Consider the following 57,671-nt stretch of genomic DNA (forward strand, 5'->3'; position numbering starts at 1 on the left):
CCGAAGGTCCCCTCCTTTCCCCCGTAGGGCGTATGCGGTATTAGCAGTCGTTTCCAACTGTTATCCCCCTCGACTGGGCAGATACCTAGGCATTACTCACCCGTCCGCCGCTCGTCACCTCAGGAGCGAGCTCCCTTGTGTTACCGCTCGACTTGCATGTGTTAGGCCTGCCGCCAGCGTTCAATCTGAGCCATGATCAAACTCTTCAATTAAAGTTTTTTTGCTTCTTCCACCTTACAAGTAAGGCTAAATCAGCGGCTCAACGAATTCTGTATTACATATTGCTATGAACACTCATTCATTAAGTAATTTTTTGATTGCCTCGTGAGAGGCAATTTCGAATAACTTAATCTCTGTGAGTGTCCACACAGATTTGCTTGTCATATTGTTAAAGAGCGTGCCAATTCTATTAAGGCAAAAGCCTTTCAAATGGCGCCTTAGACGCTTAGGTCGTTTGGCTGAGGAGGCGTATTCTACACTCTCCAGTGGCGGCGTCAAGCGCTTATTTTAAGAAGTTTTTCAAGCGATGATTTCTTATACACTCTCGTGTTAACAACCATCATTCGAAGCTCTTAAAGCGTTTGTCACCTGAATCAAATCTCCTAGGAGTTTTAACTCTCTAACACCGCTGCAAGTCCCGTTCTATCTAGCTTTTGCTAAGAGCGAATGGCCTGCTGTGCCGTGTCAGTGGATGCGCATTATAGGGATATCTCAGAGCAGCGCAAGGGCAATAATGAATAAAATCGAACTTTTATAATCGTTTGCTCATAAAACCCACTGACTAGCCACTTTTTAGGCTTTATAATGCTAAAAACACCATAATTAGGACTTTTAGATGCCAAACTCTAGAAACAATAACCCACTACGCTCCTATAAAGGTGTCGTACCTACACTTAAACAGGGTGTTTATATCGATGAGGCTGCTGTATTAGTCGGTGATATTACCCTTGATGAGGATGCCAGTGTTTGGCCTTTAGTTGCCGCACGTGGAGATGTAAACCATATCTATATAGGTAAACGTTCTAATATCCAAGACGGTACGGTTTTGCATGTCACTCGAAAATCGCCATCACTGCCAGAGGGCCATCCTTTGATCATCGGTGATGATGTGACCATTGGCCACAAGGCGATGCTGCATGGTTGCAAAGTCGGTAACCGTATTTTGGTGGGTATGGGGGCAATTATTCTTGATGGTGCGGTATTAGAAGATGATGTGATTTTAGGTGCTGGCTCGTTAGTGCCGCCGGGGAAAATACTCAAGAGTGGTTTTCTTTATGTTGGCAGCCCAGCCAAACAAGCAAGGCCGCTAACAGATGCTGAACTCGCCTTCTTACCGCAATCCGCTGACAATTATGTCAGGCTCAAGAATGAGTATTTACAAGAAGGCGTATAGATAGCCTCTATCTTTTACAGTTATTTAGATAAGTACGACTCTTCCTTGCTCGTCGAACAATTCCTGTTCGATGAGCATTTCAACCTCTTCTTCTATGTCAAAACGATATTCTTCAAAGACAGCTAACGCTTTAGCTTCAAGCCCGTCATTATTTTGTTCAAATACGACAGATGAAAGTTGAGTTAATCTATTCAGACTAATGAGGCACTCAATGTTTGCTCCCTGCACTTGTACTGGAAATACCACGCTTTGTGTTTGTGAGTCCCAATCTTGTAGATCCGGGAATAAAATACTTTGATTCATTTCTATCTCAAACTTATCTCAATTTAAAGTTCGGCCCGAAGCTCAATCAATACCGACTCAACGCTTGGTTTTACTTTTCGCCAAATATAAAAGCTTTCAGCCGCTTGCCCCACCAGCATACCAAGACCATCTACTGTCTGTTTAGCACCCTGCGCTTTAGCCCATATGTTAAATGACGTCGGCTGTTTGCCGTACATCATATCGTAGCAAACAGTTTGTGATGTAATGCTATCGCTGCTTATATTAGGCACCTCACCACTTAGGCTTGATGAGGTTGAATTGATAATCACATCGTAACTTTTACCCGCATGAGTTATCGGTAAGGAATTCACATCGCCATAACTTGAAAAGAGTTCAACCAGAGCCTCTGCCTTAGCTTGCGTACGGTTAACGATAGTAAGCTTAGCAATTCCAGCCTGTAATAATGGCAGCACACTGCCTCTTGCTGCGCCACCCGCTCCGACAAGGAGAACATTAAGCCCAGCGAGACAACCAAAGTTACGCTGCAAATCGGCAACTAAACCTAAGCCATCGGTATTATCGCCTCTGATCCTACCGTCGGCCTGTACCGATAAAGTGTTAACCGCTCCCGCCAACTTTGCCTGCTCGCTAAGCTCATCACACAGGGCAAATGCTTGCTCTTTAAAAGGCACGGTAACATTTGCTCCATAACCTTGATTAGCGACAAAATCCTTAAAGCTGGCTTCGAAGCCATCGATGGGCGCTAAGATGGCCTCATAACTTAATGACTGAGCAGTCTCTGTAGCAAACATGGTGTGAATTTGTGGGGACTTACTGTGCCCTATCGGATTACCAAATACAGCGTATCGTTCAGTCATGTTTTCTACTCTAGCCACTAAAAATAGTAGTGTAACGTGGATTTTAACTCAGGCAATCTATTCTACTGCAGTTATTTTCAATTAAGTCGATGACTCAAATTGCTAGATAAATTTATGCATTGGCTTGCTACACTGCCGAACAACTTATAAAAATACTGGTACAAGAAATAGATGAAGTGGTTAAAAAAACTTGTTGGGAAAGACCCAGCGCTTAAGGACAGAGATCCAAACCAATCTAATGCTTATGATCGCATAGGTGGGGAGAAAGTTATTCGTGCGATTGCTCATCAGTTCTACGCACAGATGCAGCACAATGAGGCAACTCAAGAACTATTGGCTATCCATCGTGCGCCAATTGAGGAATCGGAGCAGAAGCTATTTGAATTTCTCAGTGGTTGGCTTGGTGGGCCGCAGCTATATCAGCAAAAACATGGCCACCCAGCATTAAGGGCTAGACATATGCCGTTTAAGGTCGACGAGGCCATGCGCGATCAATGGCTATTATGCATGAAGGCAGCAATAGAAATGGAAGTCACTGAGCCGCAGCACCAGCAAGCTATATATAGTGCTATCGCTACGCTAGCGGATCATATGCGAAACCAATAACGCTTAAGAACATTATTGGTTCCACTGTACGGCTGCGCTTGATTCAAGAGCGTTAAAGGTTTAACCAGTCTCTTGGCTTTAGATAATCACTATAAAGCAGTGCCTCTGGGCCACCCGCTTCTGGTGTGTAGGCATATTCCCAGCGGACTAATGGCGGCATAGACATCAATATTGATTCTGTGCGGCCTCCCGTTTGTAGCCCAAATAAGGTGCCACGGTCATAAACTAGATTAAATTCAACATAGCGACCACGACGATATAGTTGGAACTGGCGTTCATGCTCGCCATACTCAGTACCTTTACGACGCTCAACGATTGGTGCATAAGCGGTTATGAAGCCATTACCTACTGCTTGCATAAAGGCAAAGCTCTGCTCAAAACCTTGCTTATTAAGATCATCAAAGAACAAACCACCCACGCCGCGAGTTTCATTACGGTGTGGAAGCCAGAAGTATTCATCACACCACTGCTTATACTTAGAATAAACCTCCTCACCAAATGGCTCACATAAAGACTTAGCGCTCTGATGCCATTCAACCACGTCGTCTAAATAAGGGTAATAAGGTGTTAAATCAAAGCCTCCACCAAACCACCAAACAGGATCGGCTCCTTCTTTATGGGCAATAAAGAAGCGCACATTGGCATGAGTCGTTGGAATATGAGGGTTTTTTGGGTGAATAACTAAAGACACGCCCATGGCTTCGAAACTTCGACCAGCAAGCTCTGGACGGTGCGCCGTTGCCGATGCTGGCATGGAAGCGCCCATCACATGGGAAAAGTTCACCCCTGCTTGTTCAAAAACAGCACCGCCCGTCAACACACGGCTTTGGCCACCACCGCCTTCTTCGCGCTTCCAAGAGTCTTCAGCAAATTGCGCTGCGCCATCCAATGCTTCGAGTCCATTACAAATTCGATTTTGAAGATCGAGTAAGAAAGCTTTTACTACTGTTGAATCGGGTGTGCTCATATTATTCCTTTTTATAGAGGCTGATTAACCTTCTCTTATAATTGTTCCACTTCTGGCATCGATAATCGTAGAGGGTGACGCCTGACTCCCCAACTCCCCTATCACCAACCCAGAAATAATACCTTCAAATTGCTGCTTCACCGCTGATGGCGACAAAGCTGGCTCTTGTCCTGATAAATTTGCGCTAGTCGAAACGATTGGTTTATCGATTGCGGCACATAAAGCTTTTACACCTTCATGGGCTGTAACCCGCACCGCTATTGAGTCAAAGGTACCACTGAGTAACTTCGACAGCCCAGGCTTGATTGGCATGATAAAGGTGAAGGGACCCGGCCATTTACTCTGAGCAAATGCCAACTGTGGTGCGCTTAATTGAGATTCGTCGATATAAGGCAATAGCTGCTGATAATCACCAGCAACCAGAATGAGACCTTTCTGCCAAGGCCGCTGTTTTATCTGCAGTAGCAAATTAATTGCTTCATCGTTATCAGGATCGCAACCTAAACCATAAACCGCTTCGGTTGGGTAGGCTATCACTCCACCTTGTTCGACTAACTTGGCCACATCAGCTGGTAATACTTGTAACATCAGTCTCTCTTCACCTTATATAAACAGCACAATGTCAGCCGCTATCATTACTTAAAAGCGACATTAGTGAAAGTTAATATGATTGTTAAACGGGACGCTTATATTTACAGTCCTTTTCAGGACATTCTAGACGCATACCTGCCGCCCCTTTGCGCTCAACTAAAATACCACAACCACAGTCAGGGCATGTTTCTGCAACAGGCGGATAGTTGACTAAGAACTTACACTTTGGGTATGCACTACAGGCATAGAAAGACTTACCAAAACGGCTTGTTCTATGCTCGATGTGACCCATTTTACACTTAGGGCAAGCGATCTCATCTTTGCTTTCACTCTGATCGTGCTTCTCTATATGGCTGCATACAGGGTAATTAGTGCAACCAATGAAAATACCAAACCGACCCGACTTAACCGCCAACTCATTACCACAATCAGGGCAAACTGAGCCTTCAATAACCTGCGTCTCTATCGACTCATGCTGCACCAGCGGTCGCGTGTAATCGCAACTTGGATAGTTATTACATCCAATAAAACCACCGTGCTTACTGTGCTTTACCGACAACTCGCAGCCACATTTGGGGCAAAGCTCAAACTCTTTCTCAAGAGCGTGCTCGTGCGTAGTAAACAGTTGCTGATCTATTTTGGCCATGATTGTCTCAATTCATCTATATAGCGCTATTCTACCAAGGAATAGCCTAAGTTTTATATTCCAATGTTAGAATTTAGTAAAAAGCAATGATATATTGTATTCAATAAAATAAAGGGATAAAAATAAAGGGATAAAAAATGAATACACCCTCAAGGTTCGCTACAACTATTATAGCGGGTATGCTCGCCTCTCTATCAGGCTGTGCCAGTGTTGATCAACAAGCTATCAACCCACAAACCATTCAGCAAATCACTCAAGCGTCAGAAACTGAACTGTTTGATGCCCAAAATCCACTACTAACAACAGAGACTTTCTTACAAGCTAGTCTCGCGCTTGCCACCACTGAGAATGTCGAAACGGCTAATCAGCTGCTTTACTACTTCCGAGCTTTTAGTTATTACGGCCCAGTGGATGATCTTACCGATGCTGACACCGCTGCTTTAGCGGTAGCACTTGAGGAGCTCAGTGATTCAGGGTTACTCAAGAACCAAGCACGCATGCAGGAGCAATACGCTGTCACTCTATACCGTTACTTTGCAGATAACGATGCAGCACAAGCCTTAGCTCCGTTACTGCCTCAGTTAGATGCACAGTTAAAGCAACTAGCAACATCAACACCGAATACTGGCAATGACTATGCTCTGTTAGAAACACTCAAAGCCTATGGTTTCCTCCTGAATAAGAGCCGTAAAGATGTCGACGGTGAACTTAACAAGGTATTACTAGCAGCGGATTTCAATACCCCGCTACTCGAGTTTGCAGCGAGTCCTGCAAGTATTCGTGCTGAAAATGATTGGCCACGTACCAATGCCTATTGGGCATTAGCGCTTTACCGCTTAGCCCTTCCGTCATCAGAAGATGGCGAGGAAACCGAGCAAGAGCTTGCCGTTGATGAAGCCGTAGCTGCAATAGCAAAAGCCGATGTCACACTTCGTGGAGATACCGCGAAAGATGCTTATACCGCAGGTTTTCATGTAAATGTATTTGGTGGCCAAGAGCTGTGTGAAGAGAATAGTGACATATGCCGAATTCCAGAGCTTAAAACAGCTCTATCTATTGAGCATCATTGCTCTGATAGCCTATTTATATTGACCCAAGATCTAAATGAGCAAGAATTGGCTGAGAGCTGCACCAAACTGACCTCTCAAGAATCTAGCTTCCATAACGTGTTAGAGACTAAGCTCAAGCCAGCGCCTAATGATTTTAATAACGCTCTTAGGGTCGTAGCCTTTAAGAACTGGAGCCAATACCACTTAAATGGCCAACTTATTTTCGACATCAACACCGATAACGGTGGCATGTATATCGAAGGCACGCCTTCCAAGCCTGGTAACCAAGCAACTTTCTTTGCCTATCGCCAATGGTGGATTGAACCAGAATTTAAAGTCTGGAACCTCAACCACGAGTATGTGCATTATCTCGATGGTCACTTCGTAAAATATGCAGGATTTGGACACTTCCCATCAAAAATGGTCTGGTGGTCTGAAGGTCTAGCCGAGTACATCTCTAAGGGTGATAACAACCCATCGGCACTTCGCGTTATTAAGCGTGATATAGAAGAGGCTCCGACACTAGAGGAGATCTTTGCCACCGAGTATAAGGATGGCCAAGATAGAACTTATAAGTGGAGCTATATGGCTATTCGTTTCCTTGCTGAAAACCATCATGCCGACTTTGTACAGTTGAGCAAATACCTTAAGACAGACTACTTCGAAGGCTATGAGCAGTTGATGGCATCATTGACAGAGCATCAACCTGAGTTTGCCAATTGGTTAAATACTCAGGTTGATGGCTTTAATGATAGCGAAGAAGAAACTAAGCCTAGACTGCACAAGCAAGGTCGTTATGACTACCGAGACTACCTGCAGCCACAGCATTTAGCACACGGTGAGAACCACTTGAAGTTCTAGGTTCTAGGTACAATGCCAATTTGCGTCCATCCATGGCAAATTGGCATAAGTGTTCTGACCTCTAGGGATAGAGGAAATGCGAATAAATGTACGACTGAATGAATTCAGGAGGTAGAGTAACGCAGGACGCAGCTACCGATAGAACATTTATCGCCAGACACAAATCCCTTCTTACGCAATCCTTGCGTTCAGGCTTATGTTAGATGAAATAGCGCACATCCATGTACAACGCCTATTTGTATCCATCCATGGCAAATAGGCATAAATGTTCTGACCTCTAGGGATAGAGGAAATGCGAATAAATGTATGGAACATTTATCGCCAGACAAAAAAGGAGGCTTAGGCCTCCTTTCTTTTAATCTTCTCGCTGGTTATGAGTGTAAGCGGCCATCGGGCTGCTCGAAGATGAGATCTTCCATCTGCTCATAAGCAGACTCATGACCCGGTGCATTAAATAACACCATCAAGATAACCCATTTAAGATCATCAAGATTCAAAGTTGGCTCATCAATTTCCATCACTCGGTCGACAACCATTTCACGAGTCTCGACATTAAGTACTTTAATCTGCTCTAGAAACAGTAAAAAACCACGACTCTCGACGTCAATTTTTTCCATCTCGGCTTTAGTGTAAATACGGAATGATTGCTGATCATGGTTGCACAGATAAGGCGTACCAGCTTCCTGTAGGTCAGCTAAACGCTCTAACCAAGAAAGTGCCTTAATGATTTCACTTTGATGAAATCCAGCGCGAGTAAGTTCTTTCGTGAGTTCGTCTTCATCTACTAATAATTCGACTTCACTATGAACATAGTTTTCAAATAAATACATGAGGATATCAAACATGGCTAGCTCCTCTTTAGTCTTGTGTAACCACCAGGGACTGCAGAAATCCATCCCTGCAGCTCGAGTTCAAGCAATTGCTCTAATACTAGCTCTATGGTTTTTCCACTATGCTCGACCACATCATCTATTGTTGTGGTCTCATAGCCAACACTAGCTAACAGCGAGGAAAATGGCAAATCAGAGGCGCTTTCACCCTCTATATGGTGACACGCTTTAACTTCTTCAAGGTGAAAGCGCGATAAAGAACTCACTTCTTCTAAAATATCAGTTAAAGTTTCGACCAATTTGGCACCTTCTCGTAATAATTTGTGGCATCCCTCACTCTGACCGCTTAGCACACTCCCCGGAACAGCAAATACCTCTCGCCCCTGTTCATTAGCAAGTCGCGCAGTGATCAATGAACCACTTTTCAGGCTGGCTTCAACCACTAATGTACCTATAGTTAGACCGCTAATAATCCGGTTTCGTTTCGGAAAATTTCCAGAAAAAGGCTTCACATCAGGCCAAAACTCAGAAACTACACAACCATGCTCTTGAATAGCATGGTAAATATCACGATGCCGCTTGGGATAGATAACATCAATCCCAGTACCTAGCACGGCGATACTGGGTTTACTAACCTCTATTGCAGCTCGATGCGCCACCCCATCAATACCTAGAGCCATCCCACTCGAAATAGCCATACCATTTAATGCTAACTCCGTGACTAACTCATGCGCTATCTTCTTACCACCCGGAGTGGCCTGCCTGCTGCCTACAACCGCCATTGCAGGAAACAATAACGCATTAGTATTACCTTTTAAAAACAACACAGGGGGAGGATCGTTAATCTGTTTCAACAATGGGGGGTAATTGGCGTCACCAAAACAGATAAGGTGATGATGTGCCTCAGCCTGCTGCCACGCTAAAGCCGCATCAACCAAGGCATGATTAGGTAAAAGATGAGATTGTAGTAACGACTCTGGTAAAGGCAACGCTTGTGGCTCGTGCGTTATTCTTTGCCTCAGTTCGGCTACATCCATGTAATTTATTAATTGTTTAATCCGAGCCGGTCCTAGCCCAGATACAGCAGAAACAACTAGCCAATCGACCAGTGTATCGTTAATAGTTTGTCCCTATAAAAAGTCGATGCCATCATCAAGATGGCATCGAAAGAAAAACTATAACTAACTCTAGTCTACTCGCTACGTAACAGCGAATCGGGTATCGCCAATTTATCAGCCACCCGCACAGGACGCTCATTAACTAAGATAATGCCCATGCTGGTTTTATCGAAGACTTTAAACACCATCAATTTACCACGGTAAAGGTCAGGCATCTTAACTGCGCTGTCAGAAGAGATATTGGCAAGTACCTTCTCATAACGATTGCGATCATGGGGCTGCACCGGTATACCATCACCATCGATTACCACAACTTCGCCATCTTTAAAGATTGAGAACACATGGCCAGTTTCGAGTCCGTCAACTGCGCCTCGATCTAAGTAAACCACATCTAGCTTACCCATCTCTCGAATATTCTTTCCTGAAGCGAGAACCGTTGCAGGCTCGGCCAACTCCGCAGCACGAGGCATAAAATACGCTGACATAAGCAAATCGTCTTCGATAGGTAGTAAACGATAACCAGAAGCGGTTTCACGCAGGCTGCTGAGCAACTCCACCTTAGAGATAGCGCCTGACTCAACCACTCGACCAGAAGCAGATAAAATCACTTCGAGACCTAAGTTGTCACCGTCACTATTTTTAAAAGTTCGGCCATCAAGGTAAACGCCAAATTTATCACCAATAGTCAGCTCACCCTGCACATAAATAATGTCATTAACGACGTGGAAATTTGAAGGACTCTCGCCGCCCATCACTTTAGGTTGCTGCTCAAACCAATCGGCATCCACCACGCGATGTTGTAATAAATAAGGTTGAATAAGTGAAAGATCTATCGCCGGAATAGCACCACCTTTAGCCGAAATACGTCCTTGAGGACTCTTTCTAACATGGGGTTTAACTACAAGGCGAGGCTCACCATCAATAAAGACAATAGTCAGCCTATCTCCGGGGTAAATCAAATGGGGGTTAGCAACTTGTGGATTGACTCCCCACAGCTTAGGCCAACGCCAAGGATCTTTTAGAAAAGATGCGGAGATATCCCAAAGGGTATCACCTTTTTGAACCACATAAGAATCAGGATGACCTGACTTTAGCGTTAAAGTATCAGCGAAAACTGAAGTGCAACCAACTATAAGTGAAGCAAGTAATATTAACCGTCTCATCAGGATATCCATGCTATTTGCTCTTTTATTAGAGTATATGTAGAGCTTTTGCTGTTATTGAATGCCGCTAACGACTAAAATTGAGCCATTAGCCAAAGTCAGTATAACTAACTGGCTCAATTTTGACAGACTTGTTAAGAGTTTAGGTATGAGTTTATTAAAAGTTTTACGCTTTCCCGACGAAAGATTACGAACCGTTGCACAGCCGATCACAGAGTTTAACGCTGCCCTTCAAACACAAATCGACGATATGTTCGAAACTATGTATGAAGAGAAGGGAATTGGCCTAGCGGCAACACAAGTTGATTATCACCATCAACTTATCGTTATGGACCTTCAAGACGAGGTTGAACGCCCAACAGTGTTCATCAATCTTGAAATTACCGCCAAGAGTGGTGACTTCTGTAACGAAGAGGGATGCCTATCTGTCCCTGGAGTATATGCCAAAGTGGACCGCGCTGAGTTCGTCACCATTAAGGCGTTAGACCGTGATGGTAAAGAGTTCACCTTGGAAGCTGATGGCTTATTCGCTATCTGTTTACAACATGAATTAGACCATTTATCGGGCAAGCTGTTCGTTGACTATCTATCACCTCTAAAGCGCCAACGTATTAAGCAGAAACTCGAAAAAGCGGCTCGTCTAGAAGCGAAACAAGGATAAATTTTTGAAACCATTAAATGTCATTTTTGCAGGAACACCAGATTTTGCTGCACGCCATCTTCAAGCGCTAATCGACTCTGAGCACAATGTGATCGCAGTCTACACTCAGCCAGATAGACCTGCTGGCCGAGGTAAAAAACTGCAAGCGAGTCCAGTCAAGGCATTAGCGCTTGAAAATGACATTGCAGTTTTTCAACCTAAATCCCTGCGTGACGAAGACGCCCAAGCAGAACTCGCGGCATTAAACGCCGATATCATGGTTGTGGTGGCTTATGGACTTATTTTGCCAAAAGTCGTGCTAGATACTCCACGCTTAGGTTGCATCAACGTGCACGGTTCTATCTTGCCACGCTGGCGTGGTGCAGCCCCAATCCAACGTGCATTGTGGGCCGGCGATACAGAAACTGGCGTTACCATCATGCAGATGGATATCGGTCTAGATACTGGTGACATGCTGCTTAAGACTCAGCTTCCAATTGAAGACTCTGACACCTCAGCAACGCTTTATGAAAAGCTCGCAGAGCAAGGCCCGACAGCACTGGTTGAAGCACTAGCAGGTATAGCAGAAGGTACCCTACCGGCTGAGAAGCAAGATGAAGCGCTAGCTAACTACGCAGAAAAGCTATCAAAAGAGGAAGCACGTCTAGATTGGTCTAAACCAGCTTCAGCTTTATGGCGTGAAATTCGTGCCTTTAACCCTTGGCCTGTTAGCCACTACGAACATGAAGGCAACACCATCAAGGTATGGCAAAGTTCTGTTAGTGATGAAACCAGCTCACAGCAGCCGGGCACCATCTTGTCGGCAGATAAAACGGGGATCAGCATTGCTACAGGTGAAGGCGTATTGACCATCACCCAGATGCAATTACCAGGTAAGAAACCTTTAAGTGTTGCCGACATCCTAAACTCGAGAGCAGACTGGTTTACCCCAGGAACTGTACTCGCTAGCACCGACAATCAAGAGGCTTAATCGCTAATGAACTTAAGAGCTTTGGCCGCTAAGGTCGTTTTTCAGGTGCTAGAAAAAGGTATCTCACTTTCTGTGGCGCTACCGGATCAGCAAAGACATCTCGACAGCGGTAAAGACAAGGCGCTACTCGCCGAGCTTTGCTATGGCGTGATGCGTCATTTGCCACAACTAGACAAGCAAGTCAGTGATTGCATGAGCAAGCAGATGAAAGGCAAGCAGCGCATTGTGCACCAACTGCTGCTAATTGGTTGCTATCAACTGTACTTCACCCGAATTCCTAGCCATGCGGCAATATCTGAAACGGCCGAAGCCTGTCGCCAGCTAAAGTTTGAAGGCTTAGTTAAGGTCGTCAACGGCGTATTACGTAATATTCAACGCCAAGAAAAGCCATTATCGACTGAAAACGATACCTTGGCCTATAACACACCAGCTTGGATAATTAAGCGCTTAAAAGACGCTTACCCTGACAACTGGCAAAACGTTATTGAGCAGAGTCACGAACGCCCACCTATGTGGCTGCGTAACAACCAGCAATCGCAAACTAGAGAGACTTATCTACAAGCACTTGCAGGATTAGATATCGAAGCGCAAGCAGGCAATAGCCCAGATTCAATTTTATTGAGTAGCCCACGCGATGTGATGCAGCTACCGGGCTTTGAAACCGGCGCAGCCTCAGTGCAAGATGGCGCAGCCCAATGGGCGGCAACGTTACTGGCACCACAAGGCGATGAACTCGTGCTTGATGCTTGTGCCGCCCCCGGCGGTAAGAGTTGCCACTTATTAGAATTGGCACCAAACGTTAAGTTAGTCGCGGTCGATTTTGATGCTAAGCGTCTTGAGCGTGTGCAGCAAAACCTCGATAGATTGTCACTTAAAGCAGAGTTAGTGCATGGCGATGCTGCCAATATTGATTCATGGTGGCAAGGTGATAAATTTGACCGCATCTTGCTAGATGCCCCATGCTCGGCTACAGGTGTTATTCGCCGTCATCCAGATATTAAGTGGCTTAGAAAGAACAACGACATCGAAGAGTTGGCGCAATTACAGTCACAAATTTTCGATCATTGCTGGAAGTGGTTAAAGCCCGGTGGCACACTCTTATACGCAACATGTTCGATTTTGCCTCAGGAAAACAAAGATCAAGTGAGTGCCTTCTTAGCCAGAACACCTGATGCGACCTTAGTACCGATAGAAGAGCAAGCTAACCCGGACGATATCGGTTGGCAGATTGTTCCAGGGCAAGACAACATGGACGGCTTTTATTACGCTCGCCTAGTGAAGGATTAGTACGGCAATGAAAATTATCATTTTGGGTGCAGGACAAGTTGGCGGCACGTTAGCCGAGAACTTAGTTGGCGAAAACAATGACATCACTATTGTCGATAACGACAAAAACCGCCTGCGTAGCTTGCAAGATAAGTACGACCTAAGGGTGGTTGTGGGTCACGGTGCTCACCCAAGTGTATTAAAAGAGGCGGGTGCCGAAGACGCAGACATGCTGATCGCGGTAACCAATAGCGATGAATGTAATATGGCCGCCTGCCAAATTGCTTATTCTCTCTATGGTACGCCGACTAAAATTGCCCGAATTCGTTCAGAACAATATCTAGGCCTGCGCGATAAACTGTTTATTGATAGCGAAACCAAAAATGCAGAAAACCGCCCTCGCGGTGGCTTTATCATCGATGAATTGATTGCGCCAGAGCAGCTAGTCACCGCCTATATCGGTCGCCTAGTTGAATACCCTGGTGCGCTGCAGGTACTGGAGTTTGCCGAAGGCAGACTTAGCCTTGTTGCAGTTAGAGCATACTATGGCGGCCCACTAGTGGGTAACGCCTTAGCTGCGCTACGTGAACACATGCCCAATATTGATACCCGGGTAGCCGCTATCTTTAGGCAAGGCCGACCTATCATGCCGCGCGGTACCACCATTATCGAAGCCGACGACGAAGTGTTCTTCGTTGCCGATAGTCGCCATGTCCGCGCGGTAATGAGTGAAATGCAAAAGCTAGATAATTCTTACCGCAACATCATGATTGCTGGCGGTGGTAATATCGGTTTAGGCCTAGCCAAGCAGCTGCAGCGCAATCACTCGGTTAAGCTGATTGAGCATAAGCAAGAGCGCGCCGAAGAGCTATCTGAAAAGCTTGAGAACACTACGGTATTTTGTGGTGATGCATCAGATCAAGAGTTGTTACTCGAAGAGCATATCGATCAAACCGATGTGTTTATTGCGGTAACTAACGACGATGAAGCCAACATTATGGCCGCATTGCTTGCCAAGCGTATGGGTGCCAAAAAGGTCATGGTACTGATCCAACGTGAAGCCTATGTAGATATCGTGCAAGAAGCCAATATCGATATCGCCATCTCACCGCAGCAAGCTACGATTTCGGCGCTACTCACCCATATTCGCCAAGGTGACATTTGTAACGTTTACTCACTGCGCCGCGGTGCAGCCGAGGCCATCGAAGCGATTGCTCACGGTGACTCTAATACATCTAAAGTTGTTGGTAAGCAGATCAGTGAAATCAAGCTGCCTCCTGGCACCACTATTGGTGCAATCGTGCGTGACGAAGAAGTGTTGATGGCTCACGATAAAACGGTTATCGAACAAGGTGACCACGTCATCCTCTTCTTAGTAAACAAGAAGTTTATTGGTGAAGTAGAGAAACTGTTCCAACCGAGTGCTTTCTTCTTTTAAAAAACCTTCAGGAGCGGAATAGTGCTGAACTATCGTCCTCTACTGTTTATTCTGGGAATTTTCCTATCGACGCTCACCGCGTTTATGTTAATTCCCGGAGCCTTCGCTCTCTATTATGGCGAAGAGACTGTTGGTGCATTCATGATTTCCTCTTTGGCTGCCGGTAGCGCAGCCAGCTTTTGTATGCATCAAGGTCAAACCCGTAAGCTCAATCTCAATATCCGCGATATGTTTTTACTGACCTGCCTCACTTGGCTCATCGTCAGTCTTTTTGCGGCAATGCCTTTTACTCTATACCACGGCATCAACTACACCGATGCCTTCTTTGAAACCATGTCGGGGATCACGACCACTGGCTCTACCGTGTTGTCGGGGCTCGATAACATGGATCACAGCATTCTGATCTGGCGCTCACTACTGCAGTGGATGGGTGGTATTGGCTTTATCGTAATGGCCGTAGCCGTTCTACCTTTTTTAAACGTCGGTGGTATGCGGCTATTTAGAACCGAGTCTTCAGACTGGAGTGATAAAACCACTCCACGCACCCAACACATGGCAAAAAACCTATTTATCGTTTATTGCCTGCTGACCTTCTTATGCTTTTTGGCATATCACAGTAGCGGCATGAACTGGTTCCAAGCCATCAACCATGCCATGACCACCCTGTCTACTGGCGGCTATTCCACCTCTGACAAATCCATGGCGGCATTTTCAAATGAGGCTCACTGGGTTGGCACGACATTTATGCTTGCAGGGGGCTTGCCTTTGCTAATGTTCGTCTACATGGTGCAGCAACGTTCAGTAAAAGTGTGGAACGATGCCCAAGTGAAAGGCTTTCTCAAGTTTGTGATCCTCACATCCTGCGCCCTCGCCTTATGGCTGTGGAGCAGCAGAGAGATAGCGCCTTTAGATGCCTTACGCTTGGCCAGCTTTAACGTAGTCTCTGTGGTGACAACCACAGGGTATGGCCTCACCGACTACACTGCTTGGGGGGCATTAGCCAATATCATCTTTCTATTTTTGATGTTTGTCGGCAGCTGTTCAGGCTCCACCTCTGGCGGCATCAAAATCTTCCGCTTTCAAATAGCGGGCGTGATAATGCGCGAGCAACTTAAGCAACAATTTCACCCAAATGGTGTTTTTAGAGAACGTTATAACAACCACATCATTCGTGGCGATATTGTGCGCTCACTCGTCACCTTTATCCTGCTATTTGTACTGGTGATTGTGCTGCTATCTATCATTTTGGTGCTCACTGGATTAGATCCCGTAACCAGCTTTACAGGCGCGATTACCGCTGTTACCAATGTTGGCCCAGGTCTAGGTAGCACTATCGGCCCTGCAGGTAACTTCTCAACGCTACCGGACGTAGCTAAATGGGCTTTAGCCATAGGTATGCTGCTTGGACGACTTGAGATTTTAACTGTGGCGGTATTATTCCACCCTAGTTTTTGGAAGTACTAAACCCAGTTTTCAGATACAAAAAAGCCGCATCAAGTGCGGCTTTTGAGTCAGTGACTTATTTAGCTAAGCTAACCAAATGCTCAGCATATACCTTTACATCATCCCAATCGGTGTAATCAATCACTGATTTAGGGTCTGTTGGGCCATTGGTCATCTTCATGATCAGCTGGATCATCATTCTGTCGTACCAGCGCCATGCCGGGTAATCAACTTTACCGGCGATCACTTTAACGTCGTTTGGTTTCCATGCCGCTAGTTCAATAAACTTCTGTAGATACTTATTGTTTTCCGGAATACGTTTTTCTGGATTACGTGCCACAACATTCACACTAAAGAAACTCGATGCTTTAGCGCTTAACTCAGCTTGATGCTGCTCGACAAATTCAAAGACTGATTTATGGTAACTACCGTAAAGCACACACGCACCAAGCGCGACCACATCATATTGAGCCCAGTCGATCCCCTCAGCCTTAGCTTCATTAATATGCATCATATCGCATCGGTGACCCTGACTCACAAGGTGGTCCGCAACAGCACGGCTAATTCTGGCTGTGTGCCCACCGCGAGAATAGTAAAGTACCAGAACTGATTTCATCTTGATTCCAATTGAGAATTTTCTATTGATGCATTGTTACAGCTAATCATAGATTTTAAAGGAGAATGGATCACAAATTAGGTGTAGCTCATATTATCGACATCAAAAATTGAGATAACCGCCTTCCACAAGTATATTGTCTTATAAGCTTAACTCAATTAGAATAAACTAATTAAAGGCGATGGAGTAAGTAACCAAATGCAAAAAGACATCGATATTAGTGCAATGGTCACTAATGCCGAAAGCGCAGCTAAGTGGCTTAAGGCTATCGCTAATCCATATAGACTGATGATTCTGTGCTTATTACTGGATAAAGAACTAAGCGTGACCGAATTAAATGAAACGGTTCCTCTTAGCCAGTCAGCACTATCGCAGCATTTAGCCGTATTACGCTCAGAAGACTTAGTGTCAACTCGCAAGAGTTCGCAAGTGGTTTATTACACATTAAAGAATGAGCAAGTCACCGAAGTGATCTCTATATTGCATCGTAAATACTGCGCCTAGTACGCACTATCTATAGAGCCGATAGTGTTTAGATACAACAGTGTTCCAGATATAACAAAGCCTGCATTTAGCAGGCTTTTTTATGGGTAATCTTTACAGATTAACGCTCAGCAAAAGCGCGAGCAAACTCATCAACCTTGTTCCAGTCAGTAAACTCAAAAGTACCGCTAGTATCGGTTGGCCCTTTGGTCATCCACATAATAAAGCGGATCATCACTTTATCGAACAGACGATATTTAGGGTAATCAATCTTGCCGGCAAACACGGCTAACTGTTGCGGTTGCCATAGTGAAAGTGCCAGAAACTTCTTCATATATGGGTTGGTTTCTGGCGTATTTTTCTCAGGTTTACGCGCCACCACATTCACCGTAAAGAAAGCGTTTTGCTTGGCATCTAGTACCGCGTGATGACGATTAATAAACTGATAAAGCTCAGGCCTATGTTTACCATAGCGAATACTCGCTGCGACCAAAATTTTATCAAATTGCGCCAAGCCAAGTTTTTCAGCTTCATCAAGGGATGCCAGAGTTACCTTGGCTCCTTGATCTTGATTAATCCGCTTTATTTGCTCACAAATCGCTTTGGTTTGGCCATCAACGGTTGAATAAATAATGAGTGTGTTGTTCATTAACGTCCTACTATTTTCTGATTCAAACTAGATTAAAGCTCAATTCAAACAACGCCGAATTGCCTTACCCACTGACTCAATATACCCGCTAAAAATTAACGCTAGCTTAGCCTTACACATCGAGTCTGCATCTTTACCTTAATTTAGTTTTTCCAAAATGTTGGTGTAAACAAAATAAGTAAAGTAAATACCTCTAAGCGACCGAATAGCATGGCGAACAGCAGTACCCATTTCTCACCATCACCAATACTGGCGTAGTTACTCGCCACCTCACCTAAGCCTGGACCTAGGTTATTCAAACAAGCGGCTGTTGCGCTAAAGGCGGTAATCGCATCCATTCCCAGCGCCATTAAGATCAGCATACAAACAACAAAGACTAAAGCATAAGCCGAGAAGAATCCCCACACTGCATCGATGACCCTATCTGGCAACGCGTTACCGCTGATCCGAATAGAGAACATACCACGGGGGTGAACTAATCGCTTAAGTTCCCGTGAACCTTGTAGCAATAGTAGAATGACTCGAATGACTTTAATACCACCCGCCGTAGAGCCACCGCTACCACCAATGAAACTAGAAAAGATTAGCAAGATAGGTAAGAACAACGGCCAAGCATGAAAGCTCTCTGTACCAAAACCTGCGGTAGTTGAAATTGATACCGCCTGAAACAGAGCGTAATCGAAGGTTTCCTCGGCCGAGTCATAAATACCAGAGCCGTATAGGGTGACAAAACAGATAGCGGTTAACACCAACTGAATGGCGATCAGCACCTTAAATTCTGCGTCCCTAAAGTAAACTCTAAGGTTAATGCCGCGGCGAGAAAATGCCGCAAAGTGCAGGCTAAAATTGAGCGCGGCAATCAATAGGAACACCACGCAGATCATATTGATTGTAGGACTGTCGAAGTAGCCCATGCTCGCGTCGTGGGTAGAGAAGCCACCAATAGCAATGGTCGAGAACGAGTGACAGATAGCATCGAATGCATCCATTCCCGCCAGCCAATAAGCAAGGGCACAAGCAACAGTTAATGCTAAGTAGATATACCACAGCGCCTTGGCGGTCTCGGCAATTCTAGGGGTCATCTTACTGTCTTTAACCGGCCCGGGCATTTCGGCGCGATATAGCTGCATTCCTCCAACGCCAAGTACAGGCAAAATAGCAACCGCAAGAACAATAATTCCCATGCCTCCGAGCCACTGCAGTAAATGCCGATAAAATAGAATCGCCTTGGGCAGACTATCTAGCCCCACGATCACCGTGGCCCCCGTGGTAGTTAGGGCTGAGAAGGACTCAAAGAAACTGTCAGTTAAACTAAGCGATGGTTGACCAGAAAAAATAAAGGGGACTGCACCGATGGAGCCTAGTACCACCCAGAACATCACCACTAAGAGGAAGCCCTCTCGAGTACGCAAGTCCTTTCGGTGTGCGCGGTTAGGATACCAAAGTCCAAAACCCAAGATCAGGCACAACACAAATGCCTGAATAAAGGCCATGCCGCCGCCATCTTTATAGATAACAGCAACAAGAGCTGGAGGAAGTAAAGATAAAGAAAACAGCCCCATTAATAAGCCTGTAATTCTTATAATTGTTCGATATTGCATTGATTCCCATCACTAGCGCTTATGCTATAGCGCATTCTCGCACACTTAATAATGAATGTTCATAACCGATTATCAAGCTTGAAAAAACTTGTTAATCAATAAAATTTGTCATCGTTTTACAACTAACCAATATGGCGCTTATACCAATCAGTATAAAGATTTGGTCGCTCAGCGAGAGTTTAGCGGCACTGAGACAAGGCAACGAGTGAAGAGCATAGTTGTTCTACGGTTAAGCTCGTTAACACAGTATCAGAGCCGCTAAAACTCGCCATTCTGGAGCGTTTTTGGCTGCCAACTTCTTCGTTGAACAACTTCACAAGGGAGCAACCATTCTTTCAGTTATTCGCCTTGAATTAGTTTGCCAAAAACGCTCTGAGTAGATCAATTTCTTATACTGATTGGTATTACCCTTCAAACTCTGCTTTTAACTGCCCTTTACTCAGAGTCGCTAAATCAAGATTGAGCTGCTGTTTAGCTGCCTTTGGGATGGCAAACTTAATAATTATCTTGTCGCTAAATTGCTTATCTTCAATCAACACATCAAATTGAGCAAATAGATGCTCAACATCTTTTAAGTGATGATATTCACACACCAATTCTCCAGGATAGCGGATTTGCTTCAGCTGGGTTTGGAGCTGTGGAATAGCCTGTTTAATACCAGAACTATAAGCTCGAACTAGGCCACCCACACCCAGTTTAGTTCCACCAAAGTAGCGAATAACAATCGCACCCATTTCGCCTATGTTAGCCCCCAGCAAAGCAGCCAACATAGGCCGACCAGCACTACCTGAAGGTTCACCATCATCACTTGAGCCCATATTGATACTGTCATTTGGGGCGCCGCCGACAAATGCGTAGCAATAATGGTTAGCTCCTGGGTACTCAATCTTTAGGTCAGTAAGTACACACTTAAGCTCTTCAGCTGACTGACAGTGAAATAGAAAAGAGATAAAGCGACTATGCTTTATCTCTTCTTCTATCAATAATTCAGCTGCAGGTATGAGATAACTCTCACTCAAAACGCTTCTCTCATTAGATTAACGATTCAGACCCAAATTACGGGTCATATTTTCGATACGATCGCCATGAACAATCACATTATCTTCGATGCGAATGCCACCAAATGGCCTTAAGACATCAACCGTATTCCAATTGATTTGTGACTGCCGCTGATCTTGCTTTAATTCAGCCAGTAGCGAATCAATAATATAAACGCCAGGCTCTATCGTCAGTACTTGGTTGATATCAAGCTCTCGAGTACAACGTAGGAATGGATGAGCCTCTGGCGCAGCAACATGAGTGCCCTTTTCATCACCAAGGAAGCCTCCCATATCATGCACTTGTATGCCTAACATATGGCCTAGACCATGAGGGAAAAATACTCGAGTAATACCCTGTTCGACTAGGCCCTGAACATCGCCGCTGACAATATCAAAATCCAGCAAGATCTGCGCTAGCTTATAATGAGTTTGTATGTGTAATTCAGCATAGCTCACACCCGGCTTCATCATATTAATGATCTGAAGCTGCATATTATCAATTGCGGTGATCAAATCATCAAAGATGTTCTTCTCGAATGAATAGCTACGGGTAATATCAGAGGCATAGCCATTAAAGTTAGCGCCCGCGTCAATTAAGAATGAGCGGCGCTGTGCCGGGCTCGCATGTTCAAGTGCGGTGTAATGTAAAATGGCGGCGTTTTCATTAATCGCAACTATGCTGCTATAGGGAACTTGGTTTTCCCCCTGCGAGATTGCCGACAGATACACCTGTAGGATCTCAAATTCACTAGCACCATTATAAAAAGCCGTTTTAGCCGCTTGATGTCCGGTCACCGCTATTTCGTTAGCTTTACGCATACAGGCTAACTCATAATCAGTTTTCGTCGCGCGGTGATAGTTGAGGTAACTCAATACTGAATCTGGATTACGTCTATTAAAACCCAGCACATCGGCGACATCTAAATGCTCACCAATATAAGCCCAACTATCGATATCTGTAGGGAGATACTCGGCCACTTTGTCGGCTTTAGTTAGAAACTTAATGTCTACATGCTCGGCCCAAAAGTCACTCGGCTCATCGGCAACCTTATGCCAAAAATCCACCGGGCGATAAAAAATCAATAGAGGCTTATCGCTGCCGTTTACCACCAACCACGAATTAGGATTATCGGTGACCGGTAACCAGGCTTTAAAGTGCGGGTTTACCTTAAATGGGTAATCCATATCATCTAAAAACTGTCTATGTGGCTGGCCTGAATGTATGACGAGTCCCGATAAGTTTTCACGAGAAATTATTTCGCTTACACGCTGATTGAGTACTTGAATATGGTCATGATAGAGGCGAGCTAACTGTTCCATGAGGGTTACCCTATTGTTATTATTTAGCCAAATTTTCGACACGGGCTCAGTCTATCACATCGCTAAATAATTTTTTCTTCAAAGCTATTCTTGGCTAAGCTATCTGCTGTAAACTCAAATTAAACCATTGCAACAATACCAACTAAGGCACTGATCTTTAAGCTTCATTATTTTACAAACCAAAGAAACTAAACGACCGTTTAAATTGGGTGTTGTAATTTATTGTGATTCATCGCACACTGAGCGGTAACTGGTCAAATGATGGCCTAGGCTGCTGTGACAAAGAAAGTTACATTCGGATAATAAAATCATTAACGATCTGGATAGTGAACTTAAGCTATAAGGAAGCAAGCAATGATCTACCAAAGCCCTACAATTGAGGTTGAGTTACTCGAAGATAATATCGCTCACCTGTGCTTTAAATCACAAGGTTCGGTGAACAAGTTAGACAGAGCAACCATCGATTCGTTAAATGCTGCACTCGACAGCATCAAGCAAGATTCTAGCATCAAAGGACTTATGCTGAGTTCAGCCAAAGATGCCTTTATCGTTGGTGCAGACATCACAGAGTTTCTAGGACTTTTCACTGAAGAAGACAAGGTACTGCATTCTTGGCTTGAACAAGCTAACGATGTATTCAACAAGCTTGAAGACTTACCTTTCCCAACGATTTCAGCAATTAATGGCTTTGCGTTAGGCGGCGGTTGCGAAACAATCTTAGCTACAGACTTCCGTATCGCTGACACCACAGCTCGTATCGGCCTACCAGAAACCAAATTAGGTATCATCCCAGGTTTTGGTGGCACAGTACGTTTACCCCGTGTGATTGGTGCCGACAACGCACTTGAATGGATCACCTCAGGTAAAGATCAACGCCCAGAAGCAGCACTAAAAGTTGGCGCTATTGACGCCGTTGTTGCTCCTGAGCAATTAAAACCCGCTGCGTTAAAAATGCTTAAAGATGCCCTGGCTGAGAAGCTAGACTGGCAATCTCGCCGCGCTAAGAAACAAGCGCCGCTAACTCTACCTAAGCTTGAAGCCATGATGTCTTTTGCGACAGCTAAAGGCATGGTATTTAAAATTGCTGGTAAACATTACCCAGCGCCAATGGCAGTCATTAGTGTTGTCGAGCAAGCAGCAAAATGTAGCCGCGCTGAAGCCTTACAAATCGAGCACCAAGCGTTTGTAAAACTGGCTAAAACCGAAGTTGCACAAGCACTAATTGGTATCTTCTTAAACGACCAACTGGTTAAAGGTAAGGCCAAGAAGGCTGGCAAACTGGCTAAGAAAGTCGACTCAGCTGCTGTACTTGGTGCAGGCATCATGGGTGGCGGTATCGCTTACCAAAGTGCCAGCAAAGGCACACCTATCGTAATGAAGGATATTGCCCAACCGGCACTAGATTTAGGCTTAGGTGAAGCGGCAAAGCTGCTTACGGCACAAGTAAAGCGCGGTCGTTCTACTCCAGCGAAAATGGCTGCAGTACTGAATAACATCACCCCAGCACTCGACTATGCACCAGTAAAAGATGCTGACGTCATTGTTGAGGCGGTAGTTGAGCATCCAAAAGTTAAATCTATGGTACTGGCTGAAGTTGAGCAGCATGTTAGTGAAGATGCCATTATCACCTCTAACACCTCAACGATTTCAATCAATCTATTAGCTAAGAGCCTTAAAAAGCCTGAACGCTTCTGTGGTATGCACTTCTTCAATCCGGTGCACAAAATGCCATTGGTCGAAGTCATTCGTGGCGAAAACAGCTCTGACGAAACCGTCGCTTCAGTTGTGGCGTATGCCAGCAAGATGGGCAAAACACCTATCGTAGTAAATGACTGCCCTGGGTTCTTTGTAAACCGCGTACTCTTCCCTTATTTTGCAGGCTTTAGTGGCCTACTTGCTGATGGCGCTGATTTTGCGGCTATCGATAAAGTGATGGAAAAGCAGTTTGGTTGGCCAATGGGCCCTGCTTACTTACTTGACGTTGTTGGTCTAGATACGGGTCATCACGCACAAGCTGTAATGGCTGAAGGTTTCCCTGACCGTATGGGTAAATCAGGTAAAGATGCCATTGATGTAATGTTTGAAGCTGAACGCTTTGGCCAGAAGAACAGTAGAGGTTTCTACCAATACTCAGTTGACCGTCGTGGCAAGCCAAAGAAAGATTTAGACCCAACCAGCTATGAATTGCTGCAAGCTGAGTTTGGTGAGCAAAAAGCATTTGAGTCAGACGAGATCATTGCTCGCACTATGATCCCAATGATTATCGAGACAGTGCGTTGTCTTGAAGAAGGAATTATCGCTTCGCCTGCTGAAGCGGATATGGGCCTAGTTTACGGTCTTGGTTTCCCACCATTTAGAGGCGGTGTATTCCGTTACCTAGATACTATGGGTGTGGCTAACTTTGTGGCACTTGCCGACAAATATGCACACCTTGGTGGTCTATACCAAGTAACTGACACTATGCGCGAACTTGCCGCCAACAATGGCAGCTACTACCAGCAGGCTTAAGCAGGAAGGATTTGAACAATGAAAAACGCCGTTATCGTAGATTGCATTCGTACTCCAATGGGCCGCTCAAAGGCTGGAGTATTTAGAAATGTACGCGCAGAAACTCTATCTGCAGAATTAATGAAGTCGCTACTTGAGCGTAACCCTAAGCTGGACCCAAACACTATCGAAGATGTGATGTGGGGTTGTGTACAGCAAACCCTTGAGCAAGGCTTTAACATTGCACGTAACGCTGCCCTATTGGCTGGCATTCCAAAGCAAGTTGGCGCGGTTACCGTAAACCGTTTATGTGGTTCATCAATGGATGCATTACACCAAGCGGCTCGCGCAATTATGACAGGCCAAGGCGATACCTTTATCGTTGGTGGTGTTGAGCATATGGGTCATGTACCAATGAACCATGGCGTCGACTTCCACCCAGGTCTTGCTAACAATGTTGCTAAAGCCTCAGGAATGATGGGTCTGACCGCGGAAATGTTAGGTAAGATGCACGGCATTACTCGTGAGCAGCAAGATGCCTTTGCAGTACGCTCACATCAGCGCGCTCACGCCGCTACAATTGAAGGCCGTTTCGCCAATGAGATCGTTGCGATTGAAGGTCATGACGCCGACGGCGCCTTGATTAAAGTTGAGCACGATGAAGTGATCCGCCCAGAAACATCGATGGAATCTCTTTCAGGTCTACGCCCTGCTTTTGACCCTGCTAACGGTACTGTTACCGCGGGTACCTCTTCTGCATTATCAGATGGCGCTTCAGCCATGCTAGTGATGGAAGAAGAGAAAGCAAAAGCATTAGGCTTACCAATTCGCGCTCGTATTCGCTCAATGGCGATTGCCGGCTGTGATGCAGCGATTATGGGTTATGGCCCTGTACCTGCAACTCAAAAAGCACTTAAGCGTGCAGGTCTAACCGTTGATGACTTAGACGTTATCGAGCTTAACGAAGCCTTTGCCGCGCAGTCTCTACCTTGTGTTAAAGACTTAGGTTTGATGGATGTGGTTGATGAGAAGATTAACCTTAATGGTGGCGCGATTGCACTCGGTCATCCACTAGGCTGTTCAGGTACGCGTATTTCAACAACCCTGATTAACTTGATGGAAGCTAAAGATGCTAAGTATGGTCTAGCAACCATGTGTATTGGTCTAGGCCAAGGTATCGCGACTATCTTCGAGCGCCCGTAAAGGCTTCAGCTCGAATAGATAAAAAGCCAGCGTAAGCTGGCTTTTTTTGGTTTCGATTCAAGCCGTTTACCTCAAACGAGAAATCATAAGTCACTCAAAGTCCAAACCAGCTAGCCTATTTCCAACAACTGCATTAACCTGAAGTCACCAGTAAATCCCTTAGGGGCCGTGATGAAATTTGTTTTACTTGCCGACAATGACTCTTTCATACCCCAAATAGCAAAGTGGTATAGCGATGAGTGGGGCTATATTGGTGAAGGTAGAAGTACTGAACAGTTGGAGCTGAAGCTCCGCGACTACCTTAATCACGACAGCCAGCCCTTGATAATCTTAGCTCTTGATAACAATAAACTGATGGCCGCAGCTCAACTTCGTTTCCATGAGATGGATATCTATCCCGAGCGCGAGCATTGGCTCGGTGGTGTTTACGTTGCATCTGAGCATAGAGGAAAAGGCATAGCCCACGCATTAGTGAGTGCGATTATAGATAAGGCTAAGGAACTCGAGATTAACTGCATCAGCTTGCAGACCGAAGATTTTACTGGTGGTCTGTATACTAGTCTCGGCTGGCAACCTGTAGAACAGGTCACTTATCACGGTATTAAAGTGCAAGTTATGGAAAAATTACTTTAATTAGCACCAATAATGCCTGCACTACATATATAGGTAACACAATGACTCCCGCTATCGACCTGCTCGTTAAACACAAGATTGCCCATCAAGTTCATGAATATCAGCATGACCCGTCTTGCCAAGCTTATGGCTTAGAAGCCGCTGAGAAAATTGGGGTGGCACCTGAGCTGGTATTCAAAACTCTAGTGGTAAAGTTGGACGGTAAGCAGCTTGCGGTAGCCATTATTCCTGTAGCCGAAAAGCTCAGCATGAAGTTAATAGCAAAAGCAGTCAAAGCCAAAAAGGCTGTGATGGCCGAAGCAATGGAAGTTCAGCGGAGCTCTGGTTATGTGCTTGGTGGTGTCAGTCCATTAGGACAAAAAAGACAATTGCCAACTGTAATAGATCAATCAGCTGCGACTCTTGCAAAAATGTTCGTCAGTGGTGGACGCCGCGGGCTGGATATAGAACTTGCTCCAGACGATATCAAAGCATTACTTCAAGCCCAGTTTTACCCTATCACAGCAGAATAATTCTCTAATAGTTTGCAGTGTTCCACGTGGAACACTGCAAATTACCAAATGACCCCAGCTCACAAATTAAAGCGACAAGCTTGGATAAACCTAAGGCCTGGAGTAATATTAGCCACTTCTGTTTAATCGTTCGGCTGAGGAAATATGAACGACCTATTTAACGCTGCTCAACACCAACTCGACGCTTTAGGCTTAAGATGCCCAGAGCCGGTTATGATGGTACGCAAATCAGTAAGACGCATGAACGACGGCGAAACTTTACTTATCATTGCTGATGATCCAGCAACAACACGTGACATTCCAAGCTTTTGTGAATTCATGGATCATACCCTGATAGCCAGCCAAACAGAATCTACACCTTATCAATACTTGATAAAGAAAGGTCTATAGTCACTACTATCTCACCGAAATAGATAAAAGGAATTATCATGGCTTCATTAATTGGTATTGCATTTAAAACTGAAAAGCGCGGCCATATGCACACGGTTGAGCAAGCTCAAGTGACTCGAGCCAGAGGTGTTGAAAACGACATCTTTGGTCGTCCGGGTAAGCGTCAAGTTACCGTAATGTCTATCCAGCAATGGCAAATAGCTTGTAATGGAGTCGGTAAAACCTTGCCATGGTTTACTCGTAGAGCCAACTTATTAATTGATGGGCTCTGTTTCAGCGCCAGTGATGTAGGTAAGCAACTAGTCATTGGTGAGCTATTACTTGAGATAACCGGTGAAACTGATCCATGTAAAAAAATGGAACAAGCTTACCCGGGGTTAGAGGCGGCTTTATTACCTGACTGGCGCGGCGGTGTAACTTGCCGAGTACTCAACGACGCCAATATCCAGATTAACGCCCCAGTCAATTTGGCTTAAGATTTACAGGCCATTTCAATCTATCAAGTATTCAGTCTTGTATCGCATTGATATAAGACTGATGCTCATATCAAAGCTTCAACCTTTCTCATACAAAAAGATAGTCACACAACCAGCTAGCTTTCACCTAAGTTAATACATTAAAGCGCAACCAGTTCCCCCCTTCTCTCAGTCATATTAACCTTAACTAATTGAAACAGAATTTTTGTTTTACTGTTAACTAAATTATGCGATAACTGTTGCACAAATTAATCTCCAATTAAGCGCTAGCGCCAACAATCTATAACCAATAATAAAAACCACTCCTTTAAAACGATAACTACAATCATAGGATTAGCATGTTAAAGAACAAATTAACTCCTCTATATGCTGCCATTGCATTAAGCCTTAGTGTTCCCACTATTGCTGAAGAAGATAAAAATGCATGGCAAGTTAATGCGCCAGCAAACGCCCCTTTAGAACAAATTAAAATTGAAGTCGATGAAGGTACCTGGATGAACGTCAGTGTTAGCCCTAACGGCAAGCACGTGGTGTTCGACTTACTTGGTGATATCTATCAAATGCCAATAACTGGCGGTGAAGCTAAGCCATTGGCAAAAGGCATTGCATGGCAAATGCAGCCAGTTTATAGCCCTGATGGTAAATACATCGCCTTCACTTCTGATGAGGATGGCGGCGACAATATCTGGATAATGGAAGCTGACGGCAGCAACCCTCGCCCAGTCACTAAAGAAACATTCCGCTTATTGAATAGTCCAGCTTGGAGTCCAGATGGGCAATATCTAGTAGCACGTAAGCACTTTACCGGTAGCCGTAGCTTGGGCGCAGGTGAAGTATGGATGTATCACGTTGCTGGCGGCGACGGTGTGAAATTAACTGAGCGCCCGAATGAGCAAAAGGATTTAGGTGAACCTGCCTACTCGCCAGATGGCCGTTATATCTACTTTAGCCAAGATGCGACGCCGGGTAAGACCTTCCATTACTCAAAAGACTCAGTAAAAGGCATCTATAAGATCAAGCGTTACGATACCCAGACCGGCGATATCGAAGTATTGATCCAAGGTACTGGCGGCGCGATTCGACCTACCCCTAGCCCTGATGGCAATAAGCTTGCCTATATTAAGCGTGACGGCTTCCAGTCTTCACTCTATCTACTCGATTTAAAGTCTGGTGAAACAGAAAAGCTATACGGTGAGTTAGACCGAGACATGCAAGAAACCTGGGCCATTCATGGAGTTTATCCAACCATGAGTTGGACCGCCGATAATGGTGAAATCGTATTTTGGGCTAACGGTAAAATCAATAAGCTAGATGTTGAATCTAAGTCAGTAGAGCAAATTCCATTTACGGTTAAGACTGAGCGCGCAGTTCAGCCTGCCGTTCGATTTACACAAGATCTCGATAAAGATGTGTTTGATGTGAAGATGCTGCGCATGGCGCAGGTTTCACCTGATGGTAAAAAAGTCGTCTTTGAAGCTCTAGGTAAGATTTGGGTTAAGAGTTTACCCGACGGCAAGATGTCTCGACTCACCAAGCTAGATAGTGATCTACGTGAGCTATTTCCACAGTGGTCACGCGATGGTAAGAAAGTCGTATTCACCACTTGGGATGACCAAGAACAAGGCACTGTTAGTTTAGCTACCGTGCGCAATAAGCGTGTAAAAGTATTAACTGAAGAGCCAGGAAAATACGTAGAACCCACCTTTTCACCAGACGGTGAGACAGTGGTTTATCGTAAAGCTAAAGGCGGATACATCACTCCACGCACTTGGTCACAAGAAACAGGTCTTTACCAAGTAGATGTTGATGGCGATAACAATACCAAGATCACCGCTGCAGGTTACCAACCTCAATTTGGGGCCGACAACGACCGCGTTTACTTTATGGAAAGTGGTGAAACACCACAGCTTGCATCTATTGGACTCAATGGTTTTGAAAAGCGCGTACATTACACCAGTATGCATGCCACCGAATTTAGAGTATCACCTGATGGTAAGCAGCTAGCCTTTGCTGAACGCTTTAAAGTATTTGTTACGCCATTTGCTAAACACGGTGAAACAATTCAGATTGGCCCTAAAGCAAGTAACCTCCCTGTTGAGCAACTCAGTGTTCGTGCTGGTGAAAGCATTAGCTGGAATACAGCTAGCAATCAGTTGTACTGGACACTGGGCCCAGAACTTTACCAAGTTAATGTCGATACCCAATATCAACAACAGGCAGAAGATGACAAAGTTGAGCCAACCATTACCGATCTTGGCTTCACCCAAAAAGCTGATGTTCCACGTGGAACAATCGCCTTTGTTGGTGGAAAAATCATTACCATGGAAAATGATGAAGTTATCGAAAACGGCACGGTAATCGTTAAAGATAATCACATTGTCAGTGTCGGTTCTGCATCTGTTATCGATATCCCAAGTGACGCTAAGGTCATAGATATTACGGGTAAAACTCTGATGCCAGGCTTATTCGATGCCCATGCTCATGGTGCTCAGGGTGAGAATGAAATCATTCCGCAGCAGAACTGGGAGCTCTACTCTAATCTGTCTCTAGGTGTAACTGCTATTCACGACCCTTCAAATGACACCACAGAAATCTTTGCCGCTGCAGAGCAACAGAAAGCCGGTAATATTGCTGGCCCACGTATTTTCTCTACCGGTACTATTTTATATGGCGCGAACCTACCAGGTTATACCTCGCATATAGATTCACTCGATGATGCCAAATTCCATTTAGAACGCTTGAAAAAAGTCGGTGCTTTCAGTGTTAAGAGTTATAACCAACCACGTCGTAACCAACGTCAGCAAGTTATCGCAGCAGCACGCGAGCTGGAAATGATGGTAGTGCCTGAAGGCGGAAGTTTACTGCAGCATAACCTAACCATGATTGCCGATGGTCACACAGGTATAGAACACTCGCTACCTGCAGCGAATATCTATAGCGACATTAAGCAGTTCTGGAGCCAAACCGAAGTTGGCTACACCCCAACGTTAGTTGTTGCCTATGGTGGTATTTCAGGTGAAAACTACTGGTACGACAAAACAGATGTGTGGGCTCACCCTCGTCTATCTATGTATGTACCATCAGATATTTTGGATGCTCGCTCAATGCGTCGCCCTACAGCCCCCGATGAACATTACAACCACGTCAACGTCGCTCGGGTGGCCAATGAGCTAAATGAAGTTGGCATTAAAGCTAACATCGGTGCTCATGGTCAGCGTGAAGGTTTGGCTGCTCATTGGGAAATGTGGATGTTTGCTCAAGGTGGCATGAGTAATATGGAAGTGCTAAAAACCGCAACCATCAACCCAGCCAAGCACTTTGCAATGGATCATCAAATTGGTTCAATCAAGCAAGGCAAGCTTGCCGACTTAATTGTTATCGATGGTAATCCGTTGGAAGATATCCGCGTAACCGATCGCGTAACTTACACCATGGTTAACGGCAAACTATTTAATGCTGAAACCATGGACCAATTAAATGGTGGTTCAAAGAATAAAGGTAAGCAAAGAGAAACCTTCTTTTTCGAAAAATAAATCCAGTTTCAAATTTAAAATCTGGCTAACTTAGCTACGATTTTTAAAGTTGAGGAAAATTATTTTTTGAACAAAAAGTGATTAATCTAAGAAAAAATAAAAAGGATGTTCCACGTGGAACATCCTTTTTTAATGACTTTATTAACTCTAGATAATATTTTATATTGATGTACAGAGAATGGATCTCTTTATCGAACCAAGGAAATTGAACATGTCCCCATCTAGAGTAATTACTTTAGTCATAATCAGCATCACCCTCTCCATATTAGCTAGCCAACTATTCTTCAAACCACAGCTAGATATAACAACGACATTACCAAACGATATAGCAATACCTACCGTAGACAAGAATCAACCATCAGCAAAACCCGGTATAAGTGTCAAACAAGTTTCCGATGACTCGCTAAACATCGCCGATGTTGAGTCCGGTAACAATAGTAACCAATACTTCGAACTACTTGATGAAACCCAAATAGACGCATTGTTCGTCAATCAAACAGGCGCAATTGAACGCAAAGCTCTAGTCAATGTATTAACCTCTGGAATGAATGACTTTATAGAACAAGTTTCCAACTTACCTATAAGTAGTGAATTTGCTATCGAAAGACAGCATAAGCTTAACCAACAATTGCTCGATATTAAAAACATGACCATCTATGAGCAATACGCTGTTTGCGCAGGCCGTATTTGCGCGCTCTCGATAACTACCAATGAACTGACAGAAGCCAACAAGCAATTAATAGAAAATTTCGATAGCAATCATAGTTTTGTAAATACATCAGAGAGTGCAACGGGTGAACTAGATTTTAAAGGTATCTATATCTATACCGATGATCCTTCACAAATGGCGATGACTCGATTCTAAATATTAACTTTTGTCCTGAAAGCAAAAACAATCTGTGGTGTGGTCATTGACCATTCCCACTGCTTGCATAAAGGCATAGCAAATTGTGGGGCCGACAAAGTTAAAACCCATCTTCTTTAAAGCCTTAGACATAGCTTCTGACTCTGGGGTCTGTGTCGGTAGTTCGGCCATGGAGTTAAAGTGATTTGTCTTAGGGCATCCGCCAACAAAACTCCACAAAAACTCTGAAAAATCACTACCCTGCTCTACATAATCCATATAGCCTTTGGCATTTTTTATAATGGAATTAACCTTAAGCCGATTGCGTACTATTCCAGGATTGAGCATCAGTTCTTCAACTTTTGCATCATCAAAAGTTGCGATAACTTTAGGATCAAAATTAGCAAATGCAGCCTCGTAATTTTGCTGTTTCTTGAGGATAGTAATCCAAGATAATCCGGCCTGTTGGCCATCGAGACAAAGCTTGGCAAATAGCTCTTGGCTATCAAAAACAGGCCTTCCCCACACCTTGTCATGGTATTCCTGATAGATGGGATCACTACCAACCCAACCGCAACGCGTTACTTCCATAGTCCAATTCCTAATTTTTTAACCAACCAGATAAAAAATAACCTACATAAGCGTAATTCTACAAGGTATAATCGACACCATTTTCTATTAAGGCTTCCAGGCAGTAGACAAGCGGATATGACGACGAAACACGACGTGAAAACATTCCAGGGCTTCATTATGACCCTGCAGGAATACTGGGCGCAGCAAGGTTGCGCAATCGTTCAACCATTGGACATGGAAGTAGGCGCTGGTACATTCCACCCTATGACATTCTTACGTTCATTAGGCCCCGAGCCTATGAGCAGTGCCTATGTTCAACCATGTCGTCGCCCAACTGACGGCCGTTACGGTGAAAACCCTAACCGCTTGCAGCACTACTACCAGTTCCAAGTAGTACTTAAGCCATCACCAAGCAACATTCAAGAACTATACCTAGGCTCACTAGAAGCCGTTGGTGTTGACATGAATGTGCATGACGTTCGCTTTGTTGAAGACAACTGGGAATCACCAACGCTAGGTGCTTGGGGTCTAGGTTGGGAAATTTGGCTTAACGGTATGGAAGTCTCTCAGTTTACTTACTTCCAGCAAGTAGGTGGATTAGAGTGCAAGCCTGTTACCGGTGAGATCACTTACGGTCTTGAGCGTCTTGCTATGTACATTCAAGAAGTAGACAGTGTTTACGATCTTGTATGGACTGACGGCCCTATGGGTAAAGTCATGTACGGTGATATCTTCCATCAGAATGAAGTTGAGCAATCAACTTACAACTTCGAACATGCCAATGTTGAAGTACTTTTCAAGATGTTTGAAGACTGCGAACAAGCTTGCGAGCGTTTACTGACATTAGAAAAGCCACTTCCACTACCTGCCTATGAGCAAGTAATGAAAGCCTCTCATGCATTTAACCTGCTTGATGCTCGCCACGCTATTTCTGTTACTGAGCGCCAGCGTTATATCTTACGCGTTCGTACCATGGCTAAAGGCGTAGCAGAGTCTTACTATCAGGCCCGTGAAGCACTTGGCTTCCCAATGTGTAAGTAGAGGAATAACAGATGAATTTTGAAAACTTACTCATTGAAGTAGGCACTGAAGAGTTACCACCAAAGTCACTACGTAAACTAGCTGAATCATTTCTAGCTAATTTTACTGAAGAGCTAACTAAAGCAGAACTGAGCTTTGAGTCTGCAGTATGGTACGCAGCGCCACGTCGCTTAGCTATTTGCATCAACCAACTTGCGCTAGCACAAGCTGACAAAGTGGTTGAAAAGCGCGGTCCTGCGGTAGCTCAAGCTTTTGATGCTGACGGTAATCCGACTAAAGCAGCTATGGGCTGGGCTCGTGGTAACGGTATTACTGTTGAGCAAGCTGAGCGTTTAAAAACTGATAAAGGCGAATGGTTACTACACCAAGCTCGCGTTGTTGGTGTTGAAACTAAAAGCCTAATCGCCGATATGGCGCAGCGCTCATTAGACAAGTTACCTATCCCAAAGCCAATGCGCTGGGGTAGCAACACAACTCAGTTTATCCGCCCTGTTCACACTGTAACTATGCTACTGGGTAGTGAAGTGGTTGATGGCGAATTACTAGGTATTAAGTCTGACCGCGTTATTCGTGGCCACCGCTTTATGGGTGAATCTAGCTTTGAGCTAGATCATGCAGACAACTATTTAATCGCACTCAAAGAGAAAGGCAAAGTACTCGCAGATTACGAAGCACGTAAAGCGATTATCAAAATTGACTCTGAAGCAGCTGCGGCTAAGATTGGCGGCGTAGCCGATCTTGAAGATGATTTACTAGAAGAAGTGACTTCACTCGTTGAGTGGCCAGTAGTGCTTACCGCTAGCTTCGAAGAAAAGTTCTTAGACGTACCAGCAGAAGCCTTGGTTTACACCATGAAAGGTGATCAAAAATACTTCCCTGTATTTGATAAGGCTGGCCAACTGCTACCAAACTTTATCTTCGTGACCAATATCGAATCTAAAGATCCACAGCAGATTATTGCAGGTAACGAGAAAGTGGTTCGTCCACGTCTTGCGGATGCTGAGTTCTTCTTTGAAACCGATAAGAAAGACACACTAGAAGCTCGCCTTGCTAGCCTAGAAACAGTTATTTTCCAAAAGCAACTTGGCACAATTAAGCAACGCGTTGAGCGTATCTCTGCTATGGCTGGTTACATTGCTACTAGCATTGATGCTAACAGCGAAGAAGCTGCTCGTGCAGGTCTATTATCCAAGTCAGATTTGATGACTAACATGGTAATGGAATTTACTGACCTTCAAGGCACCATGGGTATGCATTACGCACGCCTAAACGGTGAAACTGAAGCGGTAGCTGTAGCACTATCAGAGCAATACAAGCCTAAGTTTTCTGGCGATACCGTACCAACTGCACCTATCTCAATTTGTGTGGCATTAGCTGAAAAGCTAGACACATTAGTAGGTATCTTTGGTATTGGCCAAGCACCAAAAGGTGCTGCGGACCCATTTGCACTGCGTCGTGCTGCAATTGGTGTGCTGCGTATCTGTTTAGAGAACAACTTACCACTAGATCTTGTTGACCTAATTGCTAAGGCACAAGAGCTACACGGTGAGAGCCTCACTAACGCAGATGTTGCAGAGCAAGTACTTGAGTTCTTTATGGCTCGCTTCCGTGCTTGGTACCAAGATCAAGGTGTGAGTGTAGACGTGATCTTAGCCGTATTGGCTCGTCGCCCTACAGCTCCAGCTGACTTTGAAAGTCGCATTAAAGCTGTTGCTCACTTTAGAACACTTGAACAAGCTTCTGCACTCGCTGCTGCTAATAAGCGTGTATCTAACATTTTAGCTAAGGTCGAAGGCGCGCTACCAGCAGCTATCGACGATAAGCTACTTGTTGAAAAAGCTGAAAAAGCACTTGCCGCCAAACTTGCTGAACTGCAACCACAATTAGCACCGCTATTTGCTGCTGCAAACTACCAAGAAGCATTAGCATTACTTGCTAACCTTCGTGAAAGTGTTGATACCTTCTTCGAAGATGTGATGGTAATGGCTGATGATGAAGCCCTAAAGAATAACCGCCTAGCGCTACTTTCTAGCCTACGTGAGCAGTTCTTACATGCTGCAGATATCTCGTTACTTCAGTAAGTAACTAGCAGATAAAAAAAACGCGCCGAAAGGCGCGTTTTTTGTTTGTGAAACTCAATCATTGAAACTGATTTAAAACAACACCAGTTTCTGATGCATTTGCGCAAAGGTTTCACTGTCTATTGACGCATCAAATAGCAGCCTATCTAATTGTTCAGGAAGTAACTTACCCGCTTCCAATAACATAGAGCACTCACTGATAAGGTTCGCTCGCCAAACAACTTCAGCATGACCACCAGCAGGCTTACAATCAACGACAGCTAAACGACTAAGCTCAGCCTCAAATAATGAGGGTAACTCCCAGTAACGAGCTAATAATGCGCTTAAGCTTAAAGATTTTGCAGTCATCACTTGTCTAAACAGACTCGAACAGGGTTGCTCACCAGGTTCGGCTTGTTTAAAAGCTTCTAACAATAGTTTGAAAATGGCTATCTTACCCACATCATGGAGTAAACCAAGTAGAAAGGCTGTGTCAGGATCATCTTGAGTGAGTTCACTAGATAAATAGGCAACCTGCATAGAATGACGCCATACTTGACTACCGAAACGGCGAAAATAGATAGGCTGGATGTCGATAACTTTGCGCATCATCGCTGTAGTAACAAAGCGTCGCATCTGCTCACGTCCCAACTGCACTAACGCGAGCTGTAAGCTGGTCACTTCTTTATCACTACGTTTAAACAGAGGAGAGTTACACAGCTTTAGCACCTCAACGCTTAATACAGGATCCCTTTCGATTAATGCTAATAGCGCTTTGGTATCGCTATTCTCATCTGCAAGCTGTTGATCTAATGCCGCAACTTGAGTCGGTAATTTTAATACCCTTTCGGCAATCGCTTTTGGGGATGCCAATGCAGCTTCTACCCGTCTAAATACATTCTTTTCCAGCTCATTTGCTGTACCACTAAACTGTATGCTTGGGAATAATAGGCTATAAAACAGAGCTGATAGGTCAATTGTAGCTATAGGAGCCTGACTCACAGGTTGTTGTGGCTTACTAGTAGTAACAGAGTCGCTTTGCCTAGGTTGAAACTGCTCCAGTGAACCACTGAAGCTCTTCGGCTTTTCTATGACAACTTGCTCTCTGATATTAAACAGTTTTTTGATGGCTTTACTAATCAATTTCTTATGACCGGACACTGATTTATTAACAAAAAAAATCGGTACCTATAGCACCGATTTTACTCAATCATTAAGTTTACCTATAAAAACAAACTTAAACGTCGAGGTTCGCCACATTCAGAGCATTGGCTTCGATAAAGTCACGGCGAGGTTCAACCTGATCACCCATCAAACAGGTAAATAACTGATCAGCACCAATCGCATCTTCAATGGTTACTTGCAGCATACGGCGTGACTCTGGATCCATTGTAGTTTCCCACAATTGTTCAGGGTTCATCTCACCCAATCCTTTGTAACGCTGGATGTATAAGCCACGCTTAGACTCGTTCATTAACCAATCTAATGCTTCAACAAAACTAGTAACGTCTTTAGTACGCTCACCACGTTGTACATAGCCACCATCTTCTACTAAACCGTTGATTTCAGTTCCCATCTTAACGATGCGCTGGTAATCAGTAGACTGGAAGAAGTCGTATGAGAACAAGTAGTGCGTATCAATACCGTGCTTACGGATAGTTATCTTAGGCAGGTATGATTGACGCTCTGGATCCAGAACTGGCTCAGCACTATATAAAATACCGCCAGTTTCTTTGTCAATTAAGTCAGCAACAAACGCATCAGCCCAAGCTTTAACTTGTGCTTCATCACTCAACATCTCATTGGTCAATGCTGGGTGATATAACATTAGATCAGTAATGTTAGTTGGGTAACGTTGCTCTAAACGAGCAATGATAGCCTCAACTTCACGGTACTGATTAACCAAACGCTCTAATGGCTGACCAGACATGCCTGGTGCACCTTGCGATGGATAGATGTTCGCGTTATCTAATGCTTGAGTCGTTAGGTACTCAGTCAATGCAGGATCATCTTTCAAGTACTGCTCTTGCTTACCTTTTTTAACCTTATATAGCGGTGGCTGTGCAATATACACATAGCCACGCTCGATAAGCTCAGGCATTTGACGGAAGAAGAAGGTCAACAGCAAGGTACGGATGTGCGAGCCGTCGACGTCAGCATCGGTCATGATAACGATGTTGTGATAACGCGTCTTATCAGGGTTGTATTCGTCACGGCCAATACCACAACCAAGTGCAGTAATAAGCGTAGCTACTTCTTGTGAAGATAGCATCTTATCGAAACGAGCCTTTTCAACGTTTAGGATCTTACCTTTAAGTGGAAGAATCGCTTGGTTCTTACGGTTACGACCCTGCTTGGCACTACCACCAGCTGAGTCACCCTCCACTATGTATATTTCAGAAAGACCAGGGTCTTTCTCTTGGCAGTCAGCAAGTTTACCTGGCAAACCACCTAAATCTAATGCGCCTTTACGACGAGTCATTTCACGCGCTTTACGTGCAGCTTCACGAGCACGAGCCGCATCGATAATCTTACCAACAATCAGTTTAGCTTCATTTGGATGCTCCATTAGGTAATCACCTAATTGCTCACCCATTGTTTGCTCTACCGCTGACTTAACTTCACTTGAAACAAGCTTGTCTTTAGTCTGAGAACTGAACTTAGGATCCGGTACTTTAACAGAAATAACAGCAGTTAGACCTTCACGAGCATCATCACCCGTAGCAGCTGTCTTACCTTTCTTGTTATAACCTTCACGCTCCATGTAGTTGTTCAAGTTACGTGTTAACGCACCACGGAAGCCCGCTAAGTGAGTACCACCATCGCGCTGTGGAATGTTGTTGGTAAAACAAAAAATGTTTTCTTGGAAACCATCGTTCCACTGCATAGCAACTTCAACGGTAATACCGTCTTCACGCTCTTGGCAGAAGTGGAATACCTCTTTGTTTACCGGTGTTTTGTTAACGTTTAAATAGTCAACAAATGCACTGATACCGCCTTCATACTTGAAGAATTCATCACGGTTATCACGCTCGTCAACCAGACGAATACCCACACCTGAGTTTAGGAATGATAATTCACGAACACGCTTGGCTAGAATATCGAAGTGGAACAAGACATCAGAGAAGGTCTCTGCACTTGGCCAAAAACGGATTTCAGTACCTGTCTTAGTCGCTTCACCAATTGCGGCAATCGGTGCATCTGGCACACCGTGGGTGTAAAACTGCTCATATACCTTGCCATCACGACGAATAGTCATCTGCAGCTTAGAAGATAGTGCGTTTACAACTGACACACCTACACCGTGCAAACCGCCCGATACTTTATAAGAGTTATCATCGAACTTACCACCAGCGTGAAGTACGGTCATAATAACTTCAGCAGCAGAGATACCTTCCTCTTCGTGGATCGATACCGGAATACCACGGCCATCATCTCGAACCGATACAGAACCGTCTGCATGGATTGTGATAATAACGTCGTTACAGTGGCCCGCTAACGCTTCATCGATAGAGTTATCGACTACTTCGAATACCATGTGATGTAGACCTGTACCATCATCGGTATCACCAATGTACATGCCTGGTCTTTTACGTACCGCATCAAGGCCTTTTAGAACCTTAATACTCGAAGAATCATAACTATTCTCTGACATATTATTCTCTCGTCGGTTATTCAATTACCGTTACACAACCGTGTTCCACATGGAACATCTTACTTGGCGGCGTGATTAACGAATCCACTATTGATGCAGGCTCAATAGCCGTGACAAAAACTTGTGCCCCGGTATCCGCTAATTGCTGTAACAATAGTTTTCTATGCTGTGCATCCAATTCCGATGGAAGATCATCCACCAGATAAATACTTTTTTTATCTATTTGTTGTTTTAGCAACTTTCCCTGTGCAATGCGTAATGCACAGACTAACAATTTCAGCTGACCACGAGACAAAGCATCTTGTGCGGGTAGGGTTCCTACTCGCAAACGCAAATCAGCTTTATGTGGCCCACTGACGGTGTAGCCTGTGGCTAAATCTCTAGGATATTGCGTCTCGAGCAGCTGTGCATACTCGGTTTTTGCATCCCATCCTCGGGTAAAAGAAACCTTAACATCAACCTGAGGTAAAAACTCTCCGATTATACCCTTAAGTAGCTCATTTAACGAGTCCACATATTGCTTTCTTATGTCGGTTACCAGTTCAGCATAACGAATAAATTCTTTATCCCAAAACTGAATCGAACTATAGGGCGAACCATCTCTGAGTAACTGATTTCTCTGCTTTAAAATTCTACGAACATTAACCCATGCAGCATAAAAACGAGGGTCAGAATGAAATGCCCCCCAGTCGATAAACTGACGTCTGGATTTTGGGCCTTCGAACAACAGCGAAAAACTCTCAGGAGTGATCACTTGGATCGGTAACGTCTCGGCGAGTGTCGATAAACGCTTTACTTTATCACCATTGATTTTAACTTCAATATCACCGCTTCTAAAACGACGTAAACCTATCTTGCTCTGCTCATCACCGCTTTGCATATTAGCAAATAGGGTCAAGGCGTCCTCATCATTCTTAATCACACGTTGTGAGAGGTGGCTGCGAAAAGACCGGCCCATTCCAAGGAAATAAATCGCCTCTAGAATGCTGGTTTTGCCACTGCCGTTGTGGCCATAGATTAAGTTCAGCCCGTCACCTGGCTGCAGCTGTGCAAAAGATATATTACGAAAAGATTCGATATGCAGACGACTAAGACTCATTGATGACCTTTATTACAACGGGGGAGTATTTACTGAGTCACTTAGGTTAACCAGATAAAGTGTGTAGAACGCCTTTACTTGGTTAACCTTAAGTCAAGATAGAAAAGAGTCGGAGACTACAAACGCATTGGCATAACAACATACATAGAATCTTGTTCTATGTGATTGTCGATAAGCGCGCTTGAGTTACCGTCTATCAAGGTAATGCGTACATCGTCTGAGGGTAGGTTGTTGAGAACGTCGAGTAAGTAACTGACGTTAAAGCCTATCTCTAATGGCGCATTTTCATATTCAACATCTAAGATCTCTTCCGCTTCTTCCTGTTCAGGGTTATTAGCGGTGATCTTAATTAAATTGTTTTCCAGCTGCACACGTACGCCACGGAACTTCTCGTTCGACAGAATAGAAGCACGCAGTAACGCTTGTTTTAGCTGTAGTCGGCTGGCTATCACTATCTTGTCGCCACCTTTAGGTAGCACTCGACGGTAGTCAGGGAAACGACCATCAACCAACTTACTGGTAAATACCGCAGTCGCCGTCGTCGCTCGAATCGCATTGTCACCAATCGCAATAGTTACATCGAGATCGTCAGCTTCAAACGAACGCATCAGCTCTAATACGCCTTTACGCGGCACAATCACCTGCTTTTCAGGTAATGTTGCTTCGATTTGACGATGACTTAACGCTAAACGGTGACCATCGGTAGCGATAGCACGTAATACGTTACCTTCGGTTTCCAATAATAACCCGTTAAGGTAATAACGTACGTCTTGGTTAGCCATGGAGAACTGCGTTGCATCGATCAACGACTTCATGGTGCCCTGCTTCAAGGTAAACTCTATCTCAGCCTCAAAAGCATCAACGTTTGGATACTCTTCAGCTGGCAAAGTCGCCAACGTAAATCGGCTACGACCCGAGCGTAGTAATAGGCGGTTTTCTTGTTGTTCAATCTTAAGCTCGACCTGATCAGGTAGTGACTTAACAATATCTAAAAACTTCTTCGCTGGGACAGTTGTACGCCCCTCAAGGATCTCACCTTCGAGCTGAACTTCGCCAACTAATTCGACTTCTAAATCGGTTCCAGTCAACTTAAGTGAGTGATTACTCACTTCAACCAAAAGGTTTGCCAGTATAGGCAAGTTATGTCGCCTTTCTACCGCACCACTGACTAATTGCAGCGGTTTGAGTAAGGCGTCCCTATCAATTGAGAATTTCATTGATTCAATATCCGTGATCTTAAGAAGATAAAGTTCTTATCAAGTTAGCATAATCTTCTTTAATGTCATGACTTTCTTCACGCAACTGGGCAATTTTACGACATGCGTGTAAAACCGTTGTGTGGTCACGACCACCAAATGCATCACCAATCTCAGGTAAGCTCTGGTTAGTTAACTCTTTTGATAACGCCATAGCCATCTGTCTTGGGCGCGCCACACTGCGTGAACGACGCTTAGATAACATGTCTGCCATCTTGATCTTGTAGTATTCAGCTACAGTCTTCTGAATATTATCGATAGTCACCAACTTCTCTTGTAGAGCAAGTAAGTCACGTAGTGCTTCACGCACAAAGTCGATAGTAATCGGACGGCCAGTAAAGTTAGCGTTAGCAATAACACGGTTTAGTGCACCTTCAAGCTCACGTACGTTTGAACGTAAACGCTTAGCAATAAAGAATGCCACTTCATCAGGTAAGTTAATGCCGCTTTCTTGTGCCTTACGCATCAAGATCGCCACACGGGTTTCTAATTCTGGCGGCTCAATAGCTACCGTTAAACCCCAACCAAAACGAGACTTAAGACGATCTTCAACACCGTCGATCTCTTTCGGATATTTATCCGACGTCAGAATGATCTGATGATTCCCTTCTAACAAAGCGTTAAAAGTATGGAAGAATTCTTCTTGCGATCTGTCTTTATTAGCGAAAAATTGGATGTCATCGATAAACAATGCATCAACACTACGGTAATAGCGCTTAAATTCTTCAATAGCGTTATTTTGTAACGCCTTAACCATGTCTTGCACAAAACGCTCAGAATGCATGTAAACCACTTTTGCATCTGGCTTGTTCTTAATAATGCCATTACCAACAGCGTGCAATAGGTGAGTCTTACCTAAACCCGTACCGCCATATAGGAATAGCGGGTTATATGCACCACCAGGATTTTCAGCCACCTGCAAAGCAGCCGCTTTACCTAATTGGTTTGATTTACCTTCAACGAAGTTATCAAACTGGTAAGTCGGATTAATGTTACTACGGTGATTAGCATTCGCCATTGGCTCTGCATGCGGAGTATTAAAAGAAGGCTTAGTGACTTCTCTACTAGCTGGTCTGCTAGTTCTTACTGCTGCTGTGGCCTGAACAACGGGTTTAGCCGATGGACGGCTACCGATATCGAAACGCAAATTAGGCGCATCGCTACCCATTTGTTCAGTAAAAAATTGGTTGATGATATTTAGGTATTTATCCCTAACCCAATCCAAAACAAAACGATTAGGTGCATAGATGACGAGTGTATCGCCTTCCATTTCTGCTTGTAACGGTCTTATCCACATACTGAATTGCTGAGCAGAGAGCTCATCTTGCAGCCTTGCGATACATTGTTGCCAAAGTGAAACCGCCACTGTACTTATCCCCAGAAGATCATACAAAAGAGGTCTATTCTATAGTGAGATCACGCTGATCGCTATCCTTTAAATATATTTATCCCCAGATAGATCAACTATCCATTAAGATCTCGATCCAAAAAGATCCGTTGCGATCAAAAAATATTGCTGTAGCTGCAAATCCAGCTTTATAAAGCGATCCAGATCGATCTATAATACACGTCCTTCGATCTGCTTTTTGATCTACCAAACCACAAGATGTAGTGGTAACTCACAGAGTTATCCACATATTATGGTAGCCTCAAACCTTCGAAGTATATCCAAAGATGGTAATATTTAATCACTTGTGCTCTTTCCTAGTTGACGTGCATAACTAAAGTGATTACAATTCGGCCTCTTTTTTGCCCTTAGCTCTATTAATTGGAGTTTAAGGTTTATTAACCTAACAAAGACGGATTGCCATAATGAGTAAACGTACTTTTCAACCTAGCAACCTGAAGCGCAAGCGTTCTCACGGCTTCCGCGCTCGCATGGCTACAGTAGGTGGCCGTAAGGTCATCGCACGTCGCCGTGCTAAAGGTCGCGCTCGTCTTTCTGCGTAATCGTAGAAATGCAAGTGACTAGCTATACCTTTACGCGGGAGTTACGTTTGTTAACTCCCGCGCAATTTAAATCTGTATTTACCAAACCTATCAAAGCGTCCTCCGCTGAAATAACCTTACTTGCAATTCCTAATTCTGAACAACATCCTCGTTTAGGACTAACTGTTGCCAAGCGTTATGTCAAAAAAGCAAACCAACGTAACCGTATTAAACGCATAATTAGAGATAATTTCCGTTTACACCAGCATGATCTACCCGCTGTGGATATCGTTGTGCTTGTAAGAAATGGCGTGCTTGATATGGAAAACGCAGAACTCAAAAACTTAGTAGAAAAGCTATGGCGAAAACTCTCTCGCCGTTACAATGGCTAGCGACTACGATTATTCGTGGTTACCAACTACTCATAAGCCCCATGCTGGGGCCTCGTTGTAGGTTCAATCCAACGTGTTCACATTACGCAATCGAAGCAATTCGGTTGCATGGAGTGGTGAAAGGGTGTTGGTTTGCAGGTAAACGCATATTAAGATGTCACCCTTTACATCCGGGCGGTGAAGACCCCGTCCCTAACAAAAAACATAGGTGCGATAAATAGGTTATGGAATCTCAACGCAATATATTGCTGATCGGTTTGCTGTTTGTCAGCTTCCTACTGTGGCAACAGTGGCAAGCAGATAAAGCTCCTCAACCGGTAGCAGCAGCTCAAACACAATCTTCTATCCCTGCTTCTACGGTTGCTGACGCTCATAGCTCAGACGTACCTGATGCCGATTCATCTTTACCGGAAACGGTTACTGCATCAAAAGAGCTAATCACAGTTATTACTGACCAACTAGAAATCAAAATTGATCCAGTTGGCGGCGATATTGTTTACTCAGCCCTACTTGCTCATAAACTTGAAGAAAATGGTGATGATCCATTCGTTCTTCTAGAGCAGACAAACGATATCTATTACATCGCACAAAGTGGCCTTATTGGTCGTGACGGTATCGACAGCAGTGTTAAAGGTCGTGCCCACTTTGACAGCGCTTCACGTGAATACACACTAGCAAATGGCCAAGACACACTAAATGTGCCTTTGACTTACGTTAGTGATAAAGGCGTGGCTTACACTAAAATCTTTACCTTCACCCGTGGTAAATACAACATTGCTGTTGATTACAAAATCAACAACACTTCTGATGCGCAGCTTCAAGTTCAAATGTATGGACAAATTAAGCACAGCATTAAGAAGAGCGAAAGCAGCATGATGATGCCTACTTACCGTGGTGCAGCATTCTCAACTGCAGATATTCGCTACGAAAAGTATAGCTTTGACGACATGGCCGATAAGAATCTAGATGATTCTACGCTTGGTGGCTGGGTTGCTATGCTGCAGCATTACTTCGTATCTGCATGGGTACCGCCTGCACAAGATAAAAACATTATCTTTTCAAGCATTAGTGCTGGTGGTTTAGCTAATATCGGCTTCCGTGGTGCACTATATGATATCGCACCAGGTACAGAACAAAGCATTAAAGCTGAATTCTATGTTGGTCCTAAAGATCAAGAAGCTCTTTCAAAGCTTTCTCCATCACTAAACCTAGTAGTTGATTATGGTTTCCTTTGGTGGTTAGCAGTTCCTATCTACAAACTATTGATGTTCTTCCAATCAATCGTTGGTAACTGGGGTATCGCTATTATCCTAATCACTCTGACTGTTCGTGGTATGTTATATCCGCTAACGAAAGCGCAATACACCTCTATGGCGAAAATGCGTAATCTACAGCCTAAGCTTGCCGAGCTAAAAGAGCGTTTTGGTGATGACCGTCAGAAGATGGGTCAAGCTATGATGGAGTTGTACAAGAAAGAGAAAGTTAACCCTATGGGTGGCTGTCTACCAATCTTGCTACAGATGCCAATCTTCATCGCGCTATACTGGGTTTTACTAGAAAGTGTTGAATTGCGTCATGCGCCATTCATGCTTTGGATTACTGACTTGTCAGTACAAGATCCATACTATGTATTGCCAATCCTAATGGGTATCTCGATGTTCATTATGCAGAAGATGCAGCCAATGGCACCGACTATGGACCCAATGCAAGTTAAGATGATGCAGTGGATGCCAGTAATCTTTACCGTATTCTTCCTATGGTTCCCAGCAGGTCTGGTTCTATACTGGTTGGTAGGTAACTTAGTAGCGATTACCCAGCAGAAAATTATCTATGCGGGTCTAGAGAAAAAAGGGTTAAAATAACCTTTAGCTCTGACTAACAAAAAGCGGTCAATACTGAGTATTGACCGCTTTTTTGCTTTCTATGTAGAGACCATATTTTTAACTTCACTCTAAACACCTGAAAATCAAATTAGGAAACACAGTAATGAATACAGATACTATCGTGGCACAAGCGACCGCTCCTGGACGTGGTGGCGTAGGTATTATTCGCGTATCTGGCGACTTAGCGAGTAATGTTGCTATGGCCGTTTTAGGGCACATCCCTAAAACCCGTTACGCCGATTACTGTGATTTTAAAGATGACGTAGGTGAAGTCATTGACCAAGGTATAGCGTTATTTTTTAAAGGCCCTAATTCATTTACCGGTGAAGACGTACTAGAGCTTCAAGGTCATGGCGGCCAAATCGTACTGGATATGCTGATAAAGCGTGTTATGGAAGTCGACGGTTTGCGTATAGCCAAGCCTGGTGAATTCAGTGAACAAGCCTTTATGAACGACAAGCTTGACCTAACTCAAGCAGAGGCTATTGCCGACCTAATTGATGCCACTAGTGAACAGGCCGCCAAAAGCGCTCTAAACTCACTTCAGGGTGAATTCTCTACCCAGATACATGATCTGGTAGAAAAGGTCACAAACTTGCGTTTATACGTCGAGGCTGCAATTGATTTCCCTGATGAAGAAGTCGATTTTCTATCAGATGGAAAAATTGCCGCCTCTTTAAATGGCATTATAGGCAAACTCGATGGCGTTCAAGCCAGTGCCAAACAAGGCTCTATTATCCGCGAAGGCATGAAAGTAGTGATTGCGGGTCGTCCTAATGCCGGTAAGTCGAGCCTACTTAATGCCTTAGCTGGCAAAGAATCAGCCATTGTCACTGAAATAGCTGGAACCACACGTGATGTATTACGTGAACATATCCATTTAGATGGTATGCCATTACACATTATTGATACCGCGGGTTTGCGTGATACAGTCGATACAGTAGAGAAAATTGGTATAGAGCGCGCTTGGGACGAGATAAAAACAGCCGATCGCGTGCTGTTTATGGTTGATGGCACCACAACTGCAGCAGTGGATCCTCATGAAATCTGGCCAGACTTTATCGATCGTCTCCCTAATAACTTAGGTGTAACGGTTGTACGCAACAAAGCCGATCTAACAGGTGAAGATCTTGCGGTGACTCAAGAGGCAGGCCATAGCGTTTATCGCATTTCAGCTAAAACAGGTTTAGGGGTAGAAGATCTAAAACAACACCTTAAATCACTAATGGGTTACCAGAGTAACCTTGAAGGTGGTTTTATCGCTCGCCGTCGTCACTTAGAAGCCTTAGATTTAGCAAGCAGCCACCTAATGCTAGGTAAAGAACAGTTAGAAGTGTATCAAGCAGGTGAATTACTGGCTGAAGAGTTACGCATGTGCCAAATGGCGCTTTCTGAGATCACCGGCAAGTTCACTTCTGATGATCTTCTTGGCAAGATCTTTAGCTCATTCTGTATTGGTAAGTAGAACCGCCCAAATTAAGAACAATTCAACAAAATAAAAAGCCACAGCAGACTTTACTGCTGTGGCTTTTTGTTTATCTAAATAACGATCATGTTGCAGATAAGATCCGTAATGATCAAAAGCAGAAAAACAATGATCGAGATCACCAAAGATGAGATAAGTATCAACAGAGATATCAACAAGCAGTATGGATCTGTGGACAGATCTAAACCGAACAAGCAAACCAACACCAAGCTATTGATTTTAAATTAATTTAATTAAACACAAATAAGATCTTGAATGACATTTTTAGTAAAAAAATTGATCTTAATAGATAAGTTATACTCAGAAAAAACAGTAAGTGATCGCGCTTTTATTTAACTCTCAATTTGCAAGCTATATAGCCAGTAAGGACTGCTTGAAAATCGACTTTCCCTAAGCCCTTATTTTGACTTTCTCAGACTATAGCTCGCAGAAAACGAATGTATCACCACATAATTCAAAGTAAGTAATAGCGTTATCAGCCCGTTCCCCCAAAAATACAGGAAACAGCTAAGACTCAAACTTTAAGTTTTATCAGACACTTGCAACTAAGTAACACGATAAAGAAAAGCAATATTTAAACCCAGAGCATCAAAAGCAGTATCTTGCACCTTAGTTCCACGTGAAACCATATTCAATTTAAGCTTTTACTTATACAAAGGTGTTTGAGTCATGATTCAAACACACCAACATAAGCAAATATTTGATTAGCAACCAGAATCTACAATTTCAAAAACAGGCGGCGTAGTTGGACTGGTAGCCTCGGTATACTTAAGGTAGCAAAGATCACCACTATACTTTTTAGTCTGAGTCATAAACCGAATGAAATTATCATCTCCGATATTATGAAAATACCAATCACCGGGCTCATCATCATTAAAAGCTGAGTCGGTAAAGGTAGCCATAATTAAAATACTCCAAGCTTTCTTAGAGTCTGCCGCAGGATAACCGTAAGCTAGATGAATTTTTTGACCATCAATAATAATCACATTTTCGTCATCAGTCTCTTTGTTAGCATCTTCCCCGGGCTTATTTTGCAACCCCAGCAATACCGATTTTGGATAAAGCACACTCATAGCGCCATGCATCTCCCCCTTAAGACCTTTCAAAGAAGAGATCCTTGCATCAGATTGAAGCTCGATAAAACGCGGAATAGCGACAACACTAAGTATGGCTAAAATAATAATGACTACAACTAACTCAATTAGAGTAAAACCATTTTTTCGCATAAAATTCATCGTTTTATTTAACATTGCTGGAACAGTATTATATTGAATTTTCAAACATTATGAAATGAATACAGCTCAAGTATTTTAAAGTTGTAGCGCCCACTTTCTCACCATCTAAAGTTAATAAATTGCCAGCTGTAAGCCTATAGCAGTTAATAATAACAAGCAGTTTGCTGAACTAATTATTCAAGCGTAAATAAAGTCTGCCAATCGAGTCACTACTTTTACAAGCTGTATCACTTTCATTCCGATTCGATCGCTGTAAAATCCGCGCCTTGTTTTATTACCAAATACCCACACAGCGTAATTTATGATGATCGATCTAGCTTTACTCCCACTGTATTTAACTACAGTCATCGCTCTACTACTGATCCCTGGACCAGACATGCTACTGATTGCTAGTTCAAGCTTAAGCTATGGCCGTAAAGTTGGCGTGTATGCCAGTTTTGGGAATGCAACTTCAGGACTAATATTGACGCTACTAGCAGCGATGGGAGTTTCAGCTATTATCGCCATGAACCCGATGGCTCTTGAAGTATTGAGAGTGTTAGGTGGTGCCTACCTACTAAAGATGGGCTGGGACTGTATTCGCAGCTCAGCAGCTGAAGCACCTGAAATTGAACAGCAAAATAATCTAGCCAAACTATTATATCGACGAGCAGTAGTCAGTAATCTACTAAACCCTAAAGCATTGATATTTTTCGTGCTGTTTTTACCTCAGTTTGTTTCAACCCAATTAACAGCGAGCTCCGGTGAGCAGATGCTAGCGCTTGGTTTATTACTTAATGTGATGGGATTAGCCTTCAACCTATTGCTAGTAGCCCTAGTGGGCTCAGTTGGAAAGCCACTACTAAAAAATGAGAAATTCAGAACTTATCAAAACAAGTTTATGGGTGTGATCTTCTTTGTTCTTGCTATTTGGTTACTCGCTTCTCAAGTTCAAAATATTAGCTAACCAATAAGACTTGCAATAAAAAAGCGGAGACTAATCTCCGCTTTTCAAAATGATACCTTCTAAAGGCTATCTATTTACGATGACCGTATTCAATAATAGTCTCACGATACAGCTTTAATAGCGCTTTATCTCTAACCCCGACCCCAACCTTTTGAACAGGCTTATTTCCCCAGTCATCATGTTGATACTTACGCTCGTCAAATTTCTGAATTGTTAGTCCTTCAGCAGGTCCATCCGTTACCACACGAATAGCCCCCTCGCGTAACGTAAATAAGCTTGGATCGATAACATAGGCAATGGCTGATGGATCATGCACATGACAACCTTCTAAACCGACTTTTTCTGAGTAAAACTTAAGATAATAACGGCTAATGTCCCAGATAAACTGGCCAACTTCAGCGGCGTCATCTCTTAGCTGATCAAGATATTCTTTACTAAAGAAGCTTTCCTCTGTCACATCTAAACCAATAACTACCACAGGCCATGGCGCTGTGAAAACCATATCAGCGGCATGCGGATCATCATGAATGTTGGCCTCGGCATAAGGCGTCACATTGCCACGGTGATCGTTCATACCAAACGCGCCCCCCATTACAACGACTTCTTTAACTAAGCCTGCTATCTCTGGCGCAGCTTCTAATGCTAAAGCCAAGTTAGTTAAAGGACCTACGGCGACCAAGGTAATTTCGCCCGGTTCAGCTTTAACCGAGTCAATAATATATTGATAAGCTGGTCGAGGATCGGCAGTAACAGCCAGATCGGTTGGTGCGTGTACGTCACCAAAACCTGTTTCACCATGAACTACCACTGTAGGTCCAACAGGATCACGAACAATAGGCTTATCAGCCCCCTGAGCGATATCGGCATTAAAGCCATACTTCTGCTTTAAAAATAAAGCATTACGAGTACCATTCTCGATAGTCGCGTTACCATAGACTGTTGTAATAGCTTTTAGATCAATTGCAGGGTGTGCCTCTGCAAACAAAATTGCCATCGCATCGTCAATCCCCGGATCTGAGTCGAGAATTATTTTACTTATCATGTTGTTGAATCCTAATTATTACAGTCTATTTAGTGTAGGGAGACGATAAGATACCTTTATAAGCCATTGATTAACGTGATATAGATTTTAAGCCAAATAAACTCTCCCAAAACAAAGGCTAATTTCAATGAAAAATAAGTCCTGTTTAAATATAGCGGTCTATTTTTAGGTTAATAAACTAGAAAAAATCATATGTCATACCATTACAGATCGCTTTCCGCTAATAGGGATTAGCGCGAAGTTCACAGCAAAACAGCCGCTAATTTAGAGATCATAAATAGGTTTTCACTTATGATGCATACAGGTTCTTAGCTGAAAATAGTGCACTATCTACAAAGATTTTCAGCCAAATCCCCCTTATTCGACAGTAATTATTAGGACAGATCATGGCAAAAATAGACATTTTAGTAGGCACCACACTAGGTAGTGCTGAGTATGTAGCGGACGAAATATCCGATCAATTAAGCGATTTGGGTCATGAAACTATGGTGCATCTTGGCGCAAATTTAGCCGAATTGAACCAAGAAGCACTCTGGTTAATCGTTTCTTCGACCCATGGAGCAGGCGATCTTCCTGATAATATAGTGCCATTTTTTGACGAGATCCAAGCAAAAAGCCCCGATCTAAGTCAGGTAAAATTCGCACTATGTGCCATTGGTGATTCAAGCTACGACACTTTTTGCCAAGGCCCAGAAAAACTGGTCGATCTACTTATTCAATGCGGTGCACAAGTCTATGTGGATAAGATCCAGATCGATGTTCAATATGATCCAATTCCAGAAGAACCAGCACTAGCTTGGCTTAGCGGCTGGCAAGATCAACTTTAAGATCTTATATTCGATCATAACTAAGGTTTAACTTTTCAATAGCCCACAGATTAGATCTAACTTATCCACATAAAACTCATCAATTTAATAAATATGTGGATAAGCTATTATTTTGATCTGATCAAACCCTGTATTAATTCACACCCGATCTGCTCAATGATCCACCTTGTGGATAAGTAGGCGATCTATCCCCAAGCTTAAGCCAGTTAGATCCCGATCAGATCACAAGATCGTTTTACTGTTAAGTACTGAATATAAAGAAGAAATAGAGTTATCCACCGAAAACAGCGATCCTAATAGTAAACATAATAAGAGATCTATATAAAGATCTTAAGATCTATTAAGGCGATCCACCCTGATCAAAACAAGCAAAATAGATCGTTCACCTTAAGCAAAGCAAATGCTAAAATGATCCGCTCAGAAACTATTTATCCTTTTACGAATCGAAGGCTGTCGAATGCAATTTCATGAACGGTTTGATGTAATTGTTGTTGGTGGTGGTCATGCTGGTACAGAAGCGGCTTTAGCTTCAGCCAGAATGGGCTCTAAAACACTCTTACTGACCCATAACATAGATACTTTAGGACAAATGTCCTGTAACCCTGCTATCGGCGGCATAGGTAAAGGACACTTGGTCAAAGAAATTGATGCACTAGGCGGAGCAATGGCTGTTGCTACCGATTTTGCAGGTATTCAATTTCGTACATTGAACTCAAGTAAAGGGCCTGCCGTTCGTGCAACTCGTGCACAAGCGGATAGAGCACTTTATCGGCATAAGATCCAAGAGATCCTACAGCACCAAGCTAACCTACGTATTTTCCAACAGGCGGTAGACGATCTGGTTGTTGAAAATGGCAAAGTGATTGGTGTAGTGACACAGATGGGCCTAGCCTTCGAAGCACCAGCGGTAGTCTTAACGGCAGGTACATTCTTGGGTGGTAAGATCCATATTGGACTTGAAAACTACAGCGGTGGTCGAGCAGGTGATCCACCAGCAATCGCGTTAGCTCATCGACTAAGAGAGCTACCAATTCGTGTTGGCCGTCTAAAAACCGGAACCCCACCACGAATCGACGCCAATACCATCGATTTTTCACAGATGGCAGAGCAAAAAGGCGATGATCCATTGCCAGTCATGTCTTTTATCGGTGACGTAAACGATCATCCTGAACAGGTTTCTTGTCATATCACGCACACTAACGAGCGTACTCACGATATTATTCGTGGTGGATTAGACAGAAGCCCTATGTATTCAGGCGTTATCGAAGGTATTGGTCCACGCTACTGCCCTTCTATCGAAGATAAAGTTAATCGCTTTGCAGATAAAACATCGCATCAGATCTTTATTGAGCCTGAAGGATTAAATACCACGGAAATATATCCAAATGGTATTTCAACTAGCTTACCGTTTGATGTTCAGTTGAACTTAGTTCGCTCAATCAAGGGCATGGAAAACGCAGAGATCATGCGTCCTGGCTATGCGATTGAGTATGATTATTTTGATCCTCGCGATCTTAAGAACTCATTAGAAACTAAAACCATTGCAGGTTTATTCTTTGCTGGACAGATCAACGGCACAACAGGTTACGAAGAAGCTGGTGCGCAAGGTTTGTTAGCTGGTATGAATGCTTCGTTACAGGTACAAGGCAAAGAAGCTTGGTGTCCACGTCGCGATCAGGCCTACCTTGGTGTACTGGTTGATGATCTATCGACTTTAGGTACTAAAGAACCGTACCGCATGTTTACCAGCCGAGCTGAATATCGCTTGTTACTACGTGAGGATAACGCGGATCTACGATTAACAGAGAAAGGTCGTGAATTAGGATTAGTTGATGACAAGCGCTGGGCTTTGTTCAGTGAAAAAATGGAGTCAATTGAAACTGAATTACAACGTCTTCGTAGCCAGTGGGTTCATCCTAATTCACCTTTGGTGGAAGCGTTGAATCCGCATTTGAATACGCCTATCACTCGTGAAGCGACCTTTGAAGACTTGTTGCGTCGACCAGAAATGGATTATCCGAAACTGATGTCAATTGACGGTTTTGGCCCATCACTAGAAGATCAACGCGCTGCAGAGCAGGTGCAGATCCAAGTGAAATACTCTGGTTATATTCAACGCCAGCAAGGTGAAATTGACAAAGCGATTCGTCATGAAACCACTCTGCTACCGTTAGATCTTGATTACCAAGAAGTACCGGGGTTATCTAACGAAGTCATCGCTAAGATGAACGAACATAAACCGGAAACAATTGGCCAAGCCTCACGTATTTCTGGTATGACTCCAGCTGCTATTTCTATTTTGCTGGTTCATCTTAAAAAACGTGGTTTACTGCGTAAAAGCGCTTAGTTCGCCACATATTCGGTAGTTTTGCATGATAAAGGGAAGCTTTGAGGCTTCCTTTCATCTTTTCTGCACTTCATAATACCGATTGATTTTTGATTCGCTTTATTTGAGGACACAAATTGTGTTATCTGCCCAATTAAATGATTATTTGGCCGAAGTTGGCCTGACTGCTACCGAGCAGCAAAAAAAGCAGCTTGTAGACTTTGTTGGCATGCTCAATAAGTGGAACAAGGCATTTAACTTAACCTCAGTGCGTGATCCTGAGCAGATGTTAATTCGCCATATTATGGATAGCTTAGTCGTGTCGCCTCATCTAAAAGGATCGCGCTTTATTGATGTAGGCACGGGTCCTGGATTGCCAGGGATCCCGCTAGCGATCTTAAATCCTGATAAAGAATTTGTATTACTGGATAGCTTAGGTAAGCGTATCCGTTTTCAAAAGCAGGTACAGTTTGAGCTAGGAATTAATAATATTTCTTCAATAGAAAGCCGTGTTGAAGCTTACCAGCCTGAAGAACTATTTGATGGCGTATTGAGCCGCGCGTTTGCATCTATTCAAGATATGCTGCATTGGTGTCACCACCTACCGAAGGCTGATGGCTGTTTCTATGCCCTTAAGGGGCAATTAAGTGAAGAAGAGATGTCGCAAATGCCTGCTGGATTTGTAGTGACAGATACTATCGAACTTACAGTGCCTAAACTTGATGAACAGCGCCATCTGCTGCGAGTTATCAAGCAAGACTAGTAATTGTTATGCGAATGTCGTTCTATCGCATTCGCAAACTTATTGTGTCTCGGTGGTGATAGATATGTACTGGGTTGAAGTGAGCGACTGCTGATAAAGCGTACTGAATAGTTGCAATCTTTCAGCGCTTCAAGCAATTTGTTACTAATAACCATTAGATTTGTGCGCTAAATCCCGCAGCGAGTATCGCTTGGGAATAAATATAAGTGACTGACAGGGTGATATTGTGGGTAAAGTGATTGCCGTGGCCAACCAGAAAGGTGGCGTCGGAAAAACAACAACTTGTGTAAACTTGGCAGCCTCTTTAGCGGCGACCAAACGTCGTGTTTTGTTGATCGATCTTGATCCGCAAGGTAATGCGACCATGGGCAGTGGTATTGATAAATATACTGTCGAAAACACAGCTTATGAATTGTTAGTTGAAGAAAAGCCATTTGAAGAAGTTGTTTGTCGAGATACTAACGGCAAATACGATCTTATCGCCGGAAATGGCGACGTAACGGCAGCAGAAATTAAACTCATGGAGTTTTTTGCTAGAGAAGTTCGTTTACGCAATGCCCTCGCCCCAATTAAAGACGATTACGATTTTATTTTCATCGACTGTCCACCATCGCTTAACATGTTAACTGTGAATGCCATGTCTGCAGCTGACTCAGTGCTTGTCCCTATGCAGTGCGAGTACTATGCACTGGAAGGACTTACGGCATTGATGGACACCATTAGTAAGCTTGGTGCCATGGTTAACTCTGGCCTACATATCGAAGGGATCTTGCGCACCATGTACGATCCGCGTAATCGACTCTCTAATGATGTATCAGATCAGTTGAAACAACACTTTGGCGACAAAGTTTACCGCACAGTGATCCCACGGAATGTTCGTTTAGCTGAGGCCCCAAGTTTTGGAGCACCCGCTATGTATTACGATAAATCGAGCGCAGGGGCAAAAGCCTATCTCGCATTAGCAGGCGAAATCATTCGTCGTGCAGAGCAATTAACCCAGGCTGAGCAAGTTTAAGGATAAAAGATGACACTGAAAAAAAGAGGCTTGGGTAAAGGCCTAGATGCACTACTAAGTACTAGTCAAGCGGCTAGTCAGCGCGTCACACCTGCTGCTGAAATTAAACAAGACGTTAAGAATGATGATCTAATCACGTTAGATATTGATAGATTACAACCGGGTAAGTATCAGCCGCGTAAGGATATGTCTTCTGAGGCGCTAGAAGAGCTTGCAGAGTCTATTCGTGCGCAAGGTATTATCCAGCCAATCGTTGTTCGTAAAGTTTCACCTGAAAGCTATGAAATCATCGCCGGTGAACGTCGCTGGCGCGCATCCCAATTAGCTGGTCTCACAGCTATCCCTTGTATTGTTAAACAGGTACCTGATGAAGCGGCTGTTGCCATCGCGCTAATCGAAAATATTCAGCGTGAAGACCTAAATGCAATGGAAGAAGCGATTGCATTAAACCGTTTAATTGAAGAATTTGAATTAACTCATCAGCAGATTGCCGATGCCGTGGGTAAATCTCGTGCTACGGTCTCAAATTTGCTAAGACTTAATGGCTTAAACGAACCTGTAAAGCGTATGCTTGAGTATGGTGATATCGATATGGGACATGGTCGAGCACTGCTTGCAATTAGCGGTGACGAGCAAACTAACCTTGCTCGATTGGTCGTCGCTAAAGAATTAACAGTTCGTGAAACTGAACGATTAGTTAATAAAACCTTAAATCAAACTGAAATCGTCGAAAAGCCAGCTAAAGATCATGATGTAGTCCGTCTAGAGAGCCAATTAATTGAAAGATTAGGTGCCAAGGTTACGTTAACCCATAACAAGAAGGGGAAAGGTAAAATGGTAATTAATTATCAAAATTTGTCTGAATTAGAGGGAATTATCAGCAAAATCCACTAAAAAATCAAAGTTAACACAATATTATGTAACTTTGTGACATTCGTTAATCTTCCTCTTTTAGACTTTTGGCGTAGATCACGCTAAAAGTCCCCTTTTTATAGCTGTTGAACTTGCTTTGAAAACCTGAAACGGTATACTTTCGCAAGCTTTTTGAACCTCGAGTTTACCCGGATATTTGTAATCCGGTCATCGAATCAAGAAGTTATTATGCGGAGAAGACAAATTGAGCAAGGTTTTAGCACGTCGTGGCCGGTGGTCAGCCTATAAATTAGTTTTACTACAGGCAGCGATGACTGGATGTGTTTCAGTTTTCTTTTTCGCTATGTGGGGGGGACCGTATGGCCTATCTGCTTTAGCAGGTGGTGCTATTGCTGTACTCCCTAATTTTGTGTTCGCAACCCTAGCTTTTTCCCATGCGGGAGCACAAGCATCAGGAAGAGTCGTACGGTCTTTTTTCCTGGGGGAAGCGGTAAAGTTGCTGTTAACCATTGTGTTATTTTCGCTTGCATTTGGTTTGATGAAATCGTCATTTATGCCGTTATTCGTCAGTTATTTGCTTGTGTTAATCGTACCTTGGACAGCCCCTTTATACTTCAAACAAAATTAAGTGAGATTAATCATGGCGACAACTGGGGATGACACGTTAACCATAACGGCTTCCGACTATATCCAGCATCACCTGACTAATGCGAAAATGTGTTCCGCTGATGGCGGGATTGCTTTTAACTATGCATGTCAAGATGCTGGATTTTGGACTTGGCACATTGACTCACTTTTGTTTTCAGTTGGTCTAGGGGTTCTATTTTTGTGGTTATTCTACAAAGTAGGACAGAAGGCAACAATTGGCGTTCCAGGCAAGCTTCAATGTTTCGTTGAAATGTGCGTGGAAGGTGTTGATAAAATTGTAAAAGACTCATTCCATGGGAAAAATGCAGTTATCGCACCATTAGGTCTTACTATTTTCGTCTGGGTTTTCCTGATGAACTTAATGGACTTGATCCCTGTTGACTTTGTACCTGAGGCCGCAAACAGATTATTAGGCGTACCTTACCTAAAGATTGTACCTACAACTGACTTGAACGTTACTTTGGGCTTAGCTCTAAGTGTATTCGCGTTAATTGTTTTCTACAGTATCAAGGTTAAAGGTGTTGGTGGGTTCACTAAAGAACTGACTATGCAGCCTTTCAATCATTGGGCACTAATTCCAATCAACTTTGTTTTGGAAACAGTAACCTTGGTTGCGAAGCCGATTTCATTATCGCTTCGTCTGTTTGGTAACCTGTATGCAGGTGAGTTGATCTTTATTCTGATAGCACTG

Annotated in this window: 53 protein-coding genes and 1 rRNA gene (1 of these 54 running past the window's edge); 32 read left to right on the forward strand and 22 right to left on the reverse strand. The window is 43.8% G+C overall.

The window, feature by feature from the left end; all coding sequences use genetic code 11:
- Window positions 1-212 (reverse strand): 16S ribosomal RNA (locus K5Q73_RS13890); the annotation flags it as partial.
- 623 nt (window positions 213-835) lie between these two features.
- Between K5Q73_RS13890 and K5Q73_RS13895 the strand changes: the two genes are divergently transcribed.
- Window positions 836-1,393, forward strand: coding sequence for a gamma carbonic anhydrase family protein (locus K5Q73_RS13895; protein WP_220764065.1), 558 nt, complete (start codon window positions 836-838; stop codon window positions 1,391-1,393).
- 24 nt (window positions 1,394-1,417) lie between these two features.
- Here K5Q73_RS13895 and K5Q73_RS13900 read toward each other — a convergent pair whose 3' ends face one another.
- Together K5Q73_RS13900 and aroE are read right to left on the reverse strand one after the other, a co-directional pair.
- Entirely contained in the window at window positions 1,418-1,696 is a 279-nt protein-coding gene (locus tag K5Q73_RS13900; RefSeq protein ID WP_220764067.1) for a DUF1488 domain-containing protein, read from the reverse strand.
- A 23-nt stretch (window positions 1,697-1,719) separates the two neighbouring features.
- On the reverse strand, window positions 1,720-2,535 hold the full coding sequence (gene aroE / locus K5Q73_RS13905; RefSeq protein WP_220764069.1) for a shikimate dehydrogenase: 816 nt from the start codon (window positions 2,533-2,535) through the stop codon (window positions 1,720-1,722).
- Window positions 2,536-2,706: 171 nt separating this feature from the next.
- Here aroE and K5Q73_RS13910 point away from each other — a divergent pair, with 171 nt between their 5' ends.
- Window positions 2,707-3,141 (forward strand): group II truncated hemoglobin, encoded by a 435-nt coding sequence (locus K5Q73_RS13910; RefSeq protein WP_220764071.1) that lies wholly within the window; start codon window positions 2,707-2,709, stop codon window positions 3,139-3,141.
- 52 nt (window positions 3,142-3,193) lie between these two features.
- Here K5Q73_RS13910 and hemF read toward each other — a convergent pair whose 3' ends face one another.
- From hemF to K5Q73_RS13925, 3 genes are all read right to left on the reverse strand, one after another.
- Window positions 3,194-4,108 carry an oxygen-dependent coproporphyrinogen oxidase gene (gene hemF / locus K5Q73_RS13915; protein ID WP_220764073.1) on the reverse strand — a complete coding sequence of 305 codons (915 nt, stop codon included), beginning with the start codon at window positions 4,106-4,108 and terminating at the stop codon, window positions 3,194-3,196.
- 24 nt (window positions 4,109-4,132) lie between these two features.
- Window positions 4,133-4,696 (reverse strand): L-threonylcarbamoyladenylate synthase, encoded by a 564-nt coding sequence (locus K5Q73_RS13920; RefSeq protein WP_220764075.1) that lies wholly within the window; start codon window positions 4,694-4,696, stop codon window positions 4,133-4,135.
- 85 nt (window positions 4,697-4,781) lie between these two features.
- Window positions 4,782-5,345, reverse strand: coding sequence for a type I DNA topoisomerase (locus K5Q73_RS13925; RefSeq protein WP_220764077.1), 564 nt, complete (start codon window positions 5,343-5,345; stop codon window positions 4,782-4,784).
- Window positions 5,346-5,482: 137 nt separating this feature from the next.
- On the opposite strand from K5Q73_RS13925, the gene K5Q73_RS13930 reads away from it, so the two are divergent.
- Complete coding sequence (locus tag K5Q73_RS13930; protein ID WP_220764086.1) at window positions 5,483-7,255, forward strand: collagenase; 1,773 nt, start codon at window positions 5,483-5,485, stop codon at window positions 7,253-7,255.
- 371 nt (window positions 7,256-7,626) lie between these two features.
- On the opposite strand, the gene K5Q73_RS13935 is transcribed toward K5Q73_RS13930, so the two are convergent.
- From K5Q73_RS13935 to K5Q73_RS13945, 3 genes are all read right to left on the reverse strand, one after another.
- A complete protein-coding gene (locus K5Q73_RS13935) occupies window positions 7,627-8,100 on the reverse strand; it encodes a DUF494 family protein (RefSeq protein WP_220764088.1) in 474 nt (157 codons plus the stop codon).
- A gap of 2 nt (window positions 8,101-8,102) precedes the next feature.
- Entirely contained in the window at window positions 8,103-9,122 is a 1,020-nt protein-coding gene (dprA, locus tag K5Q73_RS13940) for a DNA-processing protein DprA (protein ID WP_220764090.1), read from the reverse strand.
- A 155-nt stretch (window positions 9,123-9,277) separates the two neighbouring features.
- Window positions 9,278-10,378: a LysM peptidoglycan-binding domain-containing protein gene (locus K5Q73_RS13945; RefSeq protein WP_220764092.1), complete on the reverse strand. Its 1,101-nt coding sequence runs from the start codon at window positions 10,376-10,378 to the stop codon at window positions 9,278-9,280.
- Window positions 10,379-10,514: 136 nt separating this feature from the next.
- On the opposite strand from K5Q73_RS13945, the gene def reads away from it, so the two are divergent.
- From def to K5Q73_RS13970, 5 genes are read left to right on the forward strand one after another with little or no spacing between them, the layout of a single operon-like run.
- Entirely contained in the window at window positions 10,515-11,027 is a 513-nt protein-coding gene (def, locus tag K5Q73_RS13950) for a peptide deformylase (RefSeq protein WP_220764094.1), read from the forward strand.
- 4 nt (window positions 11,028-11,031) lie between these two features.
- The gene (gene fmt, locus K5Q73_RS13955; protein ID WP_220764096.1) at window positions 11,032-11,997 is read left to right on the forward strand and encodes a methionyl-tRNA formyltransferase; all 966 of its coding nucleotides are present in this window, start codon (window positions 11,032-11,034) and stop codon (window positions 11,995-11,997) included.
- Between the two features lie 6 nt (window positions 11,998-12,003).
- Window positions 12,004-13,284 (forward strand): 16S rRNA (cytosine(967)-C(5))-methyltransferase RsmB, encoded by a 1,281-nt coding sequence (gene rsmB / locus K5Q73_RS13960; RefSeq protein WP_220764098.1) that lies wholly within the window; start codon window positions 12,004-12,006, stop codon window positions 13,282-13,284.
- A gap of 7 nt (window positions 13,285-13,291) precedes the next feature.
- Window positions 13,292-14,701 (forward strand): Trk system potassium transporter TrkA, encoded by a 1,410-nt coding sequence (trkA, locus tag K5Q73_RS13965; RefSeq protein ID WP_220764100.1) that lies wholly within the window; start codon window positions 13,292-13,294, stop codon window positions 14,699-14,701.
- 21 nt (window positions 14,702-14,722) lie between these two features.
- Entirely contained in the window at window positions 14,723-16,165 is a 1,443-nt protein-coding gene (locus K5Q73_RS13970; protein ID WP_220764102.1) for a TrkH family potassium uptake protein, read from the forward strand.
- Window positions 16,166-16,220: 55 nt separating this feature from the next.
- Here the strand turns inward: K5Q73_RS13970 and hemG (K5Q73_RS13975) are convergent, their stop codons facing one another.
- A complete protein-coding gene (gene hemG, locus K5Q73_RS13975) occupies window positions 16,221-16,760 on the reverse strand; it encodes a menaquinone-dependent protoporphyrinogen IX dehydrogenase (RefSeq protein ID WP_220764104.1) in 540 nt (179 codons plus the stop codon).
- A gap of 198 nt (window positions 16,761-16,958) precedes the next feature.
- Between hemG (K5Q73_RS13975) and K5Q73_RS13980 the strand changes: the two genes are divergently transcribed.
- Complete coding sequence (locus K5Q73_RS13980) at window positions 16,959-17,264, forward strand: metalloregulator ArsR/SmtB family transcription factor (protein ID WP_220764114.1); 306 nt, start codon at window positions 16,959-16,961, stop codon at window positions 17,262-17,264.
- A gap of 100 nt (window positions 17,265-17,364) precedes the next feature.
- Here the strand turns inward: K5Q73_RS13980 and hemG (K5Q73_RS13985) are convergent, their stop codons facing one another.
- From hemG (K5Q73_RS13985) to pepQ, 4 genes are all read right to left on the reverse strand, one after another.
- Window positions 17,365-17,892 (reverse strand): menaquinone-dependent protoporphyrinogen IX dehydrogenase, encoded by a 528-nt coding sequence (gene hemG, locus K5Q73_RS13985; protein WP_220764116.1) that lies wholly within the window; start codon window positions 17,890-17,892, stop codon window positions 17,365-17,367.
- 143 nt (window positions 17,893-18,035) lie between these two features.
- On the reverse strand, window positions 18,036-19,493 hold the full coding sequence (locus K5Q73_RS13990; protein WP_220764118.1) for a TrkH family potassium uptake protein: 1,458 nt from the start codon (window positions 19,491-19,493) through the stop codon (window positions 18,036-18,038).
- 404 nt (window positions 19,494-19,897) lie between these two features.
- Window positions 19,898-20,512, reverse strand: a complete 615-nt coding sequence (locus K5Q73_RS13995) for a YigZ family protein (RefSeq protein ID WP_220764126.1) — start codon at window positions 20,510-20,512, stop codon at window positions 19,898-19,900.
- Window positions 20,513-20,530: 18 nt separating this feature from the next.
- Complete coding sequence (gene pepQ / locus K5Q73_RS14000) at window positions 20,531-21,853, reverse strand: Xaa-Pro dipeptidase (RefSeq protein WP_220764128.1); 1,323 nt, start codon at window positions 21,851-21,853, stop codon at window positions 20,531-20,533.
- Between the two features lie 354 nt (window positions 21,854-22,207).
- On the opposite strand from pepQ, the gene fadB reads away from it, so the two are divergent.
- From fadB to K5Q73_RS14040, 8 genes are all read left to right on the forward strand, one after another.
- The gene (gene fadB / locus K5Q73_RS14005) at window positions 22,208-24,361 is read left to right on the forward strand and encodes a fatty acid oxidation complex subunit alpha FadB (protein WP_220764130.1); all 2,154 of its coding nucleotides are present in this window, start codon (window positions 22,208-22,210) and stop codon (window positions 24,359-24,361) included.
- Window positions 24,362-24,379: 18 nt separating this feature from the next.
- A complete protein-coding gene (gene fadA, locus K5Q73_RS14010; protein ID WP_220764132.1) occupies window positions 24,380-25,543 on the forward strand; it encodes an acetyl-CoA C-acyltransferase FadA in 1,164 nt (387 codons plus the stop codon).
- 171 nt (window positions 25,544-25,714) lie between these two features.
- A complete protein-coding gene (locus tag K5Q73_RS14015; RefSeq protein WP_220764140.1) occupies window positions 25,715-26,176 on the forward strand; it encodes a GNAT family N-acetyltransferase in 462 nt (153 codons plus the stop codon).
- Window positions 26,177-26,217: 41 nt separating this feature from the next.
- On the forward strand, window positions 26,218-26,688 hold the full coding sequence (ybaK, locus tag K5Q73_RS14020; RefSeq protein ID WP_220764148.1) for a Cys-tRNA(Pro) deacylase: 471 nt from the start codon (window positions 26,218-26,220) through the stop codon (window positions 26,686-26,688).
- A gap of 144 nt (window positions 26,689-26,832) precedes the next feature.
- A complete protein-coding gene (gene tusA, locus K5Q73_RS14025) occupies window positions 26,833-27,078 on the forward strand; it encodes a sulfurtransferase TusA (protein WP_012153289.1) in 246 nt (81 codons plus the stop codon).
- A gap of 38 nt (window positions 27,079-27,116) precedes the next feature.
- Window positions 27,117-27,554, forward strand: a complete 438-nt coding sequence (locus tag K5Q73_RS14030) for an MOSC domain-containing protein (RefSeq protein ID WP_220764150.1) — start codon at window positions 27,117-27,119, stop codon at window positions 27,552-27,554.
- Between the two features lie 338 nt (window positions 27,555-27,892).
- Complete coding sequence (locus K5Q73_RS14035) at window positions 27,893-31,087, forward strand: amidohydrolase family protein (RefSeq protein WP_220764152.1); 3,195 nt, start codon at window positions 27,893-27,895, stop codon at window positions 31,085-31,087.
- 211 nt (window positions 31,088-31,298) lie between these two features.
- Window positions 31,299-31,952, forward strand: a complete 654-nt coding sequence (locus K5Q73_RS14040) for a hypothetical protein (RefSeq protein ID WP_220764153.1) — start codon at window positions 31,299-31,301, stop codon at window positions 31,950-31,952.
- A 3-nt stretch (window positions 31,953-31,955) separates the two neighbouring features.
- On the opposite strand, the gene K5Q73_RS14045 is transcribed toward K5Q73_RS14040, so the two are convergent.
- Entirely contained in the window at window positions 31,956-32,522 is a 567-nt protein-coding gene (locus K5Q73_RS14045; protein ID WP_220764155.1) for a DNA-3-methyladenine glycosylase I, read from the reverse strand.
- Window positions 32,523-32,639: 117 nt separating this feature from the next.
- Here K5Q73_RS14045 and glyQ point away from each other — a divergent pair, with 117 nt between their 5' ends.
- Window positions 32,640-33,545, forward strand: a complete 906-nt coding sequence (gene glyQ / locus K5Q73_RS14050; protein ID WP_220764157.1) for a glycine--tRNA ligase subunit alpha — start codon at window positions 32,640-32,642, stop codon at window positions 33,543-33,545.
- Window positions 33,546-33,556: 11 nt separating this feature from the next.
- Entirely contained in the window at window positions 33,557-35,626 is a 2,070-nt protein-coding gene (gene glyS, locus K5Q73_RS14055; RefSeq protein WP_220764159.1) for a glycine--tRNA ligase subunit beta, read from the forward strand.
- 72 nt (window positions 35,627-35,698) lie between these two features.
- On the opposite strand, the gene K5Q73_RS14060 is transcribed toward glyS, so the two are convergent.
- The 5 genes from K5Q73_RS14060 to dnaA form a co-directional block, all read right to left on the reverse strand.
- On the reverse strand, window positions 35,699-36,748 hold the full coding sequence (locus K5Q73_RS14060) for an HDOD domain-containing protein (protein WP_259650808.1): 1,050 nt from the start codon (window positions 36,746-36,748) through the stop codon (window positions 35,699-35,701).
- A 94-nt stretch (window positions 36,749-36,842) separates the two neighbouring features.
- Window positions 36,843-39,260: a DNA topoisomerase (ATP-hydrolyzing) subunit B gene (gene gyrB, locus K5Q73_RS14065; RefSeq protein WP_220764170.1), complete on the reverse strand. Its 2,418-nt coding sequence runs from the start codon at window positions 39,258-39,260 to the stop codon at window positions 36,843-36,845.
- 16 nt (window positions 39,261-39,276) lie between these two features.
- The gene (recF, locus tag K5Q73_RS14070) at window positions 39,277-40,359 is read right to left on the reverse strand and encodes a DNA replication/repair protein RecF (protein WP_220764172.1); all 1,083 of its coding nucleotides are present in this window, start codon (window positions 40,357-40,359) and stop codon (window positions 39,277-39,279) included.
- Window positions 40,360-40,475: 116 nt separating this feature from the next.
- A complete protein-coding gene (dnaN, locus tag K5Q73_RS14075) occupies window positions 40,476-41,576 on the reverse strand; it encodes a DNA polymerase III subunit beta (protein ID WP_220764174.1) in 1,101 nt (366 codons plus the stop codon).
- A gap of 19 nt (window positions 41,577-41,595) precedes the next feature.
- Window positions 41,596-42,981 carry a chromosomal replication initiator protein DnaA gene (dnaA, locus tag K5Q73_RS14080; RefSeq protein ID WP_220764176.1) on the reverse strand — a complete coding sequence of 462 codons (1,386 nt, stop codon included), beginning with the start codon at window positions 42,979-42,981 and terminating at the stop codon, window positions 41,596-41,598.
- Between the two features lie 446 nt (window positions 42,982-43,427).
- On the opposite strand from dnaA, the gene rpmH reads away from it, so the two are divergent.
- The 5 genes from rpmH to mnmE all read left to right on the forward strand — a co-directional run bounded on the left by rpmH (window position 43,428) and on the right by mnmE (window position 47,284).
- A complete protein-coding gene (gene rpmH, locus K5Q73_RS14085) occupies window positions 43,428-43,565 on the forward strand; it encodes a 50S ribosomal protein L34 (RefSeq protein ID WP_011867659.1) in 138 nt (45 codons plus the stop codon).
- A gap of 14 nt (window positions 43,566-43,579) precedes the next feature.
- Complete coding sequence (gene rnpA / locus K5Q73_RS14090) at window positions 43,580-43,936, forward strand: ribonuclease P protein component (protein WP_086020069.1); 357 nt, start codon at window positions 43,580-43,582, stop codon at window positions 43,934-43,936.
- Window positions 43,903-44,157 carry a membrane protein insertion efficiency factor YidD gene (yidD, locus tag K5Q73_RS14095; RefSeq protein WP_220764178.1) on the forward strand — a complete coding sequence of 85 codons (255 nt, stop codon included), beginning with the start codon at window positions 43,903-43,905 and terminating at the stop codon, window positions 44,155-44,157. The genes rnpA and yidD overlap by 34 nt, the downstream gene beginning before the upstream one ends.
- Before the next feature lie 3 nt (window positions 44,158-44,160).
- Window positions 44,161-45,798 carry a membrane protein insertase YidC gene (gene yidC, locus K5Q73_RS14100; RefSeq protein WP_220764180.1) on the forward strand — a complete coding sequence of 546 codons (1,638 nt, stop codon included), beginning with the start codon at window positions 44,161-44,163 and terminating at the stop codon, window positions 45,796-45,798.
- Between the two features lie 124 nt (window positions 45,799-45,922).
- Window positions 45,923-47,284 (forward strand): tRNA uridine-5-carboxymethylaminomethyl(34) synthesis GTPase MnmE, encoded by a 1,362-nt coding sequence (gene mnmE / locus K5Q73_RS14105; protein WP_220764182.1) that lies wholly within the window; start codon window positions 45,923-45,925, stop codon window positions 47,282-47,284.
- 725 nt (window positions 47,285-48,009) lie between these two features.
- On the opposite strand, the gene K5Q73_RS14110 is transcribed toward mnmE, so the two are convergent.
- The gene (locus tag K5Q73_RS14110) at window positions 48,010-48,555 is read right to left on the reverse strand and encodes a type II secretion system protein (RefSeq protein WP_308443285.1); all 546 of its coding nucleotides are present in this window, start codon (window positions 48,553-48,555) and stop codon (window positions 48,010-48,012) included.
- A 286-nt stretch (window positions 48,556-48,841) separates the two neighbouring features.
- Between K5Q73_RS14110 and K5Q73_RS14115 the strand changes: the two genes are divergently transcribed.
- Complete coding sequence (locus tag K5Q73_RS14115; RefSeq protein ID WP_220764184.1) at window positions 48,842-49,486, forward strand: LysE family translocator; 645 nt, start codon at window positions 48,842-48,844, stop codon at window positions 49,484-49,486.
- Between the two features lie 70 nt (window positions 49,487-49,556).
- Here the strand turns inward: K5Q73_RS14115 and K5Q73_RS14120 are convergent, their stop codons facing one another.
- The gene (locus tag K5Q73_RS14120; protein WP_220764186.1) at window positions 49,557-50,528 is read right to left on the reverse strand and encodes a nucleoside hydrolase; all 972 of its coding nucleotides are present in this window, start codon (window positions 50,526-50,528) and stop codon (window positions 49,557-49,559) included.
- A gap of 386 nt (window positions 50,529-50,914) precedes the next feature.
- Between K5Q73_RS14120 and mioC the strand changes: the two genes are divergently transcribed.
- The 7 genes from mioC to atpB all read left to right on the forward strand — a co-directional run.
- Window positions 50,915-51,355 carry an FMN-binding protein MioC gene (gene mioC, locus K5Q73_RS14125; protein WP_220764188.1) on the forward strand — a complete coding sequence of 147 codons (441 nt, stop codon included), beginning with the start codon at window positions 50,915-50,917 and terminating at the stop codon, window positions 51,353-51,355.
- A gap of 457 nt (window positions 51,356-51,812) precedes the next feature.
- Window positions 51,813-53,702: a tRNA uridine-5-carboxymethylaminomethyl(34) synthesis enzyme MnmG gene (gene mnmG, locus K5Q73_RS14130; protein ID WP_220764190.1), complete on the forward strand. Its 1,890-nt coding sequence runs from the start codon at window positions 51,813-51,815 to the stop codon at window positions 53,700-53,702.
- 118 nt (window positions 53,703-53,820) lie between these two features.
- On the forward strand, window positions 53,821-54,444 hold the full coding sequence (rsmG, locus tag K5Q73_RS14135; protein WP_220764192.1) for a 16S rRNA (guanine(527)-N(7))-methyltransferase RsmG: 624 nt from the start codon (window positions 53,821-53,823) through the stop codon (window positions 54,442-54,444).
- Between the two features lie 226 nt (window positions 54,445-54,670).
- Complete coding sequence (locus tag K5Q73_RS14140) at window positions 54,671-55,459, forward strand: ParA family protein (RefSeq protein ID WP_220764194.1); 789 nt, start codon at window positions 54,671-54,673, stop codon at window positions 55,457-55,459.
- A 9-nt stretch (window positions 55,460-55,468) separates the two neighbouring features.
- Entirely contained in the window at window positions 55,469-56,353 is an 885-nt protein-coding gene (locus K5Q73_RS14145) for a ParB/RepB/Spo0J family partition protein (RefSeq protein ID WP_220764196.1), read from the forward strand.
- A 223-nt stretch (window positions 56,354-56,576) separates the two neighbouring features.
- Entirely contained in the window at window positions 56,577-56,960 is a 384-nt protein-coding gene (locus K5Q73_RS14150; RefSeq protein ID WP_220764197.1) for an ATP synthase subunit I, read from the forward strand.
- A 12-nt stretch (window positions 56,961-56,972) separates the two neighbouring features.
- Window positions 56,973-57,671: the 5' portion of a F0F1 ATP synthase subunit A gene (atpB, locus tag K5Q73_RS14155; protein ID WP_220764198.1), read on the forward strand. Its footprint extends 132 nt past the window's final position; the window shows 699 of its 831 coding nt (coding positions 1-699); its start codon is at window positions 56,973-56,975; the stop codon falls past the right edge of the window.

The sequence above is a fragment of the Shewanella sp. MBTL60-112-B2 genome (assembly GCF_019655055.1).
Taxonomy (GTDB): domain Bacteria; phylum Pseudomonadota; class Gammaproteobacteria; order Enterobacterales; family Shewanellaceae; genus Shewanella.

What these genes read in the sequence shown, in the direction of transcription:
- K5Q73_RS13895 (WP_220764065.1), top strand. Translation starts at nt 836, where the DNA reads ATGCCAAACTCTAGAAACAATAACCCACTACGCTCCTATAAAGGTGTC.
- K5Q73_RS13900 (WP_220764067.1), bottom strand. Translation starts at nt 1,696, where the DNA reads ATGAATCAAAGTATTTTATTCCCGGATCTACAAGATTGGGACTCACAA.
- aroE (WP_220764069.1), bottom strand. Translation starts at nt 2,535, where the DNA reads ATGACTGAACGATACGCTGTATTTGGTAATCCGATAGGGCACAGTAAG.
- K5Q73_RS13910 (WP_220764071.1), top strand. Translation starts at nt 2,707, where the DNA reads ATGAAGTGGTTAAAAAAACTTGTTGGGAAAGACCCAGCGCTTAAGGAC.
- hemF (WP_220764073.1), bottom strand. Translation starts at nt 4,108, where the DNA reads ATGAGCACACCCGATTCAACAGTAGTAAAAGCTTTCTTACTCGATCTT.
- K5Q73_RS13920 (WP_220764075.1), bottom strand. Translation starts at nt 4,696, where the DNA reads ATGTTACAAGTATTACCAGCTGATGTGGCCAAGTTAGTCGAACAAGGT.
- K5Q73_RS13925 (WP_220764077.1), bottom strand. Translation starts at nt 5,345, where the DNA reads ATGGCCAAAATAGATCAGCAACTGTTTACTACGCACGAGCACGCTCTT.
- K5Q73_RS13930 (WP_220764086.1), top strand. Translation starts at nt 5,483, where the DNA reads ATGAATACACCCTCAAGGTTCGCTACAACTATTATAGCGGGTATGCTC.
- K5Q73_RS13935 (WP_220764088.1), bottom strand. Translation starts at nt 8,100, where the DNA reads ATGTTTGATATCCTCATGTATTTATTTGAAAACTATGTTCATAGTGAA.
- dprA (WP_220764090.1), bottom strand. Translation starts at nt 9,122, where the DNA reads ATGGATGTAGCCGAACTGAGGCAAAGAATAACGCACGAGCCACAAGCG.
- K5Q73_RS13945 (WP_220764092.1), bottom strand. Translation starts at nt 10,378, where the DNA reads ATGGATATCCTGATGAGACGGTTAATATTACTTGCTTCACTTATAGTT.
- def (WP_220764094.1), top strand. Translation starts at nt 10,515, where the DNA reads ATGAGTTTATTAAAAGTTTTACGCTTTCCCGACGAAAGATTACGAACC.
- rsmB (WP_220764098.1), top strand. Translation starts at nt 12,004, where the DNA reads ATGAACTTAAGAGCTTTGGCCGCTAAGGTCGTTTTTCAGGTGCTAGAA.
- trkA (WP_220764100.1), top strand. Translation starts at nt 13,292, where the DNA reads ATGAAAATTATCATTTTGGGTGCAGGACAAGTTGGCGGCACGTTAGCC.
- hemG (WP_220764104.1), bottom strand. Translation starts at nt 16,760, where the DNA reads ATGAAATCAGTTCTGGTACTTTACTATTCTCGCGGTGGGCACACAGCC.
- K5Q73_RS13980 (WP_220764114.1), top strand. Translation starts at nt 16,959, where the DNA reads ATGCAAAAAGACATCGATATTAGTGCAATGGTCACTAATGCCGAAAGC.
- hemG (WP_220764116.1), bottom strand. Translation starts at nt 17,892, where the DNA reads ATGAACAACACACTCATTATTTATTCAACCGTTGATGGCCAAACCAAA.
- K5Q73_RS13990 (WP_220764118.1), bottom strand. Translation starts at nt 19,493, where the DNA reads ATGCAATATCGAACAATTATAAGAATTACAGGCTTATTAATGGGGCTG.
- pepQ (WP_220764128.1), bottom strand. Translation starts at nt 21,853, where the DNA reads ATGGAACAGTTAGCTCGCCTCTATCATGACCATATTCAAGTACTCAAT.
- fadB (WP_220764130.1), top strand. Translation starts at nt 22,208, where the DNA reads ATGATCTACCAAAGCCCTACAATTGAGGTTGAGTTACTCGAAGATAAT.
- fadA (WP_220764132.1), top strand. Translation starts at nt 24,380, where the DNA reads ATGAAAAACGCCGTTATCGTAGATTGCATTCGTACTCCAATGGGCCGC.
- K5Q73_RS14015 (WP_220764140.1), top strand. Translation starts at nt 25,715, where the DNA reads ATGAAATTTGTTTTACTTGCCGACAATGACTCTTTCATACCCCAAATA.
- ybaK (WP_220764148.1), top strand. Translation starts at nt 26,218, where the DNA reads ATGACTCCCGCTATCGACCTGCTCGTTAAACACAAGATTGCCCATCAA.
- tusA (WP_012153289.1), top strand. Translation starts at nt 26,833, where the DNA reads ATGAACGACCTATTTAACGCTGCTCAACACCAACTCGACGCTTTAGGC.
- K5Q73_RS14030 (WP_220764150.1), top strand. Translation starts at nt 27,117, where the DNA reads ATGGCTTCATTAATTGGTATTGCATTTAAAACTGAAAAGCGCGGCCAT.
- K5Q73_RS14035 (WP_220764152.1), top strand. Translation starts at nt 27,893, where the DNA reads ATGTTAAAGAACAAATTAACTCCTCTATATGCTGCCATTGCATTAAGC.
- K5Q73_RS14040 (WP_220764153.1), top strand. Translation starts at nt 31,299, where the DNA reads ATGTCCCCATCTAGAGTAATTACTTTAGTCATAATCAGCATCACCCTC.
- K5Q73_RS14045 (WP_220764155.1), bottom strand. Translation starts at nt 32,522, where the DNA reads ATGGAAGTAACGCGTTGCGGTTGGGTTGGTAGTGATCCCATCTATCAG.
- glyQ (WP_220764157.1), top strand. Translation starts at nt 32,640, where the DNA reads ATGACGACGAAACACGACGTGAAAACATTCCAGGGCTTCATTATGACC.
- glyS (WP_220764159.1), top strand. Translation starts at nt 33,557, where the DNA reads ATGAATTTTGAAAACTTACTCATTGAAGTAGGCACTGAAGAGTTACCA.
- gyrB (WP_220764170.1), bottom strand. Translation starts at nt 39,260, where the DNA reads ATGTCAGAGAATAGTTATGATTCTTCGAGTATTAAGGTTCTAAAAGGC.
- recF (WP_220764172.1), bottom strand. Translation starts at nt 40,359, where the DNA reads ATGAGTCTTAGTCGTCTGCATATCGAATCTTTTCGTAATATATCTTTT.
- dnaN (WP_220764174.1), bottom strand. Translation starts at nt 41,576, where the DNA reads ATGAAATTCTCAATTGATAGGGACGCCTTACTCAAACCGCTGCAATTA.
- rpmH (WP_011867659.1), top strand. Translation starts at nt 43,428, where the DNA reads ATGAGTAAACGTACTTTTCAACCTAGCAACCTGAAGCGCAAGCGTTCT.
- yidD (WP_220764178.1), top strand. Translation starts at nt 43,903, where the DNA reads ATGGCGAAAACTCTCTCGCCGTTACAATGGCTAGCGACTACGATTATT.
- yidC (WP_220764180.1), top strand. Translation starts at nt 44,161, where the DNA reads ATGGAATCTCAACGCAATATATTGCTGATCGGTTTGCTGTTTGTCAGC.
- mnmE (WP_220764182.1), top strand. Translation starts at nt 45,923, where the DNA reads ATGAATACAGATACTATCGTGGCACAAGCGACCGCTCCTGGACGTGGT.
- K5Q73_RS14110 (WP_308443285.1), bottom strand. Translation starts at nt 48,555, where the DNA reads ATGTTAAATAAAACGATGAATTTTATGCGAAAAAATGGTTTTACTCTA.
- K5Q73_RS14115 (WP_220764184.1), top strand. Translation starts at nt 48,842, where the DNA reads ATGATGATCGATCTAGCTTTACTCCCACTGTATTTAACTACAGTCATC.
- K5Q73_RS14120 (WP_220764186.1), bottom strand. Translation starts at nt 50,528, where the DNA reads ATGATAAGTAAAATAATTCTCGACTCAGATCCGGGGATTGACGATGCG.
- mioC (WP_220764188.1), top strand. Translation starts at nt 50,915, where the DNA reads ATGGCAAAAATAGACATTTTAGTAGGCACCACACTAGGTAGTGCTGAG.
- mnmG (WP_220764190.1), top strand. Translation starts at nt 51,813, where the DNA reads ATGCAATTTCATGAACGGTTTGATGTAATTGTTGTTGGTGGTGGTCAT.
- K5Q73_RS14145 (WP_220764196.1), top strand. Translation starts at nt 55,469, where the DNA reads ATGACACTGAAAAAAAGAGGCTTGGGTAAAGGCCTAGATGCACTACTA.